A 42,160-nucleotide genomic window follows, 5' to 3' on the forward strand; every position below is an offset into this window, starting at 1 on the left:
CGGCACGCTGTTGAGTTCTCAAAGAACACGCGCTCACCGGATCCAGTCTCCGTTTCCGGAGAATCTCACTCGGGGCTTGTGTTGCTGAAGCTTATTTGGCCCTGCTCGCCGGTGTCAAATCGGCCTCTCAGAGGCCCTTCTTATCCGGCTTTTGCCAGGCCCGTTCCGGTTGTGATTTCCGGCCCGCTTCGCTCTGACATGGAGAACATTACACAGGCCCGTTTCGATCTCCAAATCGGGGGGTCCCCCAAGCCCGGACACCGCCTCTGACCTGCTAGTTCTCCACCCGGAACACCGGATGGCGCGCGGCCTCGGCCTCGAACGCCGAGACCGGGTCGCCGACGCGTGCGTCGAAGAAAGGCCTCGTCACCGGCTCCTTTCGGGCGTACGCGGCCAGCACGGGCGCCGCGACGGGCGCGGAAACCTCCACCAAACGCACTTGACGTGACCTGCGTCCCCTTCGCACGACGGCCACGCCTGCGGCGCGTGCGTTGAGCACCCAGTCGCGCGGGCCGTACGGCGCGACGAACCACTCCTGACCCTCGTGCTTCATGAGCCGGATGGGGATCGTCCGTTCCACACCACTGCGACGCCCAAGAATGGTGAGCAGCACGTAGTAGGAGGGAGCCACGCCGAGCTTCACGGCGCCACCGATGACGATGTTGCCGACGCGTCGGATGAGGGTGTTGCGGTACGTCTTGGCCACAACGTCAATCATGGACCCATGTACGACGTGCTGGTGATCGGCGGCGGCCCGGGTGGACGTGCGCTCTCACGCGCGTGTGCACAGGAAGGCTTGAGCACCGCCATCGTCGACAGGCAGCCGCACCGCGTGTGGACCGCGACTTACGGCGCGTGGGCCGACGAGCTCCCGCACGGCACGCCGGTCGCGGCGACGAGCACGAGGGTGCGTGCCTACGCGCGTGAAGAGCACGAGATCGAGCGCACCTACGTGGTGCTCGACAACGCCCGGCTGCACGAGCTGCCCGAGACGGTCACGGTGCTCCAACGCCCGGCGCCTGCCCGGCACACCTTCAACGCCACAGGCGCGCGCAAGGGTCGTGCGGAGCAGACCGCGGTGGGCACCGTCATCGAGTCGGACAGCACCGAAGCCACGCTGATGGACTGGCGCGGTGGCGACACGTTCCTCTACACCGTGCCCCTCGGCGGCAACCAGGTGCTCGTGGAGGAGACCTGCCTCGCACGGCGCCCCGGCATGCCGCTGGCCGAACTGCGCGAACGACTCGACGCACGTCAACTGCCCGGCGTGAGAGAGGAGCGCGTCCGTTTCCCGTTGGACGCGCCACGGCAGAAGAACGCTTTCGGCGCGGCAGCGGGCTTCATCCACCCCGCCACCGGCTACAGCGTCGCCACCTCTCTCGCGCTCGCCCCACGGGTCGCGGCCGCCATCAAGGCCGGCGAGGACCCATGGCAGGTCATCTGGTCGCGCAAGGCCCGCGCGGTGCACGCCCTGCGCCGGTTCGGCCTCGAGTCGCTGCTGCGCATGGACGCCGAGCAGACCAGGGACTTCTTCGAGGTGTTCTTCCGCCTCCCGCCGGAGCTGCAGCGCGCGTACCTGTCCGGGCGCGAGGACCTGGCCGGCACCACCGCGGCGATGCTGGCGCTGTTCCGCGCCGCTCCGGCCAGGCTCAGGGTGAAGCTGGTGCTCCGAGCGTGAACGGCGTGTCACGGTGCGCAGCCGTGCCGTGGCGTGGGGTCGCCAACTCCGTGAACAGCTGGTGAACCCCCTTGGTGGCGGTCATTCGCACCGGCACGATCGCAGATGTGCCCGCTTTGCTGGATGACGTCAGGTTCGCCTTCCAGCCGCTGTTCAACCTCAACACCGGCGGCGTCGTCGCTGTGGAGGCGCTTGCGCGGCCCCATGACGGCACCGTGCAGGACCTGCTGCAGGCGGCTTTCCGAGCGCGACTGTTGAGCAACGCCGACGTCGGACTCGCCTGTCGCGCCATCCGCGCGGCGGCCGACTTCGACCTGCTGCTGCCGCTGCACGTGAACCTGCTCGCGCTCACGGTGGCGGACCAGCCCGAGGTCCTCTCGCCCCTCTACGGCGCGCTGCGGGAAGCCGGCCGTGGTCCGGACAGCGTCGTCATCGAGGTCGGTGAGCCGTACTCGCGGGCGAACCGCGTGCGGCTGGCCCGCGGGCTCAAGACGCTCAGGGACAACGGTTTCCGCATCGCGCTCGACTGCGTGGGCGAGGGTGACGTGCCGCTGGGCCTGCTCACGAGCGCGGCGCCGGACTACGTGAAGCTCGACCGCGAGATCGTGCGGACGCTTCCGGAGGATCCCGCGCGGTGTTCGCTGGTGCGGTCGTTGGTGCACCTCGGCGAGTACACCGGCGGTCAGGTCGTGGCCGAGGGCATCGAGACCGAGGAGCAGCTCACGGTCGTCCGCAAGCTCGGTGTCGCGCACGCGCAGGGGCACCTGCTCGCTCCCCCGCAGCGCAGGCCGGTCGTGAACGCCCGGATCGCGCCCGAGGCGGTCACGCAGACCGGGGAGATCCGGCGCAGCAGCGGTCCGCGTGTCACGGACTTCCTGCACCCGGCCACGACGTTGCCCGAGGACGCGACGTCGGAGGAGGTGCGCGAGGTGCTGGCGACGCAGCCGACGGTCACGGGTGTGGTGCTGGTCGACGACGAGGGCCGCCCGAGGTGGTCGGTGGACCGCAACCGGTTCCTGCTGGCGGTGACCGGTCCGTACGGGCACGCGCTGCACGCCAAGCGTGAGGCGGCCAGGCTCGCGGACAGGCCGCACGTCATCGGCACCGACTCGTCGGCGCTGGACCTGCTGGACGTCGTGGCGCACGCGAACCGGGAGCGCACGAACGACGACCTGATCGTGGTCGACCACAACGAGCGGTGCATGGGTGTCGTGCGGGTCGCGGACGTGGTCAGGGGCGTGGCCGAGCTGAAGGTGGAGCAGGCGGCGGCGCTGAGCCCGCTCACCCGCCTGCCCGGCAGCGACGCGATCGCGCGAGATGTCGACCGGCGCATCGAGATCGGTGAGATCTTCGCGGTGTCGTGGCTGGACGTGGACAGCTTCAAGGCGGTGAACGACTCGGTCGGGTTCGCGGCGGGCGACGACCTGATCCGCGAGATCGGGCACGACCTGGCCGAGCTCGCGCACGTGTTCCCCGGCGTGCAGGTCGGGCACGTGGGCGGGGACGACTTCCTGATCCTGGCCGGGCTGGACGAGACGGTGCCGTTGTCCGCCCGGTTGCTGGACAAGTCGTACACGGCCGAAGGACGACACATCACCCTCTCTCTTGCGACCCTTATCTGTGCCGCGGGGTCAGTGGCGTCCTATCGCGAGGTGTCGCGGTTGCTGGCACCGGTCAAGGAGCACGCGAAGTCGCTCGCCGGGTCGAGCTGGGTGATGGGCCGGCCGGGGACGGAACGACGTGACGTGCTGCGCGGTGTTGCGCAACGCGCGGTGAGTTGACAAGTACAACCGAACGCCTCCTGTGCGACGCCCTGATCACTCATAGCATCGGGGTCGCTACTCAGCGCATCGGAGGTTCGTCGTGCAGGTCGGCAGCAGAACGCAATCGGTACCAGCGCAACGCACGGCCGTCGACGGTCTTCTCACCGTTGGGGTGGAAGAGGAGTTCGTGCTCGTCGAGGCGTCGACCGGGCATCTGGCCAACCGCGCCGACAAGGTGCTGAGCGGCGTGGACCGCCAGCAGGTCGACCTGCAGCCGGAGATCGCGCAGTACCAGGTGGAATCGGCCACGGGCATCTGCACGGACATGGCGGTGCTGCGCGAGGAGCTCACGGTGGCGCGCCGGGCGTTGATCGAACGGGCCGCGCGCCACGACGCCCGGCTCGCCGCGACCGGAACACCGGTGCTGGGCCTGACGATGCCGACGCCGTTGACGAACGCCGCGCGCTACCACCGGATGGCGCAGGAGATGGGCGCGCTGACCAACGACCTCGCGATCTGCGGCATGCACGTGCACATCGGGCTGCCCGACGACGAGTCGAAGGTGTTCGTGAGCAACCACCTGCGGCCGTGGCTGCCGACGTTGCTCGCGCTGGGCGCGAACTCGCCCTACTGGCTGGACAACGACACCGCCTACGCGAGCTGGCGGTACGTGGTGTGGAACCGCTGGCCCACCTCGGGTGCGCCGCCGCACTTCGAGTCGGCGGCGGAGTACTTCGCGGCACGGGACGAGATCATCGCGAGCGGCGCGGCGCTGGACGCCGGGATGCTGTACTGGGACGTGCGGTTGTCGGCCCGGCACCCGACGCTGGAGCTGCGGGTGAGCGACGTGGCGCCGACCGTCGAGGAGGCCGTGCTGATGGCTGCCCTGGTGCGTGCGATCGCCGTCACCGCACTGGGTTCCGGTGCCGCGCCCACGTACCTGCCGCCGCACCTGCTGAAGGTGGCGTTGTGGCGTGCGGCCCGCGACGGCCTGGAGGGGTTCGGGATCGACCCGGTGACGGGTGCGCCGGCGCCGGCGTCCTCGATCACCGCGTCGCTGGTGCGCCAGGTCCGCCCCGCGCTGGAGTTCGCGGGTGACTACGAGATGGTCAGCGACGGCATCGACCGGTTGCTGATCGACGGGACGGGTGCGGTGCGGCAGCGGCGGGCGTTGGCGCGCAGGGGGCGGCTGGACGACGTGGTGGCGTTCCTGGTGGCGCAGACCGCGCCGGTCTGAGGGTCAGGCGAGCGACCCGATCATGGCCAGCACGACCGTCGTCAGGACCCGGTCGAACCGGCGAAGGCCGGGTGCGAGCAGCAACGCCGAGCACGCGGCGACACCGGCGGCCGCCCAGAACCACCCGGAGCGCAGCCACAGGCCCGCGCCGATCATCAGCAGGCCACCGGCGGTGACCTGGGTGGCGGTGCTGACCGCGGTGCAGGTGAGCACGGTGGTGGGACGGGCGGCCGGGCGGTCGTGGTCCGGCCAGGACAACGTGCGGCCGGTCGCGAGTGCGGCCGCGCCGGAGAACACGAGCCACACCGCCGGGTCGGCCTGCCCTCCGGCCGCCGAGTAGGCGGTGACGCTCGGCAGCAGGACCGTCGCCGTCACGAGCGCCACCGGGCCGGCGCACCCCCGTCGTGCCAGCCTGACCGGTTCGAGGTGCAGCACGAGGTGCAGCAGGAGGATCAGTCCCACGCCGAGCGCGACCCGCCACGAGACGGCGATCGCCAGCGTCTGGGCGACGAGCATCTCGACGAACGCCAGCGCCGCCACCCGGTCACGGCCCACCTCCCGCACGGCGTCGGCGAGATCGCCGCGGGTGAGGGCGGCGAGCGGGTTGCCGGAGACGATCGCGACGAGGTTCGCGAGCACGGCGACCACCACGGCGAGGTCGAACCCCGTCGCGTAGCAGGCACCCCACGCGGCGCAGCACGCGTAGTGGGCGCCGTGGCGGGGTTCCAGGCGGTGCAGCTGGGTCAACGCCGGCAAGTGGCCACCACCGCGTGGGTCGGCGGCGTCCTCGCGGCGCCGCAACGGGAGTCGAACTCTAGGGCCGCTCGCCAGGGTCGGCGCCGAGGTCGCTCGCAGGTCCACCCGGCCGTGGTGGATCCGGCCACGGCCGGGTGACGCCGTGTTCGAGGTAGTGGGTCTCGCCGGACTCCCTGGCGCGCAGTGCGGCGGTGAGGCGGCGGGCGAGCCTGGCGTTCAGGCGGTCGGCGGCCAGGTGGGGCGGCACGAACTCGAACGCGCCCAGCTCCTCTGCCTGCAGCCGGATGGCCGACGGGTCGGTGAGCAGACCGCCGTCGAACACGAACAGGAAGCGTTCGTCGGTGCCGGCCGGCGCCCAGTCCACGACGAGCAGGCGGCCGGGTTCGCGGCGCAGGCCCAGTTCCTCCTCGACCTCGCGGCGGCAGGCCTCGGCCGGCGTCTCCCCCGCCTCGACCACCCCGCCGGGGATGTCCCAGTGGGGTTTGTAGGTGGGTTCGACGAGGAGGACGCGGCCACGGTCGTCGAAGAACAACGCGCCTGCCGCAGCCAGTGCTCTGCTGTGGTTCACGCCTCCGTTGTACGCGCGGGTGAGCGGCCCGCCGGGGATCCGGCGGGCCGCTCGGGGAGGGTTGGTCGTCCCGCCAGGACTTGAACCTGGGACCTACCGCGTATCAGACGGACGCTCTCACCGGACTGAGCTACGGGACGGGATGGCCCGCAACAGGAATCGAACCTGGACGGGCCTTGTGTTCAGTTGTGCGGCACCGACGGAAGGAGTCGAACCCTCGGGAAACTGTTTTGGAGGCAGTTCCGCTTCCGAAGCTCGTCGGCGGGAATGGGAGCGAAAAGAAAACCGCCCATGGTTTCCCGTGGGCGGCTCCGAGGTCATGACCTGGTGTGTCAGGTCATGGCGTGGAGCCCCACGCCAGCGCCAGGAGACCGCCGGCGATCGCGGCGAGAATCCGCCACCCCGCGAGCTCGAAGCTGGCAATCATGTCTTCCTCCGGTTGTTCTCTGTTCGTGTCGGGATCAAGGTAAGTGACGGCGCGAGGGCAGTGCAACGCATTTATCGCACCAAAGGAAACGGCGCGCACCCGGTGGATGCGCGCCGTTGCGAGAAAGTGGAACTCAGACGGTGAAGCCCAACGCCCGCAGCTGCTCGCGGCCGTCGTCGGTGATCTTCTCCGGGCCCCACGGCGGCATCCACACCCAGTTGATGCGGAAGTCCGACACGAGGCCACCGCCGCCGCCACCGGTCAGCGCGGCGCGGGTCTGGTCCTCGATGACGTCGGTCAGCGGGCAGGCCGCCGACGTGAGCGTCATGTCGATGGTGGCGACGTTGTCGGCGTCGACGTGGATGTCGTAGACGAGACCCAGGTCGACGACGTTGATGCCGAGCTCCGGGTCGACGACGTCGCGCATCGCCTCCTCGACGTCGTCCAGTGCTGCGACGTCGGCCTTGGGCTCGAAGACAGGCATGCCCTCGGCCCCGCGGACGACCTGCTCTTCCGTGCTCATGCTGCTCCCTGGCTTCGTGCGACTGCGTCCTTGAACGCCATCCAGCCCAGCAGCGCGCACTTCACGCGCGCCGGGTACTTCGCGACACCGGCGAAGGCGATGCCGTCCTCCAGGACGTCCTCGTCGGGCTCGACCTTGCCGCGGCCCTGCATGAGCTCGACGAACGCGTCCATCTTCTCGAACGCCTCACCCACCGGCTTACCCACGACGAGATCGGTCAACACCGACGTCGACGCCTGGCTGATCGAGCAGCCCTGACCGTCGTAGGACACGTCCCGCACGACGTCGTCGACCACGTGCACCCGCAGCGTCACCTCGTCGCCGCAGGTCGGGTTGACCTGGAACGACTCGGCGTCGTACGGGTCGCGCAGGCCTCGGCCGTGCGGGTTCTTGTAGTGGTCCAGGATGATCTCCTGGTACATCTGCTGGAGCTGCATCTCACGCCACCCCGAAGAACTTCTGCGCCTCGCGGACGCCGTCGACCAGCGCGTCGACCTCGTCCAGCGTGTTGTACAGGTAGAACGACGCGCGCACGGACGACTGGGCGTTCAGGCAGCGGTGCAGCGGCCACGCGCAGTGGTGGCCGACGCGCACGGCGATGCCCAGGCTGTCGAGCACCTGCCCGGCGTCGTGCGGGTGGACGCCCTCGATCTCGAACGGCACGGCGCCGCCGCGGTCGACCGCGTCCTGCGGTCCGAGCAGGCGGACACCCGGGATCGCGCCGAGGCCTTCGAGCGCGGCCACGGTCAGCGCGTGCTCGTGGGCGTGGACGCGTTCCATGCCGACGACGTTGAGGTAGTCGACGGCGGCACCGAGCCCGACGGCCTGCGAGGTCATCGGCGAGCCGGCCTCGAAGCGCTGCGGCGGCGGCGCGAAGGTCGAGCCCTCCATCCTCACCAGCTCGATCATCGAGCCACCGGTGATGAACGGGGGCAACGCCGCCAGCAGCTCACGGCGTCCGTAGAGGACACCGATGCCGGACGGGCCGAGCATCTTGTGGCCGGAGAACGCCGCGAAGTCGACGTCGAGCGCGTGGAGGTCGACCGGTCCGTGCGGAACGGACTGGCAGGCGTCCAGCACGGTCAGCGCACCGACCTTGCGGGCGGCCGCGACCAGCACGTCGACCGGGTTGATCACACCGGTCACGTTCGACTGGTGCGTGAACGCGACGACCTTGGTGCGCGGTGTGATCACGCTGTCCACGTCGGACAGGTCGAGCCGACCGTCCTGGGCCATCGTGAACCACTTCAGCACGGCGCCGGTGCGCTGGGCGACCTGCTGCCACGGCACGAGGTTCGCGTGGTGCTCCATCTCGGTCACGACGATCTCGTCACCGGGGTTCAGCACGAACCGCTCGGCCTCGGGACCCGAGGTGGCGGCGTTGCCCATCGCGTACGCCACGAGGTTGAAGCCCTCGGTGGCGTTCTTGGTGAACACCAGCTCGTCGAACGAGGCACCGACGAAGTCCGCGATGCGCTGGCGCGCACCCTCGTAGGCGTCGGTCGCTTCCTCGGCGAGCTGGTGGGCGCCCCTGTGGACAGCGGCGTTGTGCTGTTCCAGGAACGCCCGTTCGGCGTCCAGCACCTGCGTCGGGCGTTGCGAGGTGGCGCCGGAGTCCAGGTAGACCAGGCGCTTCCCGTCACGAACGGTGCGAGACAGGATGGGGAAGTCCGCCCTGAGGGCGGTGACATCCAATGGTGCTGCGGTGGTGGTCACAGCGCCTCCTCTCAACCGCTACAACGTCAGGAAAGGGTCGCTGCTTCCTTGGAACCGGTGTACTTCACGTAACCCTCGGCCTCGAGGACGTCGGCGAGCTCGCGGCCACCGGACTCGACGATGCGGCCACCGGCGAAGACGTGGACGAAGTCCGGCTGGATGTACTTGAGGATCCGGGTGTAGTGCGTGATCAGCATGACGCCGACCTCACCGCCGGCCTTGTACCGGTTGACGCCCTCGGACACGACGCGCAGCGCGTCGACGTCGAGGCCGGAGTCGGTCTCGTCGAGGATCGCGATCTTCGGCTGGAGCAGGCCCAGCTGCAGGATCTCGTGGCGCTTCTTCTCACCGCCGGAGAAGCCCTCGTTCACCGAGCGCTCGGCGAACGCCGGGTCGATGTCGAGGTCGGCCATCGCGCCCTTGACCTCCTTCACCCAGTGGCGGAGGTTCGGGGCCTCGCCGCGCACGGCGGTGGCGGCGGTGCGCAGGAAGTTCGACATCGAGACGCCGGGCACCTCGACCGGGTACTGCATCGCGAGGAACAGGCCCGCGCGGGCGCGCTCGTCGACGGACATCTCCAGGACGTCCTCACCGTCGAGGGTGACGGTGCCCGAGGTGATCGTGTACTTCGGGTGCCCGGCGATCGCGTAGGACAGCGTGGACTTGCCGGAGCCGTTGGGGCCCATGATGGCGTGCGTCTCGCCGGCCTTGATCGTCAGGTCGACGCCCTTGAGGATCTCCTTGGGAGCGTCCTCGCTGACGACCGAGACGTGCAGGTCCTTGATCTCAAGGGTGGCCATGACTTGCCGTTCTCCTGGTGGTGTAGCTGAAGTCAGTTCGTGGTGACGGTGACGTCGACGAACACGTCGCCGTCACGGATGTCGACGGCGTAGACGTCGACCGGTTCGGTGGCGGGCGGCGAGGAGGGCTTGCCGGTCTGCAGGTCGAAGCACGACCCGTGCAGCCAGCACTCGATCCCCTTGCGGGAGACCTCGCCCTCGCTCAGCGACACCGCGGCGTGCGAGCACAGATCCGCGAGCGCGTGCACCCGCTCGCCGTTGCGCACCAGCACGACGTCAGTTCCGTCGACGTCTGCTGCGAACGGCTTGCGGTCGTCCAGATCGGACAGTGCACACACCCTGATCACGCGCCGACCGCCTCGAGCTCTGCCTCGATGGCCGCCTCCAGGCGCTCGCGCACCTCGGGGACGGCGATCTTCGCGATCAGCTCCTGGAAGAAGCCGCGCACGACGAGACGCCGTGCCTGCTCCTCCGGGATGCCGCGCGCCTGCAGGTAGAACAGCTGCTCGTCGTCGAACCGGCCGGTGGCGCTGGCGTGGCCCGCGCCCTCGATCTCGCCCGTCTCGATCTCCAGGTTCGGCACCGAGTCGGCACGCGCACCATCGGTCAGGATCAGGTTGCGGTTCAGCTCGAAGGTCTCGGTGCCCTCGGCCGCCGCGCGGATCAGCACGTCGCCGATCCACACCGCGTGCGCGCCCTCGCCCTGCAACGCGCCCTTGTAGACGACGTTGCTGCGGCAGTTGGGCTGCGCGTGGTCGATGAACGGCCGGTGCTCCTGGTGCTGCCCGGCGTCCGCGAAGTACAGGCCGAACAGCTCGGCGTCGCCGCCGCGGCCCGCGTACTGCACGACCGGGGTGACGCGGACGACGTCGCCGCCCAGCGTCACGACCGTGTGCCGCAGCGTCGCGTCGCGGCCGAGCTTGAGGTGGTGCTGCGAGACGTGCACGGCGTCGTCGGCCCAGTCGTGGATGGTGATCACCGTGAGGTGCGCGCCGTCCGCGACGAGGAACTCGACGTTGTCCGCGTACGCGCCGGAACCGCGGAAGTCCAGGATCACGGTGCCCTCGGCGAACTGCGAGGCCTTGACCTGGAGGTGGCCGTACGCGACGGCACCGGCGCCGGGGCCGGTCACCGTGACGGTGGTCGGCTCCGACTTCGCGTCGCCGGGCAGCGTCACGACCGTGGCGTTCTCGAACGACGAGTACGCCTGCGCCGCGACGCGGTCACCGGGGACACCGGCCTTGCCGAGGCGGTCGTCGTCACGACCGACCGTCTCGACGGTGACACCGGCGGCGGCGTTCACCTCAACGGCGGCGGAACCTGTCGCCGCAGCGCCGGAGTGCAGACCGGCAAGACGCTTGAGAGGAGTGAAGCGCCAGATCTCCTCACGGCCGCCCGGCACCTCGAACGCGTTCACGTCGAAGGACGTGAAGTGCTCCGCGCGCGAGGCGACCGGGACGACAGCACCGTGGGAGTGAGGTTGAGTCGACAGGGCGGCCATGTCAGCCGACGGCCCCTTCCATCTGCAGTTCGATCAGGCGGTTCAGTTCGAGGGCGTACTCCATGGGGAGCTCGCGCGCGATGGGCTCGACGAACCCGCGCACGATCATCGCCATGGCCTCGTCCTCGTTGAGGCCGCGCGACATCAGGTAGAACAGCTGGTCCTCGGAGACCTTCGAGACCGTGGCCTCGTGGCCCATCGCGACGTCGTCCTCGCGGACGTCGACGTACGGGTAGGTGTCCGACCGGCTGATGGTGTCGACCAGCAGCGCGTCGCACTTCACCGTGGACTTCGAGTGGTGCGCCCGCTTGTTGACCTGGACCAGGCCGCGGTACGACGTGCGGCCACCGCCACGCGCCACCGACTTCGAGATGATCGTCGAAGAGGTGTGCGGTGCCATGTGGACCATCTTGGCGCCGGCGTCCTGGTGCTGGCCCTCGCCCGCGAACGCGATCGAGAGGACCTCGCCCTTGGCGTGCTCGCCCATCAGGAAGACGGCCGGGTACTTCATGGTCACCTTGGAGCCGATGTTGCCGTCGACCCACTCCATGGTCGCGCCCTCTTCGGCCTTGGCGCGCTTGGTGACCAGGTTGTAGACGTTGTTCGACCAGTTCTGGATCGTCGTGTAGCGGCAGCGGCCGCCCTTCTTCACGATGATCTCGACCACGGCCGAGTGCAGCGAGTCCGAGGAGTAGATCGGCGCCGTGCAGCCCTCGACGTAGTGCACGTAGGCACCCTCGTCGACGATGATCAGCGTGCGCTCGAACTGGCCCATGTTCTCGGTGTTGATCCGGAAGTAGGCCTGCAGCGGGATGTCCACGTGCACGCCCTTGGGCACGTAGATGAACGAGCCACCGGACCACGTCGCGGCGTTGAGCGCCGAGAACTTGTTGTCACCGGCCGGGATGACGGAGCCGAAGTACTCCTTGAAGAGCTCCGGCTGCTCCTTGAGCGCCGTGTCGGTGTCGAGGAAGAGGACACCCTGCTGCTCCAGGTCCTCGCGGATCTGGTGGTAGACGACCTCGGACTCGTACTGAGCCGCGACACCGGCGACGAGGCGCTGCTTCTCAGCCTCGGGGATGCCCAGTCGGTCGTAGGTGTTCTTGATCTCCTCGGGCAGGTCCTCCCAGCTGGTGGCCTGCTTCTCCGTGGACCGCACGAAGTACTTGATCGAGTCGAAGTCGATCCCAGAGAGGTCGGCGCCCCAGTTCGGCATCGGCTTGAGGTCGAAGAGCTTGAGCGCCTTCAACCGGTACTCGAGCATCCACTCGGGCTCGTCCTTCTTCGCCGAGATGTCGCGGACGACGTCCTCGCTGAGGCCTCGGCGGGCGCTCGCGCCGGCAACGTCCGAGTCGGCCCAGCCGAACTCGTAGTTGCCGAGAGACGCGATGGTCTCTTCCTGCGTGAGCGGAGACTGCACCGTGGTGGGCGTGCGCTGCTCGGCAGCGGCAGTCATGCGGGCTCCCCTCCATCATCTGGGATCCGTGAAATGTTCGGGATGTGCGTCGTGCACACGGCGTGGCCGCGGGCGATCGTCGCGAGGCGCTGCACGTGGGTTCCGAGGAGGTTCGCGAACGTCTCCGTCTCGGTCTCGCACAGCTGGGGGAACTCGGCAGCCACGTGGGCGACCGGGCAGTGGTGCTGGCACAGCTGCTCGCCAACCCCCACGTTTCGTACTGCCGCAGCGTAGCCCTCCCTGGTCAGCGCCGCTGCGAGGGCCTTGGCCCGTTCGGCGGGCGTGGCCTGCGCCACGATCGTCGAGCGGTGCCGGTCCACGAGCGCGTCGACCCGGCTCTGTGCGAACGCCCTGACCGCTTCCTCGCCACCTGTCTGCGCGAGGAACCGGATCGCGGCGACCGCCAGGTCGTCGTAGGCGTGGCCGAACCGGGCGCGCCCGGCGTCGGTCAGCAGGAAGAGCTTCGCGGGACGGCCACGACCGCGCTGGGTCTGGCGGGGGGCGTCCCTCGTCGTCGCTTCGCCGTCCGCGAGCAGTGCGTCGATGTGACGGCGCACGGCCGTGGGGCTGATGCCCAGTTCCTCGGCCACAGCGGCCGCGGTGACCGGGCCCTGTTCCAGCAGGAGCCTGGCGACGGCACGCCGAGTCCTGCCGTCGTGCTGCGGCACGACGTCAAGGTGCTTCTCGGCGTTTTTCACAACACCAGTGTTGCGTATTTCGCCGGAGGTCGCAAAGATCGCGGTCACAGGGTGACCTGACTCACGGCGGAGTGGGGCTGGATACGCTGCTGGCATGCCCACTTCCGGCGGAGCCGTGACTCCGGAGAGCGACCTCTTGAACGGTCGAGAGCGTCGCCAGCTGGACATCGTCCGTCGCTGGGGCACCATCGGCGCGCTGCTGCTGACCGTCGGGTCCCTGGGCGGTGGCGCCGCGCCCATCTACTCGCCGCTCTACGGCGTGCCCGTGCTCGGCCTGTTCTCGCGGATGCCCTCGGTCGCGATGGGCGTCGTCTGGACCGGCATCTTCATGATCGTGTCGGCCTGGCTGGCGCTCGGGCGCTTCGTGCGGCCGGGCCGGGTGCGGATCGTGTCGCGCAGCCAGATGGACCGCACGCTGCTGATGTGGACCGTCCCGCTGGTCTTCTGCGTGCCGATGTTCTCCCGCGATGTGTACTCCTACCTGGCGCAATGCGAGATCGCGGCCCGCGGCCTCGACCCGTACGAGCTCGGCCCGGCCTCGGCGCTGGGCGTCGACCACGTGCTGACCCGCGGTGTGCCGAACATCTGGCGCGAGACCCCCGCCCCGTACGGCCCGCTGTTCCTCGCGGTCGGCCGGGTGCTGGCGATGATCACCGGCGACCACGTCGTGTCGGGCGTGTTCGTGCACCGGCTGCTGGTGCTGTGCGGCCTGGCGATGATCGTGTGGGCACTGCCGCGCCTCGCGGCCCGCTTCGGCGTGTCACCCGTCGGGGCGCTGTGGCTGGGCGCGCTCAACCCGCTGGTGCTGTTCCACATCGTGATCGGCGTGCACAACGACGGCCTGGCGCTGGGCCTGATGCTCGTCGGCATCGAGCTCGCCCTGCGCGGCCTGGAACCGCTGCGGTGGTGGTGGATCACGTTCGGCGCCGCCACGATCGTGTGCGCGGCCATGGTGAAGATCCCCGCGATGGCCGCGCTCGGCTTCGTCGGCGTCCTGGTGGCCCGCAAGCTCGGCGGCCGGATCAAGCACCTGCTGCTGGTGGCCGCGGTCATGGCCGCGATCGCCGGCGTCGGCGTGGTCGTGATCTGCCTGGGCACCGGCTTCGGCTTCGGCTGGATCGAGACGCTGAACGTCGCCTCGGTCGTGAAGTCGTGGATGTCGCCACCGACGGCGCTGGGCTTCATGGGCGGCGGCCTCGGCATCCTGCTGAGCCTCGGCAACCACACCGACTCGATGATCGCGCTCGCCCGCCTGCTCAGCCAGGGCGTGTCGATCGTGATCACGGTCGGGTTGCTGTGGCGGACGTTCAAGGGCCGGCTGAAGGCGATGAACGCCCTGGGCGCGGCGCTCGGCGCGATCCTGGTGCTCGGGCCGGTGCTGCAGCCGTGGTACGTGCTGTGGGCGGTGCTGCCGATGGCGACGGCGGTGATCGGGCCGCGGTTCCGGGCGTTCGCGATGGTCACCAGCGCGGTGATCGCGGTGATCCTGCCGCCGACCGGGTCGGCTTTCGACGGGCGGGCCTACACCGTGCCGCAGGCGGTGGCGGGGGCTGTGATCACGTTCGCGGTTTGCGTGGTGCTGGCTCGGAAGCGGGTTGGGCCGTTCCTGCGGTCGGACGCGGTGTGAGAGGCGGCATCGGCGGGCGCTGACGGGGGTGTGGGCGTTGGCTGCGGTGCGCCGGCGGGGCGTTGACTGGGGCGCGGCCCTGCCTGGGTTGCGGGCGCCGGAGGCGCTGACCGCGGTGTGACGCGTGGTGCTCGGTGCGCGTGGCGCCGAACGGGTCCGCCCTGGCCACGTGAGTCAGCCGCACGCGAGCTGGCACGTGCGGAACCCAGCCGTGCAGGTCGTGGCGGCGGCCCGGACCACCTCACCGTGACATCCACCAGACGCCCCTCCCCGGCGATCCGGACAAGCTTCACCCGACCAGGTGACCACGCACGCCACCGCCAACGGCCGTTCGCGCGGTCGGCTCGGTAACCACACCACGTCGGCGGACGACTACCCGGCAGAGGAAGATCGAGGCCGGAGGGGGTGGTGCGGCGTGTCCGGGAAACCCATGTCGCGGGAAGAGGTCCGGTTCGCCGTGGTCCTCAACGGGGGTGTGAGCCTGGCCGTCTGGATGGGCGGTGTCGTGCTGGAACTGGACCGGCTGACCAGGGCGGGGTCGGCCTACCAGCCGTTGCTGGACCTGGTCGGGTGCACGGCCAGGGCCGATGTCATCGCCGGGACGTCGGCCGGGGGGATCAACGGGGCCGCGCTGGCGTTGTCGCAGGTCAACAAAGGGGCTGACCTGAGCAGGCTGCGGGACCTGTGGGCGGAGCAGGGGCGGATGGAGCAGTTGCTCAGGACGCCGTTCAAGGGGGAGCCGGCCTCGCTGCTCAAGGGGGACGAGTTCTTCCTGCCGCGGTTGCAGGAGGCGTTGGCGCGGCTGACGACCGACTTCGACCCGACCGCGCCGGACGAGCGGCCGATCGACCTGCGGATCACGACCACGTTGCTGGGTGGGGTGCCGACGACCAGCTACGACGACCTGGGGCAGCCGTTGACGCAGTCGGTGCACCAGGGCAGTTTCTCGTTCCGGCGCGATCCCTACAACTGGGTGTCCGAGCAGTCCAGGGACGACTTCGCCGCGGACGGGCTGGGCGACCGGGTGTTGCAGCTCGCGCTCGCGGCGAGGAGCTCGGCCAGCTTTCCGTTCGCGTTCGAGCCCAGCTTCATCCCGGTGGGCGGGCAGCACTCGCCCGACCGGCCCGACATGGGGGACGTGGCCAGCTGGGCCAACGGGGGTGACCGCAGCAGGTTCGCCGTCGACGGCGGGGTGCTGGTCAACACGCCGACCAGGGAGGCGTTGGAGGCGATCGACCGCATGCCCGCCGACGGGCCGGTGCGGCGGGTGATGTTGCTGGTGTTCCCGCACGCCGAGCCGCTCGGGTCGGAGCCGCAGGCGGACGTGGTGGGCAAGGGGCCGACGACGGTCAACGCGGGCGCGAAGCTGCTGAGTGCCATGTCGAGCCAGGCGAACCGCACGTACGTCGAGAAGATCGAGGAGCACAACCGGCGCGCCGCCAGCAGCAGGGGTGGGCGGATGGCGTTGCTGGAACGGTTGCACGCCAACGAGGAGAACGTGGTCGACGAGGTGTACTCGTTGGCGGACAAGCTGTTCGGGCACTACGAGGACGTGGAGATCCGGCTCGCGGCGCGGCAGGTCACGGCGCAGCAGTTCGCGCTGCCCAGGGGGAACCCGGCGAACTGGTCGTTCGAACGGGCGCGGCGGGCCGCGGAGAACGCGCAGCGCCAGTGGAAGAAGAAGCACGGTGTGCTGCCGTACGTGCCGGGGGTGCGGCTGCCGAGCACCGTGTGCCGCGCGGACCTGGGCTGGGAGTGGGGCATCACGATGGCCGAGCGGCTCGGGGCCTCGGCGCTCGACCTGCTCAAGCGGCTCGTGTGGGTGGCGCCGGACGGTCAGGCCGACCGGATCGCGCTGGCCCGGCGGGAGCTGCACCAGGTCAGGGCGGAGCTGCGGCGGCTGCGGGAGGAGCTGTTCCGGTGGCAGCCGTCGGACTCGCTGGGCGAGGAGTACTGGACCGGGCGGCTCGCGAGCTACCACGAGCACATGGTCGACGGGCACCTCGGGCTGGAGGTCAAGGCGCAGGTGGCCGAGATCGGCCGGGTCGTCGGCGCGGCCAGGCAGGTCGTGGGTGATCTCGACGAGCACCGGCTCAAGCTCGGTGGCCTGACGGCGTGGCACGCGTTGCTCGACACCGCGCCCACCGCGCAGGAGGCGGGGCTGTCCGACGGGGAACGGTGGCTGAGCCGCCTGCTGGCGCTGGAGATCGCGGGCACGTGCCTGTCCGACGACGCCTCCACGGGGATGGACACGCCGGTCGAGCTGGTGCAGGTGTCGCTGCAGACGCGCAACGCGTTCGCGCAGCAGTCGCTCACGGCCGACGACAAGGCGGGCGGGGCGTCGCTGTCGCGGTTCTCCGGGTTCCTGAAGCGGTCGTGGCGGGTCAACGACTGGATCTGGGGCCGGCTCGACGGCGCCACGATGCTGTGCCGGGTGCTGTTCGACCCGCGCCGGTTGCGGCGCATGGACCTGCTGGGGCGTCCGGACGACGACGAGCGCACGCCGGAGCAGCGCGCGGCCGCGGTCGTCGACCACGTCATCGCGGCGATGTTCGGGCCCGAGCTGCCCACCCAGGTCGCGGTGTGCGCGAACGAGGCCAAGGAGGAGCTGCGGGACATCTACGAGACCGACGGCGAGCTGTCGCCGTCGTCGATCAAGCTCGCGGAGCTGGCCGCGTGGGGCCTGCACTGGCGGATCATCTGCGAGGAGCTGCCGCGGCTGCGGGCGGCCATCATCGCCGACCGCGGTGATGGCGCTGACCAGCGGTCGCGCGGTGAGCTGTTCCTGGAGGAGCACGCGGACCTGTTGCGGCGCCTGGAGTTCCCGCAGGAGCACACGGTCACGCTCGGCATGGCCGCGCTGACCGCGTTCGACCGCGCGGGCATCGGCCGCGAGCCGCTCACGCAGGAGGCGGCGTCGGACCAGATGATCCGCACGGCCGCGACCGCCGCCGCCGTCGCGGTCACGGTCGCCGACTCCGAACGCGCCGGGCTCACGGCGGTGCGGCCGGTCACCAGGGTCATGCGCGGCGGCGCGCTGCTCCCCTACTGGACCATCACCGGTCTGACCAGGGGCGGGAAGCTGGCCCAGTTCCTCGGTCTGCTCGGGCTCGCCGTCGGTGGCGCGCTGGTCGTCATGGCGTTGTTCGGGCTGCTGCCGTCGTGGGCGGCCGGGCCGGGCGCGGCGATCGGCGCGGCGTCGCTGCTGGCCGCTTTCGGTTACGCCGCACTGCGTTCCGGCACGCTGCTGCACGGCCTGGTGCTGCTGTCACCGGTGATCCCGCTGACGGCCGTGGCCGTCGACCGGCTGCCGGACGACCGGTCGCAGCTCACCACCGGCACGGTCACCGTCGGCGGTGTCGCGCTGGTCGTGGCGGCGCTGATGGTGCTCGGCTCGCTGCCGGCGCCGATCCGCACCCCGCTGGCGGTGCTCGCCGACTTCACGCCGCTGAAGATCCTGAGGAGGCACTGGAAGCCGGTCGCCGTCGTGGTCGCGGCGGCGGCGTTCGTCTGGACGGTGTGGCGGTTCGAGCTGCACACCAACCCGTGGCTGGTGCTCCCGACGTCCGTCCTCTGTGGAGCGTTCGGGGTCCGGATGGCGTTGTCCGGCGGCAGGTCGTTGCAGCGCTGGCGCCGGGTCGAGGGCGTGTGGGGCACCGAACGCGCGGAACCGCCCGCCGCGGCCACCGCGGGCTGGGCGGTGGTCTACGGCTTGGTCTACCTGGCGGTCGCGGACGTCCTGCTGGTCGTGCGGCCGGGCGGCTGGGGCTGGCAGGTCGTGGCCGGCACGGCGCTGGCGTTCGGGCTGACCCTGCTGCTGGTCACGTCCTGGTACGTGCCGCGGGTGGAACGGCGGCGCATCCGCGAGCAGCTGGTCACCGAGGCGATCCCGGCGATCTACCCGCAGGGCTGCGACGTCGCGGCCGCGTTGCGCGAACGGCTGGAGGGCCACGCCTCGCTGTACCGGTTCCTGATCGACGGGGAGGGTGAGCACCCCGATCGGCTCACCCTCTCCCGCACCGGTCTCGGTGTCGCGCAACGGATCGAGCGCAAGCTCACGCCGCCAGCGCGATGACCGGCGCCGGGCGGCCCATGGCTCGTGCGTAGAGGCCCTCGAAGCGCTCCAGGGTCGCCGCCAGCGCGTGGTGCGAGATGATCTCGCTGCTGGCGGCGCCCATGCGGGCCCGCAGCGGTGCGTCGTGCACCAGCGAGTGCAGGCGCTGGGCCAGCGCGTTCACGTCGCCGGGCTCGAACAGCCAGCCGTTGCGGCCGGGGTGCACGAGGTGCGGCAGCGCCATGGCGTTCGCGGCGATCACCGGCTTGCCCGCGGCCATCGCCTCCATCGTGGCCAGGCTCTGCAGCTCGGCGACACCGGGCATCACGAACAGGTCGGCGCGGGCGTAGGCGTCGAGCAGCTCGTCCTCGGACACGAACCCGTGGAACCGCACCCGGTCGGTGATGTCCAGGTCGCGGGCCAGCAGCTCCCACTCGGCCTTGCACGTGCCGTCACCGACGATCTCGCCGAACGCGCCGGGCACGCGGGCGAGCGCCCGCAGGAACTCGTCGACGCGCTTCTCCTCGTCCAGCCGCCCGACGAACAACGCGGTCGGCCGGTCGTTGTGCCGCACCTCGCGCTGGTAGCGGGCGATGTCGATGCCGCACGAGACGGGCATCGCGCGCTCGGGGAAACCGCTGTCGTGCAACAGCTGCACGGCCCGCGGTGTGGGCGCGGTGACGATGTCGGCGCGGCCGAACACCCGCGCCAGGTCGCGGTAGGCCCACCTGCGGGACATGCCCTGCAGGAACGCGGGCACGTGCGCGTGGCTGAACAGGTTCTCCGGCATGAAGTGGTTCGTGGCGAGCGTGGGCAGGCCGCGGGCGGCGGCGGCGTTGAGGACGTAGCGGCCCACCACGAAGTGCGCCTGCACGTGCACGACGTCCGGGCTGAGCGCTCTGACCAGTTCCTCGGCCTCGTCCTTCGCCTGCCACGGCAGGCAGAAGCGGAAGTCCGGGTAGAACGGCAGCCGGTGCGACCGCAGGCGGTGCACCGTCACGCCCTCGATCTCCGTGGCCTTGGGCGAGTCGGGGGCGATGACGTGGACGTCGTGCCCGCGGGTGGCGAGACCGCTCGCGAGGCGCTGGGCGAAACGCGCGGCTCCGTTGACGTCCGGCGGGAACGTGTCGGCGGCGATGACGACGCGCAGCGCGCTGGAGGTGTTCACGGGAAGCTCCGTTCGAAGAGTGGTACGAGGTTGACGAGCGAGGGCGAACACACCGCCGGCCGCGGCGAGCGCGCAGGCGATCAGCAGGGCACCGGTCCACGCGGACAGGTGCGCGGCTTCACCGAGCAGGAAGGCACCGATGCCCACGGCGACCAGCGGGTCCACCACGGTCAGGCAGGCGACGGCGAGATGAGGGGGCCCGCCCGCGTAGGCGTGCTGGACCAGCCAGCCGCCGACGGCGAGCGAGAGGGCGATGCCGAGCACGGACGCCACGTGCGAAAGGCCGAAACCGCCCTGCTGAACCGATTGTGAGACGGCACGCATGAGCACCGACACGTAGGCGTACGCGACACCACCGGCCGATGCGAACGCCACGGCGCGAACGCGCGCGTTCGTCGTCAGGGCGGCGATGACGCCGGGGACGGCGATCAGTCCGAGGACCACCAGTCCGGCCGTGAGCTCGGCATCCGGCACGACCTTGGTCGCGGTCGCGCTGCCCGACGCGAGGAACACGAACGCCCCCACGCCCACCGTGGTGAGCAGGATCGCGGGCAGTTCGCGCAGGCGCCGGTCCAGCAGCGCGGTCAGGCCGATCGCGACCACGCCGATCGGCTGCACGACCGTGAGCGGTGCCATGCCGAGCGCGGCCGCGTGCACACCGGCACCGGCGACGAGCAGCGCGAGACCGCCCAGCCAGCGCGGTTGTGCGAGCACGCCCACGCGGGCCCCGGTCTCCGCGACCGCGTCGTGCTGCAGGCGTGCCGCGAAGGCGAAGAACACGGCGCCGAGCACGGCGAGGGTGATGGCGAGCAGGGTCATGTCGTCCGCCTGAGCTGGGTGGCCGCGATTGCGAAAAGGAGTCCGTAGAGCGCGGCGAACAAAACGCGCTCGGTCAGTCCGCGCGCCTCGAACCCGGCGAAGGAAACGTGGCTGACCATGAATGCCGCACTCGACACGGTCGCCGTTATTGCGATACCGAGCAGAGCCGGAAATTTGCGCGCGAGGAGCAGCCCGGCCGCCGGCAACGCGGCGAACATGACCGCGCCCGCATACCTGTGGACGTATCCCGACACGGACGTCGGCGCCCCCGTCGGGTCGGTCGGGAAGATCGTCGAGACGGTCAGACCGGCCGACCACACGCCGATCAGCCACTGCGCTGACCTGCCCGCACCGCGCAGGTTGACGGCCAGCAACGCCGAGACGGCCGCGAGGCTGAGGGACGTGGCGGCGAGCCACGACGTGCCGTTGTGGACGAACACGTAGTCGCTGATGACGTCGCTGATCGGGTCGAGCTGTCCCGCCGACACCACGTGCAGGTAGAAAATCGGCACCAGTGAGAACACCAGCCCCCAGACCACCAGGCCCCGTCTTTTCGCCCCCGACTCGATCACGCTGAAAGTCTCTTGTGACAACGTTGATCAACCAATGGGGAACTCCCCCGAGCGGACCCTGAGGTGTCCCTGAGTCCCCGGGGTAGGGCCAGCCCCACCTCTTTTCAGACCACCTTCGGAAAAGCCTTCACGCGAACGTTTGCGCCGCCGCACCGAAAGGTCACGCGGGGAGCTTTCGCACGGTCCTGGCGGACGGGAGGGCCCCGCGTTGCACCCGGCAGGCACGGGGCGCGGATGACCGAATAGGCTGACCGGTCGTGAGCCCGAATCCCCAGCCTGCGGTGGAAGTGTCGGGGCTGGTCAAGAGGTACGGCTCGAAGACCGCCGTCGACGGTCTCGACCTCGTCCAGCCGACCGGCACCGTTCTCGCCCTGCTCGGGCCCAACGGCGCCGGCAAGACGACGACCGTCGAGATCTGCGAGGGCTTCCGCTCCGCCGACGACGGGTCCGTGCGCGTTCTCGGGCTGGAGCCCGGCAGTGAGGCGCTGCGGCCGCGCATCGGCGTGATGCCGCAGGGCGGCGGCGGGTATCCGGGCATCCGGGCCGAGGAGATGCTGCACCTGGTGGCGGCGTGCGCGGCGAACCCGCTCGACCCGAAGTGGCTGATCGACGTCCTGGGCCTGTCCGGTGCCGTGCGGACGCCGTACAAGAGGTTGTCGGGCGGTCAGCAGCAGCGGCTGTCGCTGGCGTGCGCGTTGATCGGACGTCCCGAGCTGGTGTTCCTCGACGAGCCGACCGCGGGCATGGACCCGCAGGCACGCCGTCTGGTGTGGGACCTCGTGGGCGCGCTCAGGGACGACGGCGTGTCCGTGCTGCTGACGACGCACCTCATGGACGAGGCCGAGGCGCTGGCCGACCAGGTCGTCATCGTCGACGAGGGCCGCGTGGTCGCGCAGGGCTCGCCCGCCGAGCTGACCGCGAACCGGCCGGACGACCAGCAGCTGCGCTTCCGGGCCCGCCCCGGTCTCGACACGTCGCTGCTGTCCGCCGCGCTGCCCGAGGGACTGAAGGTGCGCGAGGCGACCCGTGGCGCCTACGTCGTCGAAGGCATGATCGACCCGCAGGTCGTGTCCACGGTCACGTCGTGGTGCGCGCAGCAGGGTGTGCTGGCCGAGGAGCTGACGGTCGCCAAGCGCAGCCTCGAAGACGTCTTTCTGGAGCTGACCGGCAGGGAGCTGCGTTCGTGACCACCTTCGCTCCCGGCACCTTCACGCCCGCGCCCGGCCGCGGGTCGCTGGGCCGCATGCTGTTCGTGCACGCCCGCACGGAGGCGATGCTGACGTTGCGCAACGGCGAGCAGATCCTGCTCACGGTGCTCATCCCGCTGGCGTTGCTGATCGCGCTCAGCCTGATGTCGGTGATCCCGATGCCGGAGCCGCGGGTCGGGTCGGCCGCCGCGCGGATCTTCGCGCTGGCGATCATCTCGTCGGCGTTCACCGGCCAGGCGATCGCACTCGGCTTCGACCGCCGCTACGGCGTGCTGAAGCGGCTGTCCGCGTCGGCGCTGCCCCGCTGGCTGCTCGTCGCGGGACGGGTCTGCGGCGCGCTGGTCGTGGTGGCGCTGCAGATCGCGCTGCTGGCGGTCACGGCGTTGCTGCTGGGCTGGCAGGTCCAGCCGGCCGGGCTGCCGTGGCTGGTGCTGCTGATCGTCCTGGGCACGCTGACGTTCGGTGCGCTGGGCGTGCTGCTCGGCGGGGCGCTGCGCGCGGAGATCGTGCTGGCGCTGGCGAACATCATCTGGTTCGTGCTGCTGATGGTCGGCGGTGTGGCGTTGTCGGTGCCGGTCGGGTTCGTGCACCTGCTGCCGTCGGCCGCGCTGGCCGAGGCGCTGGAGGCCGCTGTGGTGCACGGCACGGCGCCGGGCGCCGGCCCGGTCGCGGTGCTCGTGGCCTGGGGCGTTGCCGCCGGGGCACTGGCGACCCGGACGACCCGCCTCACCTGACGCGGCCTACCATCAGACCGTGTCCCGATTGACCGCTTTCCTCGTTCCCCTGCAACGCGCCCTCGCGATCGCCGCCATCATCGCGCAGGGCGGTATCGCGGTCACGGGGTCGATCGTGCGCGTCACCGGCTCCGGGCTCGGCTGCCCGACGTGGCCGGAGTGCGTTCCCGGCAGCATCGTGCCGGTCGAGCACCCCGACGTCGCCGCGCTGCACCAGTGGGTCGAGTTCGGCAACCGGACGCTGTTCGGCGTCATCGGCATCATCACCGGCCTGTGCCTGATCGCCGCGTGGCTCAACAGGCCGCGCCGCCGCCGGGTCGTCGTGCTCGCCGCCGTCCAGGTCGCCGGCGTGCTCGCCCAGGCCGTGATCGGCGGCGCGACCGTCCGGCTCGGGCTGGTGTGGTGGAGCGTGTCGGTCCACTTCATGGTCTCGATGGTGCTGGTGTGGTTCGCCGTGCTGCTCCTGCGGTCGCTGAGCGAGGGCGACGGCCCCGCCCGCTGGCTCGTGCCGGCCGGGGCACGCGGGCTGCAGGTCGTGATGGCGGTCGTGATGTACCTGCTGCTGATCGCGGGCACGTTCGTCACCGCCGCCGGGCCGCACGCGGGCGACTCGAAGACGCCGCGGCTGGACGTGCCGGTGCCGACGCTGGCGCAGCTGCACGCCGACCTGCTGTTCCTGTTCCTGGGCATGCTGATCGCGATGGGCTTCTTCGTCCGCAACCGCGCCTACTGGACGCTGGTCGGCGTGGTCGTCGCCCAGGGCGCGCTGGGCATGGTCCAGTACTGGACCGGCGTGCCCGAGGTGCTCGTGTCGATCCACGTCCTGGGCGCCGGTGCCGTCGTCGTCGCCACGGCGATGCTGTGGACGTCGTCGCGCGAGCGCACCGTCGAGGTCGAGGTGCCCGCGGCCACCGATCAGGCGCTCAGCAAGGCCTGAGCCTCCGAGTTGTCGTTGTGCCCCGCCCAGTGCGCGGGGGTCGCCTCGAAGTTCGCGTCCGTGACGGTCCGGTCGGCGCCCGCGTCGAGCAGGACCCGGATGACGCCGAGGTGGCCGCGTTCGGCCGCCAGGTGCAGCGCCGTCACGCCCTCGCCGTGCATCGGGCCGCCGAAACCGGTGCGCTGGTTGGGGTTCGCGCCGAGGTCGAGCAACGTGCGGGTGGCGTTCTCCAGCCCGCGCCACGCCGCCCACGCCAGCGCCGTGCCGCGGTAGACGTCCGCGTCGATCCGGGCGCCCCGCTTGAGCAGGTCGCCGAACACCTCGGCACGGTCGTTGCGCGCGGCCCACGACAGCGCCTCGTCGAGCACCTCCTGCGGGTCGTCCGCCGGCCACCAGCGCGGAAAACCGCTGTGCGGGCGGTAGTAGCCGCGCTTGGCCTCGGGTGCGGTGGCGAGACCGAGGTCGCCCAGGCCCGCCGCCGTGCGCAGGTTCGGCGGGTGGACCCCGTGCCGCGCCAGCAGTTCCGCGGTCTCCCGGTTGCCCCAGAACAACGCGACGGTGAGCGGGGTGCCGCCCTCGCCGCGCGCTTCCAGGTCGGTGCGGGCACCCGCGCTCAGCAGCAGCTCCGCCAGGCCCGGCAGGTCCGCGTACGCGGCCTGGTGCAGCGCCGTCCAGCCGTGGACGTTCTGGTGGTCGACGTCCGCGCCGGCGTTCAGCAGCACCTCGACCAGGCGTTCGTCGCACTTGGCCGCGGACAGGCCGAGCAGGTCGTTGCCGTTGGTACCGGCGGCCTTCACCAGCCACGGGTCACGCGTGATGATCGCCTTGAGCTCACCGGGGTTCTGCAGCTCGATGGCCTGGTAGGCGCGGGCGAACGGCCGCGGCTTGCGGATGTGCGCCCGGAAGGCCTTCCAGTCGGCGCACCCGTGGGCCTGCGCGAGCACCGTGTGCGCGCCCTCGTCGGTCAGCGGCACGTCGTCGAACACCTGAAGGGCGCCGGGCACGCCGTCCCACGCGGACGCGAGCAGACCCCTGGCTCGTTCCTCGTAGTACTCGACGTCATCGCGAAACGGGTGCCACATGGCACCACGCTACTTCGGTGCGGCGGGCCTGCGCTCCCACAAAGCGGGCAGTTCCTCTGAGAGCCAACCGTAGAGGCGGTCCACGGTCTTGAGCCGCATCGCGCGTTCCGGGTCGCCGCTGAGCAGCCGCATGCCGTCGTCGGTCAGCGTCTGGACGCTCGCGATGGCGGTGAGCTTGCGCTGGATGAACTCCGTCCACGCCTTCTCGTTGATCCGGTACTCCGCCGCCTGCCTGCCCCGGCGGGTCCGCTTGGTCACCAGGCCGACGTTGACGAGGTACTTGAGGTTCGTGCTGATCGAGCCGCTGCTCGCCTCCAGCTCCTGGGAGAGCTCGGCCGCGGTCCGCTCGACCGGCTGGCACACCAGCAGGTAGCCGAGGATGCGGCCGCCGATCAGCGGGATGCCCTCCTCGGCGAAGTGGGCCGCGAACCGCTCGATCCAGGCGGACAGCCGGGTTTCCCTGCCGACGCTCATCGACACTTCCCTTCGGTCGACACTGAAATCATCGTAGCGATCTTGTCAACGCTCCGGGAAGAGCACCGGGTCAGACGTACAGGGTCGGGTTGCCCCAGGCCAGCTCCGGCAGCCGGTTCGACCTCCCTCCCGCGATGTTCGCGCCGGCCAGCATCGGGTGCGCGGTCGTGCCCGGCCGGTAGGCGACCAGCCGCAGCCGCAACGCGTCGGTCACGTCCAGCCGGACCACGCGCGGGGCACCCTGGCCCGCGGTGTGCGGCCCGCGCGGTGAGCCGTCGACGAACACCTCGAACACACCGGTCTGCCCCGCGTCGACGGCGTCGTCGAGCACGCCGACCGTGGCCTCGAACCGGCGGAACCGGCGGCCCAGGTTGAACTCGATCTGCCCCTTCGGCTCGTGGCAGAAGCCGGAGCACCGGTAGACGACGCTGTCGCCGTAGTGCCGGCCGTTGAGGTCGGCGCCGCCCAGTGACACGTCCGGCGAACGGCCGGCCACCGGCAGCGTCGCGAGGCGGGTGGTGTCGGCCGGAGGCGGTGGCGGGACGCTGCCGTCGGAACCGACGAGCGGCCGCACCGCGTCCAGGATCTGCGCCAGGTCGTACTCGGCCGAGCGGTGGTGCAGCCGCAGGTACTGGTGACCCGCGAGGGCCGCGATCGTCGGCGGCAGGTCGACGGCCTCCGGCAGCCTGGTGTCACCGACGAGGACCGGCACGACCCTGGCGCCGTTGCGCAGGGCCAGCTCGATCTCCAGGCGCACCCAGTCCCCCGGCACGTGCAGCCTCGGCAGGCCGCCCCCGGTGACGGTGAGCCAGTGCGGGCCGATGAGCACGAGCATGACCGCGCAGGTGGACGCGGCGCGCACGAGCTCGGGGTCGAACGGGACGCCGGGGTCGATGCTCGTGCTGGAGCGGAAGACCCGGTCGCGGCCGAGCACCCGGCTGAGCTTCTGGTCGACGAGGACCGCGCTGTCCTGGGTGTCGCCGCCGCGGAAGTTGATGAAGACGATGCTCATGGACCATTGTGGAGGTGCGCGCGGACCGTGAAATGGACATCCGCTGGACACTTCAAGGTCAATGGTCCGCGGTCTGCTCCGTTCGGCGGTGCCGCGTGCTTTTCTCGTGGCATGCCAGGCGTGTTCGTCAACTACCGCGTCAAGGACAACCCCTACGGCGCGGCCTCGATCACGCAGGTGCTGAGGGACCACTTCGGGCCGCACCTGGTCTTCCGCGACGCGGTGTCGATGGAACCGGGCACCCACTACCCGAGCGAGATCCGCAGGGCGCTGCACGAGGCCGAGGTGCTCGTCGCCGTCATCGGCCCGCGCTGGCTGGAGGAGGACCCGGTCACGCACCGGCCGCGGATCGAGTCCGAGGGCGACTGGGTGCACGACGAGATCGCCTACGCGCTGGCGCACGGCATCCCGGTCGTGCCGGTCCTGCTGATGGACACCCCGGAGAACGCGCGGCGGCCACGCCACGACGAGCTGCCGCCGGACATCAGGCGGTTCGCGAGCATCCAGGCGCAGACCATGAGCCACCGCCGCTTCCACAAGGACATGGCGGAGCTCGTGGAACGGCTGGTGGACCTGGCGCCGTCGCTGGTGGTGCCGCGGTTGTTCGTGCAGCCGCCGGCACCGTTCACGCCGGACGCCGCACCCAGCACGTTGCTGCACCCCGAACGGGCGGTCGTGCCGTTCCACGGCCGTGAGCGCGAGCTGGCCGACCTGGTGGCGTGGGCCCACGACTCCGCGCCGAACTCGACGAAGCTGGTCGTGGGACCCGCCGGGTCCGGCCGGACCCGGCTCGCGGTCGAGCTGTGCCGGCGGATGGCGGCCGACGGGTGGCTCGCCGGTCTGCTGGGCGGCCAGGCGCCCGCCGCTCAGATCCGCCGCACCAGCGCGATCGACCGGCCGCTGCTCGCCGTCGTGGACGACGCGGAGCTGCGCTCGGAGCAGCTGCTGGCGCTGGCGGAGGCGGTCAGCGCCCGTTCGGCCGTGCACGACGCCCCGACCAGGCTGCTGATGCTGGGCCGCACCGACGGCAGCTGGCTGCGGGAGCTGCGCGAGCACCGCGACGAACGGGTGGCCGCGCTGTTCCGGCCGTCCGGGCGGGCCGGCACGATCACGCTGCGACCGGCACCGGCCGGGGTCTCCTTCAGCACCGCCGTCGAGGCGTTCGCCGACGTCCTGGGCACCCGGCCGATCCCCGCCACCGCACCGGACGGGACCCTGCTGGAGATCCACGCGCACGCGCTGAACTCCGTGCTGGGCCGGACCGGGCCCGACCCGCTCGCCGTGCTGCACCGGCACGACATGGCCCGCGCCGACGGCGACACCTCCGCGCTCGCGGTCATCGGAACCCTGGCCACGCTGTGCATCCCCGCGTCCGCCGAGCAGGCCGAGGCGCTGGTCGTCCGGCTCCCCGACTTCCTCGGCCAGGAGCCGCAGGCCGTGCGCGCCCACGTGGAGTCGTGGTCGCGCCTGCACCCCGGCCCGCACCCGGTCGACGCGGTCCGCCCCGGTGCCCTCGGCGAGCACCTCGTCGCCGCCACGCTCGCCACCCACCCCGCCCTGGTCACGACGATGGCCGTCGTCTTCCCCGACGAGTGGCTGGTCACCGCGCTGACGGTGCTCGGCCGGGCACTTCCACGCCACCCCGGCCTGCTCGGGCCGATCACGGCGTTGTTCCACGCCGACCCGCGCAAGCTCGAACGGCTCGTGCACGTCGCGCTCACCCGCCTCGACGAGCCGGAACCGTTCGCGCGCGCCATCGCGAACGAGATGGGCAAGCTCGACTGGTCGCTGCAGGACGTGATGTCGTTGCTGCAGAACGTCTCCACCGGCGACCAGGCGCACGACCCGATCCGCGGCGCCGCGCTGGAGGCGATGCTCAAGGCGGCGAGCGGGTTCACCGACCAGCTGCAGGCGCACGGCGGACAGGCTCCGCACCCGCCGCCCGAACCGCTCGGACGCCTCATCGGCAACCTCACGAACCTGGCGCGGGACTTCGTGGTGGGCATGGCCGACCCCGGCTCCGGCCGCACCCCGACCGGACCGGACGGCAAGCCGCTCCTGCCACCGCAGGCTCTGGGGATGTTGCGCGACATGTACATCGCACACCTGCGAGAGAAGAGGGACGAACAGGATGGATGACGACGTTCTCGCCAGTTCCGCCGTACACGCCTTGTCGCAGTACGTCATCCGGAAGAGCGAGGTGGGCCCGGCGGCGTTCGACGCGCAGCTGGAGGGCCTGCTCGGGCACCTGGAGGCCAAGCTGGCCGGTCCCTACCCGCAGGAGATCCTGGCGCGGTTCCTCGCGAACCCCGCCGACCCGGTCGAGGTCGAGACCCTGCGCCTGCACCTGGCCCGCGAGCTGCGCCAGGACCCCGGTTTCGGCCGGCAGCTCCACTCGGACCTGGGAGGCAGGGTCGTGCCGCCACCACCGGATCCACGCCGGCGCGGGAAGGTCGTGGCCGGGGTGGCCGCGGCCGTCGTCCTGCTGCTGCTCGGGTTCGTCGCCGCGCGGGCGCTCACGTCCGACGGCGGCTCCGCCGCACCGACCGGCACCACGACGTCCACCGCAGTCGTCACCCAGCCGACGACGACCGTGCCGTCGACCACCACCAAGCCGTCCTCCTCGTCGGCGGCGACGCCGACGGGGTCACCGCCGCCGTCCGCCCTCGCCGGTGACGGCAGCTCGCTCAGCGCGGACGCGCCCGTGTGGCTGGCCGACCTGCCGGTGCCGAACAACAGCTGGACGTTCGAGAACGGCGACCACGACGTCCAGCTCACCCAGCACCAGAGCTCGGTGTGGGCGAGCCTGAACTCCTGCTACACCACGAGCAGGGACCAGCAGTTCCGGCTCAAGAACTTCAAGCGGCTGGAGGTCGCGGCGGTCGGCACCGACTCGACCTCCGACCCGCAGCTGGTCGTGAAGTTCCAGGTCTTCGTCAACAGCGACCTCGTCAAGCCGGTCGCCGAGGTCGTGGTCAACCCCGGTGAGGCCAAGCCGGTGAAGGCGGACCTGCCGCCCGGCGTCTTCGCCCTGACGCTGCGGTCGTCGATCGCGACGGTCGACAAGTCCCAGTGCCGAGCGGGCAAGGCCGTGTGGGGCGCACCGTACGTGGTGGCCGCCGGAGCCTGACCGGGTTCCGGCCACGGGATCAGGAGGCCGGGCGGGAGCCAGGAGGCCGGGCCTCCTGGCTCGTCGTCAGCAGACGGGCGCGAGCGGCGTCGTCTCGTCCGGGCCCGGCCGGCGCCGCCACCGGTCCAGCTTCGCGTGCTCGGCCAGCGAGATCAGCGTCTCGCGCACCGACACGCGCAGCCGCGGGTCGCAGTTCACCACGGGCACCGCGGGCGCGATGCCCATGCCGCGGATGATCGACTGCACGTCCGCGCGGACGGACGCGTGCACGTTGTTCAGCGCGATGACGTACGGGATCCGGTGGTCCTCGAAGTAGCGCATCACGTCGACCGAGTCGGCCGGGCGCATCACGTCGAAGAGCACGACGGCACCCACGGCACCGCGGACCACGTCGTTCCAGCCCGCGCGGGGGTTCTGCCACTGCGGGGCCACGAACAGGTGCAGCGCCAGACCGGGGTCGAGCCACACCCGGCCGAACTGGATGCGCACCAGCTCCGTGACCAGGCCGCGTTCCGGCGGCAGCGCGGTCATCGTGAGCAGGTCGTTCTCGAGTACCGACCGGATGAAGGTGCTCTTGCCGACGCCGAATCCACCGGCGACCACGACTTTGGCCGAAGTCAGCTCCCGACCAGGAGGCCCGGGAGGCCCGCAGTCGGGAAATCTAGAGCCGACGTAGTCCACCCAGCACTCTCTCCATCAACCCGAGGTCCGGCGTGTCACCGCCCGCGGAAACAGTCTGGTGCACGTCCACCAGACCTCGTTCCGCCAGGTCGCCGAGCAACACCTTCGCGACCCCCAGCGGGAGACGCATCAGTGCGGCCACCTCCGCGACGGATCGCGGCGAGCGGCACAGCTCGACGACGTGTTGGTGCTCAGCCTGCAAGATACCCGCAGACTGCCGGCTCTGATCATTGGCGGAGACGAGTGTCTCGATCTCGAGGTTGACGCTGGACCGGGTGCGCCCGCCCGTCCACGCGTAGGCGCGCACGATCGACGCGTCCCGCGCGTCCGCGGCGGACGCCTCGAAAGCGGCTTCTTCCTCTTGTGGCACAAGGGGAACAGCCGGGGACACGGGGGCAGGGACCTCCCGTGCGGGCACCTGCGGCGCAGGGGTCGGCCGCCGCCGTGACGAGTTCAGGGAGAACCCGTTCATCAGGTCGGCGAACGTCTGCTCCGCGGGCGTTTCCGCCCGCCTGCGTCGTCGGTGCCCCTCAGCGGCCGAGCTCATGATCACCTCACGCTGTGCAGCTGCGCTCGCAGTTCGGGGGTGAGGATCTGGCCCACCTGGTCGACGACCACGGTCATCTCGTAGGCGACCTGGCCGACGTCGCTGTCGGGGGCGGCGAGCACCGCCAGACAGGACCCGTCTCGAATGGACATGAGGAGCATGATCCCGTAGTCCATCTCGATCACGGTGCGCAACACTCCGCCGCCCTCGAAACAGCGTGAAGCGCTCATCGTCAGCGCGGTCACGCCCGAGGCGATCGCGGCCAGCTGCTCGCCGCGGTCCGGCGGCAGACCTGAGGATTTCGTCAGGAGCAGCCCGTCCACCGAGATGACGATCGCGTGCGCGACACCGGGCACCCGGTCGGTGAAGTTCGTGATGAGCCAGCCGAACTGGTCCACCTGGCGCGACTGAGGGGTGCTCATGCCTTCTCCTGCCCGTTCCACTGGCCGTTCCCGTTCCCGTTGCCCCCCAGCGGGGCCTGGCGAAGGCCTGTCTGGTAGCTGGCCAGGAAGCCCCGTGCGCGTTCTGGGTCGCGCTTGGGCCCGTTGACCGGCCGCACCCCGTTCTCGGGACGTTCCGCGAGGTCGGGTAGCAGGTTCTTACGCGGAGCGCGTTTCGGCAACCCCGCTTCCGTCTCCCCCGCGTCCGCCGCGGGGTCGCCCGGCTGCTCCCAGACCGTGCCGGAAGCCTTCTTGCCGAACCACGAACCCGTCACGGACGGTGACGACGCCGGGCGTGGCACCTCGGGTGCGGCGCCATCGCCGGCCGGCTGTGCCGTGCCGTTCGTGCCGCTCGTGCCGGCGAACCACGACGAGGTCGTCTCCCCCGGCGACGGCTGCGCCGGCCGGGCGCCGTTGCCGGTGTGCCCGTTGACGTTGTGGCCGTTGCCGGTGTGGCCGTTGCCGGTGTGGCCGTTGCCGGTGTGGCCGTTGCCAGCGTGCGCGGTGCCGTTGTGGGCGTTGTGGCCGTTCACAGTGCCGGGGACACCACCGGTGAGCGGCGGCAGCGGCGGCTCGATCGCGGCGCCGCGGAACGAGGTCCACTCCGGCGACTGCCGCTGCTCCTCGATCGCGGGCGCGACCGGGGCCGGCGCCAGGTTCGGCGTCTTCACGACCACGTGCGGCTGCTTCGGGACCTGCCTGGGGACCTGCTTGGGCTGGGGCAGCGCGGCGTGCCGGGGCGCGGCGGGGACCTCGGCGTCCTCGTGGGACCGCACGAGCTCCGCGGGCACGAGCACGAACGCCCGCAGGCCCTCCGCGCCCTCAGCGGCCGAGCGCAGCCGCACGGTGATGCCGTGCCGGCCGGCGAGGCGGCCGACGACGAACAGACCCATCTGCCGGGAGACCGGCACGTCCTCCTCGGTGCCGGAGGAGAGCCGCTCGTTCGCCTCGGCGAGCTCGGCGGGGCCCATGCCGATGCCCTGGTCGGCGACCTCGATCAGCGCCGCTCCCTGCTGGTCGAGCCGGGAGCCGACGACGACCTGGGTGCTGGGCGCGGAGAACGCGGTGGCGTTGTCCAGCAGTTCGGCCACGAGCCGGACGAGGTCGCTCGCCGCGTAGCCGACGATCTCGACCGACGGCGTCGACTTCACGACGACGCGCTGGTAATGCTCGATCTCCGACGCGGAGGCGCGCAGCACGTCGGCCAGCGGGACCGGCTGGTGGAAGCGGCGTGCGACGTCGGTGCCGGAGAGCACCATCAGGTTCTCGTTGTTGCGGCGCATGCGCGTCGCGAGGTGGTCGAGCTTGAACAGGTTCGCGAGCTGCTCGGGGTTCTCCTCGTGGCGCTCCAGCTCCTCCATGAGCTTGAGCTGGCGCTCGACGAGGCCCTGCGAGCGGCGCGACAGGTTGACGAAGATGTTCTTCATGCCCGACCGCAGCGACGACTGCTCCACGGCGGACCGGATGGCCTGCTCGTGCACGGCGTCGAACGCGCGCGCCAGCTGGCCGAACTCCTCGCTGGTGTGCACGGGCACCGGTTCGATGGTGGTGTCCGGCTGGCGGTCGGCCCGGATCGCGGCGACGACCTGCGGCAGGTGGTGGTGCGCCACGTCGAGCGCGGAGTGCCGCAGCTCCGAGAGCGAGCGCAGCAGGTAGCGGCCGATGACGAAGCCGAGGGTGACGGCGACGAGCAGCATCGCGAGCAGGATGACCGCGGCGGCACCGGCCTTGTTGGACGTGTCGTCCTGCAGCGCGGCGGCCGAGTTCGCGAGCTCGTCCTGCAACGCGCGGGTGACCTGCTCCATCAGCCGCGCGGTCGAGCCGGAGGCCTTGTTCCACTCGTCGACGGCGATGCCGAGCGTCTGGGCGGGGTTCGGCTTGGGCTGGCCGGCCCTGGTGGGCACCGGCGTGCCGTCGGGCTGGGTGAGCGCGCGTTCGACGAGCTTGCCGCGGTTCGCGACGTCCACGCCGGTGACGGTCTGGTCGTAGTCGCGGCGCTGGCCGGCGGTGGCGACGGCCTGGAAGTCGCCGAGGCGGTCCTGCAGGCGGATGTCGGACTGCTCCAGCGCGCGGACCTCGGTGCCGAGGAGCTTGCCGCGGCCGATGCCGGACAGCACGATCGCGTGCTGCTGGGAGACCTGCTCCTGCGCGATGACCATGTTGTGCAGGCCGATGGCGGTGCCGGAGATGGCCGGGTCGCCGAACTGGCTGACGAGCGCCTGCTCGAAGTCCAGCAACGACTTCACGACGCCGGTGTAGCCGGTGGTGGGCGCCGTGGAGTCGCCGTCGCCGGTGGTCACCTTCTCGCGGAAGCTCTTGAGCTGACCGAGCTGGTCTCCCATCTCGGTGAAGCGGTTGCGCGCGACGTCGCTCAGGCCCGCGGTGCGTTCGACGCGGCGGCGCACGGTCGCGGCGGCGTTGTCCGTCGCGCTGATCTGGTTCTGGTAGGCGCCGACGCCGGACCCGCTCGTGGCGCTCTGCGCGGCCAGGGTCCGTTCCTGCTGCACGCTGGAGATCAGCGGCGCGAGGTCGGCCCTGAGCCGGACGAGACCCTGCATCTGCACGTACGAGTTCGACCGGTCGACGTATCCGGAGATCTGCAGTGCGCCCGCGCCGACGGCCACGGCGACCGGCACCAGCAGCACGACGCCGAGCTTGACCGGCAGCCGCCAGTTGCGCCAGTCGCTGATCTTTCTCCACTCGACATTCACGAAATGATCCCCAAGGCGCGCTCGAAGTGCCCCACTATCGGCTACCTCCTGGCCTGGAATCCCCACTAGTTGAGTCACCCAGGGGCTTGATATCGAGATCCGCCGTATCGGGTGTGTGCGGATAGTAGGCCAGAGATCGTGCAGCGACAACGACCTGGGGCGTGCACGGCTCGTCACCCTGCGTCACATCAAACCTGTTGGGGTGGTCCTGCACGTTCAAGGGATTGACTCGCCGCCACGCGTGGTTACGCTTGCGCCCTCCACCCCTGGCTCGGCCGCGGCCTCCGCGCGGGCGCCTGCCGGGCACTCCCCGTAACGAATCGAGCGGTTGATGACGAAGGCGCTGCCCTCCGTGTCACGCCCGGCGACGCCCGGTTTCGCGACCTTTGACGACTCACATCACTCATTGCTGATCGATGGTGACGGTGAGCCTGATTTCGGTGCCATCCAAACGAGTGACGATTTCCTCGCGCTCAAGCGGCGCGTCAAGCGATTCATTCTTCCCGCGACGCTGCTGTTCCTCGCGTGGTACGTCACGTTTGTGTTGCTTTCCGCTTACGCCGCCGATTTCATGAGCACTCCGCTGTTCGGAACAGTGAACGTGGGCCTGACGATGGGATTCCTCCAGTTCGTCACGACCGTCGTCATCACGATGGCGTACGCGCGTTACTCCAAGAAGAGTCTCGACCCCCAGGTCGACCGCGTGCGCGCGCTGGTCGGCACCGATGAGGAGCTCGCGTGACCGGGGCGAACACCGCGATCAACCTGTCCGTCTTCGGCGTTTTCGTCCTGCTGACGCTGTACGTCGTCTACCGCGCCGCCACGCGGAACGTGAGCGCCTCGGACTACTACGCGGCGGGCAGCAGTTTCACCGGCACGCAGAACGGCATCGCACTGTCGGGTGACTTCCTGTCCGCGGCGTCGTTCCTCGGCATCTCCGGCGCCATCGCCGTGAACGGCTACGACGGCTTCCTCTACTCGATCGGCTGGGTCGTGGCCTGGCTGATCGGCCTGATGCTGATCGCCGAGCGCCTGCGCAACACCGGCCGCTACACCATGGGCGACGTCATGGCGTTCCGCATGCGCCAGCGCCCGGTCCGCGCCGCCGCCGCCAACTCGACGCTGGTCATCTCGATCTTCTACATGATCGCCCAGATGGCGGGCGCCGGTGGCCTGATGGCGTTGCTGCTCGACGTGCACAGCAAGGTCGGCCAGGCGGTCATCATCGCCGTCGTCGGCATCGTCATGGTGCTGTACGTGCTGGTCGGCGGCATGAAGGGCACCACGTGGGTGCAGATCATCAAGGCCGTCCTGCTGCTGGTGACCGTGTCGCTGCTGACCATCTTCCTGATCGGCAAGTTCGGCTTCGACCTCTCCGCGATGCTCGACCGCGCGACGCAGAAGTCGCCGCTGGGCGAGGCCGTGCTCTCGCCGGGCGTGAAGTACGGCGGCTCGGACCTCTCCAAGATCGACTTCCTGTCCCTGGCCCTCGCGCTGGTGCTGGGGACGGCGTCACTGCCGCACGTGCTGATGCGCTTCTACACGGTGCCCAACGCGCGTGAGGCACGCCGTTCGGTCGTGTGGGCGACGTGGATGATGGCGATCTTCTACTCGTGCACCCTGGTCATCGGCTTCGGCGCGATGGCGCTGGTGGGCACCGACAAGATCACCGGGGCGCCCGGCGGCGAGAACTCCGCGGCCCCGCTGCTGGCGTTCCAGATCGGCGGCACGGTGCTGCTGGGCGTCGTGTGCGCGGTGGCGTTCGCGACGATCCTCGCCGTGGTCGCCGGCCTCACGCTGACCGCGTCGGCCTCGTTCGCCCACGACGTGTACGCGAACGTCATCAAGCGCGGCGACGCCGACCCGCGCGACGAGGTCAAGGTCGCCCGCCTCACCGCGGTCGGCGTGGGCGTGCTGGCGATCGTCGGCGGCATCGCGGCGAACGGCCAGAACGTCGCCTTCCTGGTCGCGCTCGCGTTCGCGCTGGCGGCCTCGGCGAACCTGCCGACGCTGCTCTACTCGCTGTTCTGGAAGCGGTTCAACACCCGCGGCACGCTGTGGAGCATGTACGGCGGCCTCACGTCGTGCGTGCTGCTCATCGTGTTCTCCCCCGCCATCTCCGGCTCGCCGTCGTCGGTGTTCCCGGACGCCGACTTCGCGATCTTCCCGCTGAGCAACCCCGGGATCGTGTCGATCCCGCTGTCGTTCCTGGCCGGGTTCCTGGGCACGGTGTTCGGCGGCGAGCCCGCGGACGCCCGCAAGCAGGCCGAGATGGAGGTCCGCGGGCTCACCGGGATCGGGTCAGGCCTCGGTTAACAGCGCGTCGAGGGCCTTGTTGAACGCCTCCGGGCGTTCGAGGTTGGGCATGTGCGCGGCCCCGTGCACGACGACGAGTGCCGAGCCGGGGATGCGCTGGTGCATGTACTCCGCGTCCGCGACCGGCGTGAACTCGTCGTCGCTGCCGACCACCACGAGCGTCGGCACGGCGATCGTGCCGAGCAGGTCGGTGTAGTCGGGCCGTTCGGCGCGTCCGCGCAGAGCGGCGGCGGCACCTTCCGGTGGTGCGTCGCGCATCATCCGCGCGACGTGGTCGGCGACCTCGGGCAGCGCTTCGACGTTGTGCGGCGCCACCATCTTGGTCAGCACCTCGTCCGCGTAGCCGGCCATGCCCTCGCTGAGCAACCGGTCGGCCATGGCGTTGCGGGCCGCCTTGCCCTCCGGCGTCTCGCCCTGGGCGAACGTGTCCGCGAGCAGGAGGCCGCGGATGCGGTCGCCGAAGAGCCGCTGGCACTCCAGGACGATCTGGCCGCCCATCGACAGCCCGCCCAGCACGAACCGCTCGACGCCGAGGTGGTCGAGCAGGCCCACGACGTCCTGCGCGAACGCCGACAGCGGCGTGACGCCCGGGACGACGGTGGACTCGCCGTAGCCGCGCAGGTCGGCGGCAACCACCCGCCAGCCCTCGGTGCTGAAGTGCTCGACCTGCGGCCGCCACATCGTGCGGTCGAACGGGTGGCCGTGCACCAGCACGAGCACGTGGTCGCCGGCACCCTCGTCGTCGTAGCCGACGGTGATGCCGTTGATCTCCGCTTTCATCGGTCCCCCTGGTGATGTCCGGTGATGTCCGGTGATGTCCGGTGATGTCGGCTACCGGGACGCCGCGGCCTGGATCGCCGCACTCATGCGGGCGGCCGCCTCGGCGCCGGTGTACCTGAACCCGAGCGTCGGCTCGGTGAGCTCCAGCTCCAGCAGCAACGGCGCGCCGTCCGCGCCTTCGACGACGTCGATGCGTGCGTAGAGGAAGTCCTTGGGCGCCAACGAGAGCAGCTCGGCCGCCGCGTCCAGCACCGCGTCGCCGAGCGCGAGCTGCGCCGCCGACGGTTCGCTGCCGGCCAGCTCCTCCAGGAGGTAGAGACCGGTGTCGGACGCCGCGCTGCCCTGCCTCAGCATCGGTCCCTTGTGGAACGAGTGCGAGTACTCGCCGGCGAAGTACACCAGCGACGTCTCGCCGCGTTCGTCCACACTGGACTGGTACGGCTGCACCAGCGCCGGTTTCCCCAGCGACCGCAGGTGTGCCAGCGCCAGGTCGTGGTCGGTGAAGCGGCCGGCCCCGCGCGAGCCCGCGCCGATGGTGGGCTTCACGACGAACTCGCCGTCCGGCCACACGGGTGTGCCGCCCGGCCGTACCACGGCCGTGGGCACCACCGGCACGCCCCTGGCGGCCAGCTCGACCAGGTACGACTTGTCGGTGTTCCAGCGCACGACGGCGGCGGGGTTGGCGAGCGCGGGCACGGTGTCGCACCACGTCAGGAACTCGTCGAGCCGCTCGGTGTAGTCCCACGGCACGCGTAACACCGCGAGGTCGGCGTCCACCCGGCCGCCCCAGACCTCCCACGCGACGTCGACGCCGTCGCGGGCCAGTGCGTCGAACAGCGGGTCGTCGTCGCCGTCACCCCTGGGCAGTGCCGCACAGGAGACCAGGACGACCCTCACGACTGCATCTTGGCCATCTTGCGGCGGTGAGCGGCGCCGATCCGGGTGGCCGCGGTGGTCTCGCGGTCCCACTCGGCCTGCTCGACACCGGTGGCCGCCTCGACGGCGGCGGTCGCGGACTCGACGTCCCCGACGATGACGTCACCCATGGCACCGTCCGCGCCGACCAGCACGATCCGGGCGCCGGCCCGGCCGATCGGCTCGACGACCGCGCGGACGGCCTGGTCCGGCTTGCCGTGGACCTTCACGAACTCGGCGATGCGCTTCTGCACGGTTTGATCAGACACGCTCCACACTCTAAAACCAGCAGGTAGCTTCGGTCGGGTGACCACCGACACGCTCACGGCCTACCTCTCGTGGTACTTCGAGCAGCACCCGGCGCACGCGGCGCAGGTCGGCTCGCTCGCCCACTACTCCACGTTCGGCGACTTCTCCGCCGCGGCGTTCGAGCGGCGGGCCAGGGAGAACGCCGCGTGGCGGGCGGAGCTGGAGCCCGAACCCGCGTCGGTGGACCGCGACCTGGTGCTGTCGGTGCTGCGCGGCGAGCTCGCCATGGAGGCGTGGCCGGCGTGGCGGCGTGACCCGCACGAGTACACGGCGTCGGTCTTCTTCGGACTGCTCCTGCCGTTCCTGCACCGGCTGCTGCCGGAGGAGGGCCTGGTCGAGGCGACGACGGCGAAGCTGGCCGAGGTGCCGTCGGTGCTCGCCGCCGCCGAACGCAACCTCGACCCCGCGCTCGCCTCCCCGTTGGTCGTGCGGCGTGCCCTCGCCCAGGCGCGCACGGGCCGGTCGTTCGTCCTGGACGCGCTGCCGCTGGAGGTGTCCGCGCCGGAGCTGCGCGCGCGGCTGGTGGACGCCGCGGTGCCCGCCGCGGAGGCGTTCGACCGGTTCGCCGCGTTCCTGGACGACCTCGCGCTGCGCGCCACCGGTGACTGGCGGATGGGCGAGAAGCTGTACTCGGCGCTGTTGCAGGACAAGGAGATGCTCGGCTACGGCTCGCCGGAGCTGCACCAGCGCGGACAGGACGCGTACGCCGCGCTGGAGGCCGAGATGGTCGAGCTGGCCGGCACGCCGGACTGGCGCTCGGTGATGAGCGCGTTGCAGGACGACCACCCGCCGACGCTGGAGGCGATGCGCGCGGAGTACGAGGCGGAGACGCGGCGGGCACGGACGGCACTGGTCGAGCACCAGCTGGTGACACTGCCCGAGGGCGAGGAGTGCCGGGTCGTTCCGTCGCCGCAGTTCCACCGGGCCGTCATGGCGGTGGCGAGCTACGTCGGCCCGCCGCCGATGACCGCGGGCCGGGTCGGACACTTCTTCGTGCCGTTCACCGCCGACGGCGCGTCGGACCTCGACATCACCCAGCGGCTGCGCACCAACGCCCGTTCGCAGCTGCCGACGATCTCGGTGCACGAGGCCTACCCCGGCCACCACTGGCACGCGTCGTGGGTGGCCGCGCAGGGCGACGCGCACCCGTTGCGGTGGGTGTTCCGCACGCCGTACTTCTCGGAGGGCTGGGCGCTGTACGCGGAGAAGCTGCTGCGCTCGGTCGGCCACTACACGACCCCCGGCGCGGTGCTGGGGCACGTGGAGGCCCGGCTGTTCCGCGCGGCGCGGATGGTCGTCGACACGGCGCTGCACTGCGGGGACATGACGCCGGACGAGGCCGAGTCGTTCATGGTGGCGCGCACCGCCCTGACACCGGGCACCGCCGCGGGCGAGGTCAGCCGGTACTGCGCGCGGCCGACGCAGGCACCGGCCTACCTGACCGGCGCGCTGGAGATCGACCTGATCCGCGAGGAGTACCTGGGCCGCGGCCTGGGCTCGTTGCGGGACTTCCACGACCGGATCGCGGGCTCGGGCGCCCTGCCGCTCGGCCTCGCGCGCCGCGTGGCACTCGGCGAGGAGTGACGGCACCGCCTTTGCTCCCATCCGGTGAGAACGGGAACATCGGGCGGTGACCCGGGGTTGTCCGGGTCGAGTCGATCCAGGAGGACACATGCCCAAGGCAGTGGTGGTGCGAGCGGCCGGTGGCCCGGAGGTGCTGGAGCACACCGACGTGGACGCGCGCACACCCGGTGACGGCGAGCTGCTGGTGCGGGTCGGCGCGGCAGGCGTCAACTACATCGACACCTACCAGCGCAGCGGCCTGTACCCCGTGCCGCTGCCGACCGCCCTGGGCCTGGAGGGCGCCGGTGAGGTTGTCGAGTCCCGGTCACCCGACTTCGCGGCCGGCGACCGGGTGGCGTGGATGTCGGTGCTGGGCAGCTACGCGTCCGAGGTCGTCGTACCGGCCGCCGCGGCGGTGCGGGTGCCGTCGGGCCTGGACGTCGAGACCGCGGCCGCCGTGCTGCTGCAGGGCATCACCGCGCACTACCTGGTCCACTCGACCCACGCCGTGCAGCCCGGCGACCGGGTGCTCGTGCACGCGGCGGCCGGCGGCGTCGGCCTCCTGCTGACGCAGTGGGCGAAGGCCAAGGGCGCGCACGTCATCGGCACGGTGTCGACCGACGAGAAGGAGGCGCTGGCCCGCGAGGCCGGCGCCGACGAGGTGCTGCGCTACGGCGACTTCGCGGCGCGGATCGACAAGGTCGACGTGGTGTACGACGGCGTCGGCCGCGACACGTTCGACCAGTCACTGGCCTCCCTCAAGCCCCGCGGCCTGCTCGCCCTGTTCGGCGCCTCCTCCGGCCCGGTCCCCCCGGTGGACCCGCAACGGCTGAACGCCGCCGGCTCGGTGTTCCTGACCCGCCCGTCGACCGGCGCGTACCTGCTCGACCGCGCCGAGTACGAGTCCCGCGCGTCCGACCTGTTCGGCGCGATCACCGACGGCACGCTGTCGGTGCGCATCGGCGGCCGGTACGACCTGGCGGACGCCGCCCAGGCCCACACCGACCTGCAGTCGCGCCGGACGACCGGGAAGCTGCTGCTCCTGCCGTGACCCCGCCCTCGGGGGAGCTTTCGCGCGGTCCGGGGCGTGCGAAAGCTCCCCTGCGGTTTTTGCTGCGCGGTGGGGCTGAGCGGTGCTACTTCGCGGCGGTCACCTTCACGCCGTCGATGACGAAGATGAGGGTCTCGTTCGGCTTGATGCCGTTGCCGCCCTTGCCGTACCCCTTGGCCGGCGGAACGATGAGCAGCCGCCGCCCCTTCTCCTTGAGCCCGACGATCCCCTCGTTCCAGCCGTCGATGACCGGCGCCTGACCGACGTTCTCCACGTCGAACGGCTCCCCGCGCTCGAACGAGCTGTCCAGCACCTTCTTGTCGCTGAACGTCGTGAGCTGGTAGTTCACCGAAGCCGTAGTCCCCGGCTTCACCTCGGCGCCGGTACCGGCCACCAGGTCCTTGACGATGAGCTCGTCGGTGGGCTTGCAGGCCGGGATCTCGACCTTGGGTGCCGCGCCGAAGTCACCGGAGACCTTGAAGTCCTCGGCTTTGCAGGGGGCGTCGGCGGCGGGCTTCTGCTCGCTGCCGCAGGCCGCGAGGGCGGTGGTGGCTAGGGCAAGGGAAGCGATGAGCAGGACGTTGCGCATGGCGGGGAGCTTATGGGCGGGGGTGTGAGCGGGGTGTAGCAGGTTGGTGGCTGGTCGTGCCTGGGGCCTTGCCGGCTGTCGTCCGTGGGCTGTCGCCTTGGGGGTGCGGGGGTCCGTTGTCTGTCACCTTGGCACCGGGGTTGGGTTGCGTCCGTGGGCGATCACCTTGGCACCGTGGCTGGGCAGGCAATGCGGCGATCACCTTGGGTGGGTGGTTGCGCAGGCAGGGACGACGTTCGGGGTTCATCGCCGCTTCGCGACGATCGCGATTGGGGCTTGACTTCGAGCCTCTAACGGGGCGATGAGTCGGCCTTCAAA

38 protein-coding genes and 1 tRNA gene are annotated in these 42,160 nt (G+C 70.9%); 14 read left to right on the forward strand and 25 right to left on the reverse strand.

From position 1 onward, the window contains the following. Positions 1–274 precede the first annotated feature (274 nt). Positions 275–718 carry a nitroreductase/quinone reductase family protein gene (locus ADL03_RS37000; protein WP_063798837.1) on the reverse strand — a complete coding sequence of 148 codons (444 nt, stop codon included), beginning with the start codon at positions 716–718 and terminating at the stop codon, positions 275–277. Between the two features lie 6 nt (positions 719–724). Between ADL03_RS37000 and ADL03_RS37005 the strand changes: the two genes are divergently transcribed. From ADL03_RS37005 to ADL03_RS37015, 3 genes are all read left to right on the forward strand, one after another. Beyond that, entirely contained in the window at positions 725–1,678 is a 954-nt protein-coding gene (locus ADL03_RS37005) for a lycopene cyclase family protein (RefSeq protein ID WP_053738286.1), read from the forward strand. A 107-nt stretch (positions 1,679–1,785) separates the two neighbouring features. After that, entirely contained in the window at positions 1,786–3,459 is a 1,674-nt protein-coding gene (locus tag ADL03_RS37010; RefSeq protein ID WP_053738320.1) for a GGDEF domain-containing protein, read from the forward strand. Between the two features lie 154 nt (positions 3,460–3,613). Further along, a complete protein-coding gene (locus ADL03_RS37015; protein ID WP_197288979.1) occupies positions 3,614–4,678 on the forward strand; it encodes a glutamate--cysteine ligase in 1,065 nt (354 codons plus the stop codon). 3 nt (positions 4,679–4,681) lie between these two features. Here the strand turns inward: ADL03_RS37015 and ADL03_RS37020 are convergent, their stop codons facing one another. From ADL03_RS37020 to ADL03_RS37070, 11 genes are all read right to left on the reverse strand, one after another. After that, entirely contained in the window at positions 4,682–5,434 is a 753-nt protein-coding gene (locus ADL03_RS37020) for a hypothetical protein (RefSeq protein WP_157529627.1), read from the reverse strand. A gap of 58 nt (positions 5,435–5,492) precedes the next feature. Continuing rightward, complete coding sequence (locus tag ADL03_RS37025) at positions 5,493–6,002, reverse strand: NUDIX hydrolase (RefSeq protein WP_082373793.1); 510 nt, start codon at positions 6,000–6,002, stop codon at positions 5,493–5,495. 62 nt (positions 6,003–6,064) lie between these two features. Then, positions 6,065–6,142, reverse strand: a tRNA-Ile gene (locus ADL03_RS37030). Between the two features lie 420 nt (positions 6,143–6,562). Continuing rightward, positions 6,563–6,913, reverse strand: a complete 351-nt coding sequence (locus ADL03_RS37035; RefSeq protein WP_231642772.1) for a metal-sulfur cluster assembly factor — start codon at positions 6,911–6,913, stop codon at positions 6,563–6,565. 35 nt (positions 6,914–6,948) lie between these two features. Further along, a complete protein-coding gene (gene sufU / locus ADL03_RS37040; protein WP_053738290.1) occupies positions 6,949–7,389 on the reverse strand; it encodes a Fe-S cluster assembly sulfur transfer protein SufU in 441 nt (146 codons plus the stop codon). A gap of 1 nt (position 7,390) precedes the next feature. Next, a complete protein-coding gene (locus ADL03_RS37045) occupies positions 7,391–8,668 on the reverse strand; it encodes a cysteine desulfurase (RefSeq protein ID WP_053738291.1) in 1,278 nt (425 codons plus the stop codon). 26 nt (positions 8,669–8,694) lie between these two features. Continuing rightward, positions 8,695–9,468: a Fe-S cluster assembly ATPase SufC gene (sufC, locus tag ADL03_RS37050; protein WP_053738292.1), complete on the reverse strand. Its 774-nt coding sequence runs from the start codon at positions 9,466–9,468 to the stop codon at positions 8,695–8,697. A gap of 32 nt (positions 9,469–9,500) precedes the next feature. Next, the gene (locus tag ADL03_RS37055; protein ID WP_053738293.1) at positions 9,501–9,815 is read right to left on the reverse strand and encodes a non-heme iron oxygenase ferredoxin subunit; all 315 of its coding nucleotides are present in this window, start codon (positions 9,813–9,815) and stop codon (positions 9,501–9,503) included. Next, on the reverse strand, positions 9,812–10,969 hold the full coding sequence (sufD, locus tag ADL03_RS37060; RefSeq protein WP_053738294.1) for a Fe-S cluster assembly protein SufD: 1,158 nt from the start codon (positions 10,967–10,969) through the stop codon (positions 9,812–9,814). The genes ADL03_RS37055 and sufD overlap by 4 nt, the downstream gene beginning before the upstream one ends. A 1-nt stretch (position 10,970) precedes the next feature. Next, positions 10,971–12,425, reverse strand: a complete 1,455-nt coding sequence (sufB, locus tag ADL03_RS37065; RefSeq protein WP_053738295.1) for a Fe-S cluster assembly protein SufB — start codon at positions 12,423–12,425, stop codon at positions 10,971–10,973. Then, entirely contained in the window at positions 12,422–13,123 is a 702-nt protein-coding gene (locus ADL03_RS37070) for a metalloregulator ArsR/SmtB family transcription factor (RefSeq protein WP_231642768.1), read from the reverse strand. Before ADL03_RS37070 ends, sufB begins: the two co-directional genes overlap by 4 nt. 94 nt (positions 13,124–13,217) lie before the next feature. Here ADL03_RS37070 and mptB point away from each other — a divergent pair, with 94 nt between their 5' ends. Together mptB and ADL03_RS37080 are read left to right on the forward strand one after the other, a co-directional pair. Beyond that, positions 13,218–14,750: a polyprenol phosphomannose-dependent alpha 1,6 mannosyltransferase MptB gene (mptB, locus tag ADL03_RS37075; protein WP_053738296.1), complete on the forward strand. Its 1,533-nt coding sequence runs from the start codon at positions 13,218–13,220 to the stop codon at positions 14,748–14,750. A gap of 415 nt (positions 14,751–15,165) precedes the next feature. Beyond that, positions 15,166–18,825, forward strand: coding sequence for a patatin-like protein (locus ADL03_RS37080; RefSeq protein WP_197288980.1), 3,660 nt, complete (start codon positions 15,166–15,168; stop codon positions 18,823–18,825). On the opposite strand, the gene ADL03_RS37085 is transcribed toward ADL03_RS37080, so the two are convergent. Both ADL03_RS37085 and ADL03_RS37090 read right to left on the reverse strand, forming a co-directional pair. Continuing rightward, positions 18,806–20,791: a glycosyltransferase gene (locus ADL03_RS37085; protein ID WP_053738298.1), complete on the reverse strand. Its 1,986-nt coding sequence runs from the start codon at positions 20,789–20,791 to the stop codon at positions 18,806–18,808. The two genes, ADL03_RS37080 and ADL03_RS37085, sit on opposite strands and share 20 nt — an antisense overlap. Next, positions 20,788–21,363 carry a DUF998 domain-containing protein gene (locus ADL03_RS37090; protein ID WP_053738299.1) on the reverse strand — a complete coding sequence of 192 codons (576 nt, stop codon included), beginning with the start codon at positions 21,361–21,363 and terminating at the stop codon, positions 20,788–20,790. The genes ADL03_RS37085 and ADL03_RS37090 overlap by 4 nt, the downstream gene beginning before the upstream one ends. A 257-nt stretch (positions 21,364–21,620) precedes the next feature. Here ADL03_RS37090 and ADL03_RS37095 point away from each other — a divergent pair, with 257 nt between their 5' ends. The 3 genes from ADL03_RS37095 to ADL03_RS37105 are packed head-to-tail and all read left to right on the forward strand — an operon-like array spanning position 21,621 to position 24,242. Then, the gene (locus ADL03_RS37095) at positions 21,621–22,550 is read left to right on the forward strand and encodes an ABC transporter ATP-binding protein (RefSeq protein WP_231642770.1); all 930 of its coding nucleotides are present in this window, start codon (positions 21,621–21,623) and stop codon (positions 22,548–22,550) included. Then, positions 22,547–23,305 (forward strand): ABC transporter permease, encoded by a 759-nt coding sequence (locus tag ADL03_RS37100; protein WP_053738301.1) that lies wholly within the window; start codon positions 22,547–22,549, stop codon positions 23,303–23,305. Before ADL03_RS37095 ends, ADL03_RS37100 begins: the two co-directional genes overlap by 4 nt. Before the next feature lie 19 nt (positions 23,306–23,324). Continuing rightward, on the forward strand, positions 23,325–24,242 hold the full coding sequence (locus tag ADL03_RS37105; RefSeq protein WP_053738302.1) for a heme A synthase: 918 nt from the start codon (positions 23,325–23,327) through the stop codon (positions 24,240–24,242). Here ADL03_RS37105 and ADL03_RS37110 read toward each other — a convergent pair. The 3 genes from ADL03_RS37110 to ADL03_RS37120 form a co-directional block, all read right to left on the reverse strand. Further along, entirely contained in the window at positions 24,221–25,324 is a 1,104-nt protein-coding gene (locus tag ADL03_RS37110; RefSeq protein ID WP_082373794.1) for an ankyrin repeat domain-containing protein, read from the reverse strand. The two genes, ADL03_RS37105 and ADL03_RS37110, sit on opposite strands and share 22 nt — an antisense overlap. Positions 25,325–25,333: 9 nt before the next feature. Further along, positions 25,334–25,798, reverse strand: a complete 465-nt coding sequence (locus tag ADL03_RS37115) for a GbsR/MarR family transcriptional regulator (RefSeq protein ID WP_053738303.1) — start codon at positions 25,796–25,798, stop codon at positions 25,334–25,336. A 70-nt stretch (positions 25,799–25,868) separates the two neighbouring features. Continuing rightward, the gene (locus ADL03_RS37120; protein WP_053738304.1) at positions 25,869–26,810 is read right to left on the reverse strand and encodes a TIR domain-containing protein; all 942 of its coding nucleotides are present in this window, start codon (positions 26,808–26,810) and stop codon (positions 25,869–25,871) included. A 111-nt stretch (positions 26,811–26,921) separates the two neighbouring features. Here ADL03_RS37120 and ADL03_RS37125 point away from each other — a divergent pair, with 111 nt between their 5' ends. Further along, positions 26,922–28,949, forward strand: a complete 2,028-nt coding sequence (locus ADL03_RS37125; RefSeq protein ID WP_082373795.1) for a toll/interleukin-1 receptor domain-containing protein — start codon at positions 26,922–26,924, stop codon at positions 28,947–28,949. Continuing rightward, complete coding sequence (locus ADL03_RS37130) at positions 28,942–29,940, forward strand: hypothetical protein (protein ID WP_157529628.1); 999 nt, start codon at positions 28,942–28,944, stop codon at positions 29,938–29,940. The genes ADL03_RS37125 and ADL03_RS37130 overlap by 8 nt, the downstream gene beginning before the upstream one ends. A 66-nt stretch (positions 29,941–30,006) precedes the next feature. Here ADL03_RS37130 and ADL03_RS37135 read toward each other — a convergent pair whose 3' ends face one another. The 4 genes from ADL03_RS37135 to ADL03_RS37150 are packed head-to-tail and all read right to left on the reverse strand — an operon-like array spanning position 30,007 to position 34,319. Continuing rightward, positions 30,007–30,543 carry an ATP/GTP-binding protein gene (locus tag ADL03_RS37135; protein ID WP_053738307.1) on the reverse strand — a complete coding sequence of 179 codons (537 nt, stop codon included), beginning with the start codon at positions 30,541–30,543 and terminating at the stop codon, positions 30,007–30,009. Positions 30,544–30,601: 58 nt separating this feature from the next. Then, positions 30,602–31,168, reverse strand: a complete 567-nt coding sequence (locus tag ADL03_RS37140; RefSeq protein ID WP_063798842.1) for a DUF742 domain-containing protein — start codon at positions 31,166–31,168, stop codon at positions 30,602–30,604. Between the two features lie 2 nt (positions 31,169–31,170). Then, a complete protein-coding gene (locus tag ADL03_RS37145; protein ID WP_053738309.1) occupies positions 31,171–31,590 on the reverse strand; it encodes a roadblock/LC7 domain-containing protein in 420 nt (139 codons plus the stop codon). Next, positions 31,587–34,319 carry a nitrate- and nitrite sensing domain-containing protein gene (locus ADL03_RS37150; protein WP_053738310.1) on the reverse strand — a complete coding sequence of 911 codons (2,733 nt, stop codon included), beginning with the start codon at positions 34,317–34,319 and terminating at the stop codon, positions 31,587–31,589. Before ADL03_RS37150 ends, ADL03_RS37145 begins: the two co-directional genes overlap by 4 nt. A gap of 331 nt (positions 34,320–34,650) precedes the next feature. On the opposite strand from ADL03_RS37150, the gene ADL03_RS37155 reads away from it, so the two are divergent. Together ADL03_RS37155 and ADL03_RS37160 are read left to right on the forward strand one after the other, a co-directional pair. Beyond that, entirely contained in the window at positions 34,651–35,061 is a 411-nt protein-coding gene (locus ADL03_RS37155) for a DUF485 domain-containing protein (RefSeq protein WP_053738311.1), read from the forward strand. Beyond that, positions 35,058–36,635, forward strand: a complete 1,578-nt coding sequence (locus tag ADL03_RS37160; protein WP_053738312.1) for a cation acetate symporter — start codon at positions 35,058–35,060, stop codon at positions 36,633–36,635. Before ADL03_RS37155 ends, ADL03_RS37160 begins: the two co-directional genes overlap by 4 nt. Here the strand turns inward: ADL03_RS37160 and ADL03_RS37165 are convergent. The 3 genes from ADL03_RS37165 to ADL03_RS37175 are packed head-to-tail and all read right to left on the reverse strand — an operon-like array spanning position 36,621 to position 38,599. Further along, positions 36,621–37,415 carry an alpha/beta fold hydrolase gene (locus ADL03_RS37165; protein ID WP_053738313.1) on the reverse strand — a complete coding sequence of 265 codons (795 nt, stop codon included), beginning with the start codon at positions 37,413–37,415 and terminating at the stop codon, positions 36,621–36,623. The genes ADL03_RS37160 and ADL03_RS37165 overlap by 15 nt on opposite strands. Positions 37,416–37,466: 51 nt before the next feature. Beyond that, entirely contained in the window at positions 37,467–38,312 is an 846-nt protein-coding gene (locus ADL03_RS37170) for a RimK family alpha-L-glutamate ligase (protein WP_053738314.1), read from the reverse strand. Next, positions 38,309–38,599 (reverse strand): hypothetical protein, encoded by a 291-nt coding sequence (locus ADL03_RS37175; protein WP_053738315.1) that lies wholly within the window; start codon positions 38,597–38,599, stop codon positions 38,309–38,311. The genes ADL03_RS37170 and ADL03_RS37175 overlap by 4 nt, the downstream gene beginning before the upstream one ends. 37 nt (positions 38,600–38,636) lie before the next feature. Between ADL03_RS37175 and ADL03_RS37180 the strand changes: the two genes are divergently transcribed. Further along, positions 38,637–40,223 carry a DUF885 domain-containing protein gene (locus ADL03_RS37180; protein ID WP_053738316.1) on the forward strand — a complete coding sequence of 529 codons (1,587 nt, stop codon included), beginning with the start codon at positions 38,637–38,639 and terminating at the stop codon, positions 40,221–40,223. An 88-nt stretch (positions 40,224–40,311) separates the two neighbouring features. Continuing rightward, positions 40,312–41,253, forward strand: coding sequence for a quinone oxidoreductase (locus ADL03_RS37185; protein WP_053738317.1), 942 nt, complete (start codon positions 40,312–40,314; stop codon positions 41,251–41,253). 85 nt (positions 41,254–41,338) lie between these two features. Here ADL03_RS37185 and ADL03_RS37190 read toward each other — a convergent pair whose 3' ends face one another. Then, on the reverse strand, positions 41,339–41,842 hold the full coding sequence (locus ADL03_RS37190) for an FKBP-type peptidyl-prolyl cis-trans isomerase (RefSeq protein WP_053738318.1): 504 nt from the start codon (positions 41,840–41,842) through the stop codon (positions 41,339–41,341). Positions 41,843–42,160 lie beyond the last annotated feature (318 nt).

The sequence above is a fragment of the Nocardia sp. NRRL S-836 genome (assembly GCF_001279525.1).
GTDB lineage: Bacteria > Actinomycetota > Actinomycetes > Mycobacteriales > Pseudonocardiaceae > Lentzea.

Bases quoted from the DNA above. Each gene is read 5' to 3' on its own strand.
- sufC (WP_053738292.1), bottom strand. From the start codon at position 9,468: ATGGCCACCCTTGAGATCAAGGACCTGCACGTCTCGGTCGTCAGCGAG.
- ADL03_RS37155 (WP_053738311.1), top strand. From the start codon at position 34,651: ATGACGAAGGCGCTGCCCTCCGTGTCACGCCCGGCGACGCCCGGTTTC.
- ADL03_RS37110 (WP_082373794.1), bottom strand. From the start codon at position 25,324: ATGTGGCACCCGTTTCGCGATGACGTCGAGTACTACGAGGAACGAGCC.
- ADL03_RS37140 (WP_063798842.1), bottom strand. From the start codon at position 31,168: ATGAGCTCGGCCGCTGAGGGGCACCGACGACGCAGGCGGGCGGAAACG.
- ADL03_RS37145 (WP_053738309.1), bottom strand. From the start codon at position 31,590: ATGAGCACCCCTCAGTCGCGCCAGGTGGACCAGTTCGGCTGGCTCATC.
- ADL03_RS37085 (WP_053738298.1), bottom strand. From the start codon at position 20,791: ATGACCCTGCTCGCCATCACCCTCGCCGTGCTCGGCGCCGTGTTCTTC.
- sufB (WP_053738295.1), bottom strand. From the start codon at position 12,425: ATGACTGCCGCTGCCGAGCAGCGCACGCCCACCACGGTGCAGTCTCCG.
- ADL03_RS37125 (WP_082373795.1), top strand. From the start codon at position 26,922: ATGCCAGGCGTGTTCGTCAACTACCGCGTCAAGGACAACCCCTACGGC.
- sufU (WP_053738290.1), bottom strand. From the start codon at position 7,389: ATGCAGCTCCAGCAGATGTACCAGGAGATCATCCTGGACCACTACAAG.
- ADL03_RS37165 (WP_053738313.1), bottom strand. From the start codon at position 37,415: ATGAAAGCGGAGATCAACGGCATCACCGTCGGCTACGACGACGAGGGT.
- mptB (WP_053738296.1), top strand. From the start codon at position 13,218: ATGCCCACTTCCGGCGGAGCCGTGACTCCGGAGAGCGACCTCTTGAAC.
- ADL03_RS37185 (WP_053738317.1), top strand. From the start codon at position 40,312: ATGCCCAAGGCAGTGGTGGTGCGAGCGGCCGGTGGCCCGGAGGTGCTG.
- ADL03_RS37115 (WP_053738303.1), bottom strand. From the start codon at position 25,798: ATGAGCGTCGGCAGGGAAACCCGGCTGTCCGCCTGGATCGAGCGGTTC.
- ADL03_RS37000 (WP_063798837.1), bottom strand. From the start codon at position 718: ATGATTGACGTTGTGGCCAAGACGTACCGCAACACCCTCATCCGACGC.
- ADL03_RS37130 (WP_157529628.1), top strand. From the start codon at position 28,942: ATGGATGACGACGTTCTCGCCAGTTCCGCCGTACACGCCTTGTCGCAG.
- ADL03_RS37035 (WP_231642772.1), bottom strand. From the start codon at position 6,913: ATGCCTGTCTTCGAGCCCAAGGCCGACGTCGCAGCACTGGACGACGTC.
- ADL03_RS37190 (WP_053738318.1), bottom strand. From the start codon at position 41,842: ATGCGCAACGTCCTGCTCATCGCTTCCCTTGCCCTAGCCACCACCGCC.
- sufD (WP_053738294.1), bottom strand. From the start codon at position 10,969: ATGGCCGCCCTGTCGACTCAACCTCACTCCCACGGTGCTGTCGTCCCG.
- ADL03_RS37120 (WP_053738304.1), bottom strand. From the start codon at position 26,810: ATGAGCATCGTCTTCATCAACTTCCGCGGCGGCGACACCCAGGACAGC.
- ADL03_RS37005 (WP_053738286.1), top strand. From the start codon at position 725: ATGTACGACGTGCTGGTGATCGGCGGCGGCCCGGGTGGACGTGCGCTC.